We start from the raw sequence: 57671 nt of genomic DNA, 5'->3' as shown, positions 1-57671 counted from the left end.
GAGTATTCTTCGACCCCACCACTTGAATAAACTGGCTGCGGCGAAAATCAGCGGAAGGCGAAGGGGCGCCATCTTCTAAGGAAGAATCTAATCCGGAGTTATTATTGAAATTTTTCGGTAAAGGACGCAACAGCGGTTTACCATTCTCTTGGTAGATATAGATGCTGCCATCTAGTCTCTTTTCGAAGCGCTGGGCCTGATCTGTTAAAGCATCAGCCCCCTCTTCTTCATATACAGAAACGAGAGTGACACCTATATCCCCCAAGACATCTGCGGATACCTGATTTCTATCTTCAATAAAGTCTACTACTCCAAGACCAATGGCCACGACCACAATATTGGAAAATAGAACAACTAAAAAAACACGGAGAAAAGTGTTCTTCATATAATCAGGCAACCATCTCAATTTTAACCCTCAGCACCATCTACAAAAATGTAACCTACGCCACGAACCGTTTTAATACGCGGCTCACCATTATCGAAGTTTCCGACCTTCTTACGCAAGTTACTGATGTGCATATCCAAACTGCGGTCGTACATAGTCAATTTACGACCTAGCGCTTTTTCTGACAATTCCTGTTTAGTCATCACCTGCCCAGGCACCATCATCATACACTCAAGCAAAGCATACTCAGATGTGGTCAGCTCAATCGCTTCTTCGTACAAGTAAACGGTACGGTCGCGACGACGAAGCAATACGTCAGATAGCTCCAAGTCAGACATTGGATCGTCTTCTTTCTCTTGGGAAGAACGACGCAAGATTGCCTTGATACGGGCCAACAGCTCACGCGGATTAAACGGCTTAGACAAGTAGTCATCTGCCCCCATTTCAAGACCTAGAATGCGATCAATATCATCGCCTTTCGCGGTCAACATAATGACGGGGATAGAGCTCTTGTTACGTATCTGCTTCAAAGTCTCAAAGCCATCAAGTACCGGCATCATCACATCTAGAATCACGATATCAGGGCGATCCTGTTCCATGTAGTCTAATGCTTCTTGTCCGTTCCACGCATGAGTTACTTCGTAACCCTCTCCATCAAAGTACTCTTTTACTAAGTCTGAAAGACGAGCATCGTCGTCTGCTAAAAGCATCTTAACCATAATCAACCCTTTTAAATGTAAAGTCGTTTGACTCTTAGATAGTATGGTAGTAAGCGCACAATTAAATCCCTCTTTTCAATGTGCTGACACTTTTTACTAATCGACTGACGTATTGCCCCCTAAAAAAACAAAAACGCCCCCTGAGATCCACTCATAGGGGCGTCTTTACAATTGAAGGAGGCGTTATTTCACTTCGATCACTTGCTCTTCAATGCGTGCTTTCCATTCGGCTGGACCAGTCAAATGAACGGAAGTACCTGCCGCGTCCACCGCAACAGTCACCGGCATATCCACCACATCGAACTCATAAATGGCTTCCATCCCCATTTCAGGGAAGGCTACTACATCCGCTTTCTTAATGGCTTTAGACACCAAGTATGCAGCACCGCCGACCGCCATCAGATAGACAGCACCAAACTCTTTGATCGCTTCGATTGCCACAGGACCACGTTCTGCTTTACCAATCATGCCAAGTAAACCTGTCTTCTCAAGCATGGTATGGGTGAATTTATCCATACGTGTCGACGTGGTTGGACCTGCTGGACCTACCGCTTCGTCTTTTACTGGATCCACAGGCCCAACGTAGTAAATAAAGCGCCCTTTGAGATCTACTGGCAATTCTTCGCCATTAGCAATCATCTCAACCATTTTCTTGTGAGCAGCGTCGCGGCCCGTCAACATTTTACCGTTTAATAGGATGGTTTCACCTGGCTTCCACTCTTTCACCATTTCAGGGGTGATTTCATCCAAGTTCACACGGCGAACACTGTCACCCACTTCCCAAGTGATATCTGGCCAATCATCTAAAGAAGGTGGAACTAGATCCGCAGGACCTGAGCCATCCAGTACGAAGTGCGCATGACGAGTTGCCGCACAGTTTGGAATCATAGCAACAGGCAAAGACGCGGCATGGGTTGGGTAATCCATAATTTTGACATCTAGTACTGTCGTTAGGCCACCAAGACCTTGTGCGCCAATACCTAGATTGTTAACCGCTTCAAAGATCTCTAAACGCAATTCTTCTGCACGGTTTTGTGGGCCACGAGCTTTCAATTCATGGATATCGATGGGTTCCATCAAGGACTCTTTCGCCATCAACATGGCTTTTTCAGCCGTACCACCAATACCAATACCCAACATACCTGGAGGACACCAGCCCGCGCCCATCGTAGGTACTGTCTTCTTAACCCACTCAACAATTGAGTCAGATGGGTTCAACATTGCCATTTTAGATTTGTTCTCAGAGCCACCGCCTTTCGCAGCAACATGCACTTCAACTGTGTCACCAGGAACCACTTCCATATGAATAACAGCAGGAGTATTGTCTTTGGTGTTTTTACGGGCACCAGCAGGATCATCCAGAATGGACGCACGCAGTACGTTATCCGGGTGCAAGTAAGCACGGCGCACACCTTCGTTAATCATGTCAGTGACGCTCATAGCGCTTTCCCACTGAACATTCATACCGACCTTTACAAATACTGTCACGATGCCTGTGTCTTGACAGATCGGACGCTTACCTTCGGCACACATACGAGAGTTAATTAGAATCTGAGCCATCGCATCTTTTGCTGCTTGGCTTTCTTCTCGCTCGTAGGCTTCATGGACGGCTTTAACAAAATCTAGAGGGTGGTAGTAAGAGATAAACTGAAGTGCGTCGGCCACGCTGGAAATCAGATCATCTTCTTTAATAATGCTCATGCGACTCTCCTGCTGAGTATTATGCTTTTATGAGGAAGCAGAATGTTAAAAGATGCGCTGACGCATTAAAAGGTTTTACTAAAATTTTCAGCAAATATACCAGCCATTCACAAAATCAATATTAATTCCCAACCAACAAAAAAGCCTCCGTATGCAGGAGGCTTTTTTATACTCAAGGCTGAATCAGGCTTTCTGAGACGAATGAGGATGTCGCACGGAATACTGCACATACTCTTCAAGAATGGACGAAGTAAAATTCTCGCGCTCTGTCAATGATGGAATCTGCTCCGCCTCCCAATTAATCAAGCTCACGAAAACAGAATATTTATTGATGCAACCATAGTTCAAATCACGGACACTGATTTGATGCGCCTCCATTAGGCGTAACACTTGCTCGATGACTTTTTGACTTTCAAACTGACTGACACCTTCGATACTCTTCAGCATACGCTGAACCCGCTCCACTGGGTTTTCAGACACTTTCGGCTCCGCTTTTGAACGGCTTGCCATCAAGAACTTATCCAGCATTTCTTCAGTATACACTTCACGCTCATGTACATCGGAAACTTGCGCGCTTTCACGCTCTAGCAAACGGATAAATAAACTCTTGTTTTGAATGTCCGAAAACTCAAGATCCCGCAGAGTTAAACCGCTTTCTGTCATGATGGTGATCACAGCATCGTAAGACTCTTTAGCTGAATCATTTCCCTTGGCTGCTAGGGACAGATGACGACGCAACTCATGCATGATCTTCGCAGCGCGATAGTCTTCTTTCATCTGCACGTGTTGGGTGTACTGCTCTTTACAACCTTCCAGCTTAGCATTGAGCTCTTCAAAACCTTGTTGGGCATCTTGCTCAGCACGCAAAGAGCTTATCCGCAATTCTGAACGCTCAGTCTCCCATGCTTCGTAAGCACGAGCCCGAGCTTGGAAAGCTCTTTCAATAGCCTCTTCAAAGCTTTGCTCGATGCGAGCACGTTCAGAACGCTCTTTCTGCTCTTCTAACTCAATGGCAGCACGTTGGGCTCGTCGAGCAGACAAAGACTCTTGCGCAAGAATAAGCTGGCTTTCCAACCCTTGAATCTCAGACTGAATAGTGGATTCATCAAAGTCCATCAAACGATCATGAACCTTCGACCAATAGCCATCTTGCTCAAAAGGCACGTCAGGATTGCTAGATGCGTATTGATTACGAAGAGTTTCCTTGAAGGCTTCCCCAGAAGGACGAAATGCTTGGGCCGCATCAATCACATTATCATGAGTGGCAAAACGATCTTCCGCCACGGCGGGCTCTGCATGTATGTCGTCGGGATCTTTACTGGCTTCCATTTCTACTTCTTCACAAATAACATCTTCGTTTAATTCTTCTGCGGGTTCTACCGAATCCACTGGGTCATCCACAGATTCTAGCTCTGGCTCGGCCGCTACCTGCTCAGCTGCAGATTCATCTCCCGAATCTTGAGACTTGGACGACTCAGTAACCGAGTCCTCACTGGCAGCCGCTTGCTGGGCATTACATTCTGATTGATTAGAAAAATCGACTTCTGATTCAAAATCCACTGAATCATCATCAAGAATAGTCTTCGCATTAGCGTAGGCTTTCTGAGGATCTACCGGTTTCTCAGAAAAACGACGCTGAGACACATGCTCTGAAGTACTGACAGTATTGGTTGCTGTCTTAGCATGGCGTGGCGGCCCGCTCCAGCTCACTTTGAACAATGTGGTTCGATCACACAGCTGATACATGGGGATATCCCCTTGATTTAAGCCATTCTGGAGAATGATGGCTTCAGCATGCCTAAATGCCATACTGGACTCGCTTGAGTTGGTCGAAGTTGCGAGATTTAGTAGCTTTACAACTTTCCCGATCGCTTTCTTTTTCCGTCTCAGACTCATTATTTGCCGCCTTTGTGCTTTTTGACTCTGCAACCAATACTTAATCAATCAACAAACAACACGCCATACATCATCTCATTGGCTTATCAACTAAAAAGTAAGATCTTCTGCTAACAATCCCCTAACCTTTAGCAAAATGCTCGCCAACTCTTCTTCAGTATAACCCAAAGCTGGAATTTGCCCCCATACAGGCTCAGGCCAGCAGGGATCATCTACATTCCGCGCCACATGGTGAAGATGCAATTGACGCACTTTATTACCAATTGCAGCCACATTTAACTTATCAGGGGCAAATACATCCTGCATCATTTCCGCCAAGAGGCAACTTTCTGCCATCACCTGCATACGATCTTCCGGCTGCAAATGATGAAGTTCTTCTACCTCCTCTCGACGTGGTACAAGTATAAACCAAGGCACATGACTGTTGTTTATTAACCGCAACTGACTCAAGGGGAAATCTCCAACCCAGACAGAGTCTTTTTCTAAAACCGTATCTAATTCAAACATGTCCATGACTTCCTATTTACATTACCGCGCTAGATGCGCACTATAGCACTCTAATTTAAAATGTTGCCAATGACTTGGAGTCCCCATGACGGAAATGCGTTGTGTCCTTGACGCACAAGCCAAACTCGCCGAATGCCCTCGCTGGGATGAGCAAACCAATACTCTTTATTTTGTGGATATTGACTCCTTTGAGTTACACGCCTTCCATCTCGATACTGGCGATCACGCAAAGCGAACGTTTGACGAAGAAATCGGCTGTTTTTCACTCACCCAAAATGGCGGCTTCATTGCTGCATTTCGCTCTGGTGTCTATACCTTTGCAGACTTCAATGCGCCATTAATCCCTTATTGGCTAGCGGACTACGATCAAAAAACCACCCGTTTTAATGATGGCCGCTGTGACCCTAAAGGTCGCTTCTTAGCAGGCACCATGTACTCCCCTAAAGACGCTTTCCTTGGCGGCCTTTACCAATTCGAAAATGGTCAGCAACTTTTGCTCGATCAAGCGGCTTGGACATCTAATGGGTTGGCCTTCTCTCCAGACCACAAAACTATGTACTATTCGGATACCCCCAACCATATTGTCTATCAATTTGATTACGACGTAGAGACGGGAAAAGCCACAAACAAGCGGACATTTATTGAATTCCCTCGTGGCAACGGCCGCCCCGACGGCGCCGCTGTCGACGCTGAAGGCAACTATTGGTCCGCTCTTTACCAAGGCCAACGGGTGGTCAAAATTAGTCCTGAAGGGGACATTTTGGCGGAATACCCTGTCCCTGCCACTTATCCAACCATGGTCGCTTTCGGCGGCAAAGACATGAAGACTCTATTTGTCTCCACTTGCCGTGGCGCTCAAACAGAAGAAGAACTTAAAAGTTTCCCCAACGCTGGGGGAATTTTTGCGCTAGACACTGACACTCAAGGTCAGACTGAATTCCGCTTTGCGGGTTAATTGAAGACTAAATTTTAGAAAGACGAATAACACTATGCGTGCAAGCAACTACCTATTTTCTACCTTACGTGACGCACCTTCTGATGCTGTGGTCACAAGCCATCAACTGATGATACGCGCAGGCATGATCCGCCAAGTATCTAAAGGCTTGTACACTTGGCTACCCACTGGCATCAAGACATTTAAAAAGGTTGAAAACATCGTCCGCGAGGAAATGCAAAAAGCAGGCTCCCTTGAAGTGATGATGCCTGGTGTACAGCCAGCAGAGCTATGGCAAGAAACTGGCCGTTGGCAAAAATATGGCCCAGAGCTTCTGCGCCTAAAAGATCGTCATGACCGCGACTACTGTGTGGGCCCAACCCATGAAGAAGTCATAACGGACCTTGCCCGCAACGAACTCACAAGTTACAAGCAGTTGCCGCTTAACATGTTCCAAATTCAGACCAAATTCCGTGACGAAGTGCGCCCTCGCTTTGGCGTCATGCGTTCTCGCGAATTCGTGATGAAGGACGCATATTCTTTCCACATATCACAAGAATCTCTGCAAGAGACTTACGATGTGATGCATCAAGCCTACTGCAACGTATTTGACCGAATTGGCCTAGATTATCGTCCAGTACAAGCGGATTCAGGCTCTATCGGTGGTGCTTATTCTCACGAATTCCATGTGCTTGCCGACTCTGGCGAAGATGATATCGCTTTCAGCGACTCGTCTGACTTTGCAGCCAACGTTGAATTGGCTGAAGCCATCTGCGCAAAAACTGAAGCAGATGCTGCCACACAAGCCCTGGAAGAAGTCTTCACACCAAACTGCAAAACCATTGCTGCGGTGGCTGAATTCTTAAAGTTACCGGTTGAGAAAACCGTTAAAACCATGCTGATCAAAGCCACAGACGAAGAAGGCGAACCTTCTATCATTGCTTTGGTATTACGTGGTGACCATGCAATCAACGAGATTAAAGTTGAGAAAATCAAAGGTGCAGTAGTGCCATTTGAGTTCGCAACCGAAGCCGACATCATTGCTAAAGTGGGCTGCCAACCAGGCTCTATCGGACCTAAAGGCCTTAAAGAAGCAGGCGTTCGCGTCATTGTCGATCGCTCCGCTGCCGTCCTGTCCGACTTCTGTGCTGGTGCCAACAAAGATGACTACCACTTCATCGGCCTTAATTGGGCCCGTGATTGCGCCGAGTTCGAAATCGCAGACATTCGTAACGTGGTTGAAGGGGATCCATCTCCAGATGGTCAAGGCAAAATCGTCATCAAACGCGGCATTGAAGTCGGTCATATTTTCCAACTTGGACAAACTTACTCTGAGTCCATGAAAGCGACCGTTCTAGATGAAAACGGTAAAGCACAAACCATGTGGATGGGCTGTTACGGCATTGGCGTGTCTCGCATCGTAGCGGCTGCCATTGAACAAAACTTCGATGATCGAGGCATTATCTGGCCAGAATCCATTGCACCGTTTCAAGTGGCCATCGTTGCCATGAATTACGAAAAATCAGAAGCTGTTCGCGATGCTTGTGAAACCCTATACAAAGACCTTCAAGAGAAAGGAATCGATGTGATCCTAGATGATCGCAAAGAACGCCCGGGTGTAAAATTCGCAGATTGCGAACTACTCGGCATCCCTCATCGCTTAGTGGTGGGTGACAAAGGACTTGCAAATGGCACTTTAGAATACAAGAGCCGCAAAACAGGAGAAGGCGAAGATGTTAATCAAAGCAGTGCCGTTTCGTTCATCTTGGAGAAATTGGCCTAGCGCCAAACCCACACTGCTGGTAATCAGCCTGAGTGCCGTTGGCACTCAGGCTGCTCACGCAGCAGATGCAACTATCTGGCGAAGCGCTATGGGCGCAACCGTTATTGCCACAGCATTAACTAATGCACTAGGTTCAGACACCATGCTTTTGGAACTGGGCACAGGCAATGACATTTACTTTGCGCGCTACTCCGCACGCTGGTACTCAGATACCTCCACCACGTTTAGCAACGGCTTAACCATCACACCATCGCTGCAGGCAGGCTATTCTAAGTGGCAGAGCGCAAAAGACTCCAGCTCATCCGCCACCAACAATGTTATCGATCTGCTACCGGTATTTCGCTGGGAAGGCTCAGCCCTTCCACTAGTCGATTTTATTGATACCGGCGTTGGGCTCTCAATCTTTAGCAGTGATGAATTAGCGGGCCGAAAGTTTGGCGGGCCATTGCAGTTTAACAACTACCTTGGAATCGGTTGGCGCTTCGGGGAAGACGATAACTGGGAAGCCTCGGTCCACTACCAACACTACTCCAACAACAACATCTACGAAGAAAATAACGGCGTAAACTTTGCCCACATTTCCATCGGATACAACTATTAAGAAACCATTATGACAGTTATTTACCATAACCCTCGTTGCTCCAAATCCCGTGAAACACTTCAACTTTTAGAAGACAACAACATCATTCCTGAGGTGAAGCTTTATTTGCAAACACCTCCAACAAAGGAAGAATTGAAAGAGTTACTAAATAAGCTTGGAATGACTTCCGCCCAAGAACTGATGCGCAAGAAAGAAGAGGACTATAAGACCTTAAATCTAAAATCAGAAAGTGACGAAGAAACGCTAATAGACGCCATGATCAACCACCCTAAACTGATCGAGCGCCCTATCGTCGTTCACGGGGGCAAAGCGAAAGTTGGTCGCCCACCAGAATCGGTGCTTGAGCTATTTTAATGAATATCAACCTACTGATTCTGTATTACAGTCGCCACGGCTCTGTGGCGACTATGGCAAAACATATCGCCCGTGGTGCTCAACAAGTCGCCAACACTCATGTGGTCATACGCCAACTACCTGACGCTTCCTTCACCACAGAACAAACCAGCGACCCTATTCCTGAGTCCGGCTACCCATATTGTGAATTAGACGACCTAGCAGAATGCGATGGCCTAGCCATTGGCTCCCCATCCTACTTTGGCAGCATGGCAGCCCCAGTAAAGTTATTTCTGGATCAAACCAGCACCCTTTGGATGAGCGGACAGTTGATCGACAAACCCGCCTGTGCCTTTGCCAGTGCCAGCTCCATGCACGGCGGACACGAGATGACACTGCAATCTATGATGATCCCCCTACTACACCACGGCATGGTTTGGGCTGGCTTACCCTACAAAAACAAGGCTTTGATCAATACCAAAGCAGGAGGCACTCCTTACGGTGTTACTCATTTAGCGTCTCATACCTCTGATACAGGATTATCAGATGATGAAATCGAATTATGTGTTGCCCAAGGCAAACGATTAGCTGAGCTTGCTACGGCCCTAAAAAAGCGATCATAGACGCAAACAAATCCCCAAGAGCTTACTCGGCACCCGTTAACCAACAGGGTGCCGTGCAAGCCTAACGCTTCTTGGAAAGCTCACAATAACGCCTTCGCCACTTATATTAACGCTACTATCCAAACAATCGTTGCGCCCATACCGTTAAGCCGCTGGCCACACTACCAAAGTGATCGCCATCTAAAACGGGGATATCACCGATTTCTGCCCGTATCGCCGACTGTACTGCAGGAGATTTTGCAGAGCCCCCCGTTATATAAATAACATCTGGACGCTCCCCGGCTTCTGCAATGGCGCTTTTCATGAGCCTAACCATCTTCCCTAAAGGAGACTCCACTGCGCGGGTAAACGCATCACGTTCAATCGTTACATTTAATTCTGGCTCGATATAATCCAACTTTACTTGGTAGGACATTTGCTCTGACAACCCAATTTTGGCTTCTTCCGCATTACGAACCACATGAAAATTATGCTTATGTTCACGCATCAAGATAAAACGGTCCATCAGCTTAGGATGAACCATATCCATGCGAAGCTGCTCCATCTGAACCTTACTATCTAGACTGGCAAATATCCCTTGTGCAGACACATCATTGGTTGTCACAGCATTCCAATACAACTGGGTCGGCATCGGTAGACCCGTTTTTAACTCAGCCCCCATACCAAATACCGGCATCAACTCACGACCAGCAAGTTGAATATCAAGATCATTCCCACCTACCCGCTCCCCGGTATAAGCCAAGAAATCCTCAGAGCGATCAAGTTTATCCCGGTAGCTAGGCCCCATTCGCACCATTGCACAATCACTGGTACCACCACCGATATCAACCACAAGCACCGTCTGATCTTTGGACAAATTCCGCTCAAAATCCAATCCCGCAGCAATTGGCTCATACTGAAACTCAACGCTTTTAAAACCTGCACGCTTCGCCGCAACAGACAAGACATCCAGCGCCTGAGCATTACTTTCTTGCGCATCCAAGCCCTGAAAATTGACTGGCCGACCAATCACTGTATGAGTTAGTTCTTGCCCTGTTGACACTTCAGAACGGCGCTTAACATTCAGCATCATCAAAGCAACAATGTCTTCAAAAAAGGCTATATGCTCAGCCCTTAGCCCTGAACCACCAAGAAATGACTTAGGGGACTTTACAAAATAACCATCTTCAGGGAACTGGTAGTACTCTGAAAAAGCCTCTCGCCCATAAAACACAACCGTATCATCAGACTCATAACCTTCCCCAACACGAAATCTACGCGCTCGAGTCAAGATTGCTTGTCGCGCTTGAAGATAGGCCTCTCGTTGATCTGCTGATAAGCCCAATGCAACGGCCTCAGTGATCAGATCACGGTGCATCGCGTACACTGTAGAAGGCAAGTATTTGTGCTCACCCTCTAATCGTAGCAACTCAGGCACCCCAGATTTCATAACGCCTAAAGCACAATTGGAGGTACCATAATCAAATCCACAAAACATCTTATTGCCTCCAAATCTAAAAAAGCCGTGGACTGTACCACAGTCATTGTCCCCCGTCAGCGTAAAGCCAAGAAAGCACGTTATCTGCTGTCCCACTACTCATAATAGGTTTATAATGGTTGTCTAATGTCTATCAATAACTTCGACGCTCGTTACGGAGGACTAAAGCTTGAGCATTTCCAATAATATTCTTCATCACATTGAGAATTTCACTGCCCAACGTGATAAGGAACTGCTTGCTTTCAGTTTATTAAAAAGTATCCGTAACATATTGACCCCAGTTAAGGCCTCTATTCTTACGCTTAATAGCAAGGATGAGCCAACCATGGAGATCACACTAGCAAGTAGCGACAAATGCCGCTTTAATCATAAAAACATCCACCTGCCACCTGAAATTAAAAAATCTATTGAGTACATGAACTCTTGGCAGCTAGATGAATTTGTCGATGCATACGATCATCAACACGTATCCTTTCACTTACTCAAACAAAGTCGACAGAACGCTCAATACCTAGTAATTACGCTGGATAAAAAACCAAGCAAATCTGAAAACTACATCATTAAAGGTATGCTGAGCATTTACAGCAACTTCAGCTCCCTGTTAATCGAAGCCCAAACAGATGAACTCACAGGGTTAATGAATCGCAAGACTTTTGAAGAATCCATCGTAAAGCTCTATCAAAAATTCGACGTAGAAGACGATGAGCATACAGAACAATCTAATTGGATTGCGATTATAGACTTGGACCACTTTAAAAATATTAACGATAATTTTGGCCACCTATATGGTGATGAAGTTCTGATCCATGTTTCTCGTGTGATGCAACAGACATTTCGCCATGATGATTTACTGTTCCGCTTTGGCGGTGAAGAATTCGTTATTTTAATGAAAAATCGCGGACGCAAGGATTGCGAAAGAGTTTTAGAAGCACTGCGACAGAATGTCCAAAATATCAAACTTCCAAATATAGATGCCATTACAGTTAGTATTGGCGTATGTGAGTTTAATGATGACGTATTCCATATCACCTTAATGGATCGCGCAGACCAAGCCTTGTATTACAGTAAGCAGCACGGCCGCAATCAAATTACCTTCTTCGACCAAGTCGTAGCAGAAGGACTGGCCGTAGAAAGCCAGGTTAACGCTGGCGAAATAGACTTATTTTAAGATAGACCTGTTTTACTCCCAAACTATTCATCTTCTAAACCAATACCTAAACCCCATAACGAAAAAAGCCGAGACATTTACTGTCTCGGCTTTTTTGCAGTCTTACAAAAGCTTATGCTTTGAATGGGTCGCGCAATACGATCGTTTCGTTACGATCTGGACCAGTTGAAATGATATCCACTGGCACACCAATTTTCTCTTCGATAAACTTGATATAAGCCTGAGCATTAGCAGGCAAAGCTTCAAAGCTTGGAGCGCCCACAGTTGACTCGGACCAGCCAGGAAGCTCTTCGTAAACAGGAATAGCCTGATCGTAGCCTTCAGAGTCCACAAGCGAGCCAGACACAGGATTACCATTAGCATCCTGATAGCCTACACAAACCTGAATTGTCTCAAAACCATCTAGTACGTCTAACTTAGTTAAGCAAATACCAGAGATAGAGTTAATTTGAACTGCGTGGCGAAGCACCATGGCATCAAACCAACCACAGCGACGCTGACGACCAGTTGTCGCACCAAACTCATGACCACGCTCCCCTAGACGCTGACCGTTTTCACAGGACAACTCTGTTGGGAATGGGCCTGAACCAACACGGGTCGTGTAAGCTTTAGTAATACCCAAAACATAGTCTAGATACAAAGGACCGAAGCCAGTGCCTGCAGGAGCACCACCAGCCGTCGTGTTGGAAGACGTTACGTATGGGTAAGTACCGTGATCCACATCCAGCAATGAACCCTGCGCACCTTCGAACATAATGTTCGCGCCAGATTTACGTAGATCGTGTAACAAGCTGATTGTGTCGGTCACCATCGGACGCAAGAACTCAGCCATCTTCAGACCTTCTTCATAAACGTCTTCAAATGCAACTGGCTCCACTTTGTAGAAGCTTTCTAGCATGAAGTTGTAGTAGGCCAAAACTTCTTTTAGCTTCTCAGCGAAACGATCTTTATCCAGAATGTCTGCTACACGGATCGCACGGCGGGCAACCTTGTCTTCGTAAGCAGGACCGATACCACGACCTGTTGTACCGATTTTCTTATCGCCTTTTGCAATCTCGCGCGCCTGATCCATAGCAATATGGTAAGGCAGGATCAAAGGACATGCTGGGCTCACTTTCAAGCGCTCTACCGCTGGGATACCTTGCTCCTGAAGCTCTTCAACTTCTTTAAGCAATGCAGCCGGAGACAATACAACACCGTTGCCAATGACACATTGAACGCCTTCACGCAAAATGCCAGATGGAATCAAATGCAACACGGTTTTTTTACCGTCAATCACTAGCGTGTGACCCGCATTGTGACCACCTTGGAAGCGTACTACCGCAGCCACTTCTTCTGTTAGTAGGTCAACGACCTTACCTTTACCTTCGTCACCCCATTGAGTGCCTAGAATAACAACGTTCTTACCCATTTTTATGGTCTCACTTAAGATTGTTCTATACAGAAAATCGGTTATTTAATTGAAACGAGTTTCCATTGGTCGCCTTCGCCTACCAATTGGAAATCAAAATCTGCCCCATCAAGACTTGGCTCTAGCTGCTCAATAACTTTGTAACCTTCGCTGCGAAGGGATTGAACTTGCTGCCAAAGTGCTGCGGTTGTGGCTAAAGGTGCTAACACCTTCTGCGGCTCTGCAACCACTACATCAGCTAACGCCACCAAAGCTTTTACATCGGTACTAAAACCCGTGGCTGGACGAGAGCGGCCAAAGACTTCACCAATGTAATCGTATCGACCACCACGGGCGACAGCATTACCATGACCAGGAACATAGGCAGCAAACACCAAACCAGTATGGTAGCTGTATGACTCCATATCAGATAAGTCAAAGTGCAAGCCTACGGACTCAAAGCGCTGAGACACAACTTCAGACACGGCACGAATCTGTTTCAGAGCATTAGTAACAGACTCACTCACGCCACTTAAAGCCGCTTCCGCTTGCTCTAACACCTCTACACCACCGCATAAACGCGGCAACGCCAACAACCATTGTTTCGCTTGCCCATCAATGGTTAAAGTAGAGACATACGCTTCAAGCTCAGGTAAGCCTTTGGCACGGTAAAGGTCAGTCAATTTGCTTTCTTGCTCGCCATTTACACCTGATGCAGCCATCACACCACGAACCACATCAATATGGCCCACATCCAACACCAGCTTGTTAAGCCCTGTCGTTGTTAAGGTATCCAGCATTAGAGAAAGGATTTCCAAATCACTTTCTATGCCACTATGGCCATACAGCTCAGCGCCTAATTGAATCGGGCTACGGGTTCCATCAAGCCCGGCTGGGGTTGTGCGTAATACACTGCCGCAGTAGCTCAAACGCTGAACACCATCTTGCTTCAAACAATGGGCATCAATTCGAGCAACTTGAGAAGTAAAGTCCGCACGAATCCCCATCAAACGACCTGAAAGCTGATCAATTACTTTGAAGGTTTCTAAGTCTAAGTCTGAGCCTGCGCCGATAAGGAGGGAGTCGAGATATTCTAATAGAGGGGGTATGACTAATTTGTAACCCCAATTTTCGTGGAGATTAAGCAGTGTTCTTCTTAGGTGCTCGATCTTCGCCGCTTGTTTTGGCAAAGCCTCATCTACACCGTCTGGAAGCAACCAGCGATCTGCTAGCGTCATTAATGTTTATCCTCTTAGCTTCGGGCCAGTAATAGGAGTATTAATCCCAGAAACATACTCACCGCCCCAAGCACTCGCAAATTCGTATTTGAACTCGCGATCGCCTTTGCCATAATTTCCCGCCATAAATTCGGCTTAAGAAACGGCAAAACGCCTTCGGCAATCAGAAGTAAACTGACGCCAACCAGCAGCGAATGCAACAATTCCTGCATAGACTCTCTATATTTTGACCATTAAAAAACCGGGCTTAACCCGGTTTTGTAGATTCTATCACGATTATATGGCCGACTTACAGGCTAAAGCCATGTAACCCGACCAAAATAATTACGATTAATTAGTTTGTTTGAAGTACTGGAAGAACTCGCTATCAGGCTTCAATACAAATAAGTCACCATTACCAGAGAAGCTCTCACGGTATGCTTGTAAGCTACGGTAAAACTCGTAGAAATCTGGATCCTGAGTGTAAGCGTCTGCGTAGATAGCAGCTGCTTGCGCATCGCCGTCACCGCGAATCATTTCCGCGTCACGCTGGGCTTCTGCCTCAAGCACGACTTGCTGACGATCAGCGTCCGCACGAATACCTTCTGCAAGTTCTAGACCTTTAGAACGGTGCTCACGAGCCTCACGTTCACGCTCTGTCCGCATACGCTGGTAAACAGACTCACTTACGTCAGGTGGCAAGTCGATACGCTTAACACGAATATCAACGATCGTAATACCTAGCTCATTTTTCGCTACCGTATCGATTCGATCGCGCAATTCTGTCATCAACTCTTCACGTTCACCGGATACCACTTCGTGCATGGTTCGCTCACCAAATTGGTTACGCAGCCCCGTATCAACACGAGAAGACAATACTCGGTTCGCTACAAACTCATCACCAGAAGTGGCCTGATAAAAACGCGATACGTTCTCAATTTTCCACTTCACGTAAGAATCAACAATTACCGCTTTCTTCTCAAGCGTTAAGTAACGTTGCGGACGTGAATCCATAGTTAGAATTCGCGCATCGAACTTCTTAACTTCGTTCATAACTGGAATCTTGAAATGCAAACCAGGTTGAACATCGTCCTGAACGATCTCACCGAACTTAAGCACAACTGCTCTCTCGGTTTCTTTCACAACATACAGGGTCTGAGAGCCAACCAGTAAGGCAATCAACAGTAGAAATAGGATAGAAAAAGATAGATTTTTCATTAGTTTCTCCCTTGACGGTTAACGCTCGTGGAGCTTTGACGATTACGAATTTCTTCAATAACCTGGTCTGTCAAAGTACTAATAGAGGAAGAATCCAATCTATTTAAGCCACCTGTAGCGGCTCTTTGCTTCATAATCTGCTCAAGCGGCAAATACATCATGCTGTTGTTACCATCCGCATCAATGACCACTTTATTCACATCTTTATAGATCGACTCAATTGTCTCAATGTAAAGACGCTTTTTAGTAACTTCTGGTGCTTTCGCATACTCTTGGTATAAACGATCAAAACGATCCGCCTGACCTTGTGCACGAGCAACAATTTCAGAGCGGTAAGCTTCCGCTTCTTCACGAATACGCTGAGCACGACCACGAGCTTCAGGAATGATACCGTTGGCGTAAGACTCCGCTTCGTTACGAACACGCTGCTCATCTTCTTTCGCTTTAATTACGTCATCAAATGCTTCTTGCACTTGATTTGGCGCTTGAGTGTTCTCAACGTTTACCTTAGAGATCAACAGACCTGTACCGTAATTGTTAATATAAGACTGCAGACGTTCTTTTACTTCTGCCGCCAACACCTCACGACCTTCCGTTAGGATTTGGTCCATTTCCGTGGTACCCACCACATGACGCAAAGAACTCTCAACCGCTTGAGATAAAGATTCTTCAGGCGAACGAACGTTAATCACGAAATCGCGTGGATTTTCAATGGAGTATTGAACCGAAACACCCACCTCAACAATGGCTTCATCCACAGTCAACATCAGCGCTTTATGATCCAAAGAACGAACTTTGGTCACATTTACTTTTGTTACTGTATCGATCAATGGCGGATTCCAGTGTAGACCTGGCATAACAGTGTCGCTGTACTTACCTAAGCGCAATACAACACCACGCTCCTGCTGATCAACCTGATAAATACCCGTTGATGCCCACAAGGCAAATAAGCCAATAACAATGATGCCAATCAAGCCGCCACCGATTTTACCGCTAAAACCAGGACCACCATTAGAACCAGAGCCACCACCAGAAGAACGCTTCTTCTTAACACCAAGCATTCCCATTAACTTGTTGAATGCTTCGTCTAAGTCCGGTGGCCCTTGATCCTTACCACCAGATTGACGACCCCATGGGTCGTTACTGTTGTTAGGCTCTTGCTCACGCCCCCCATTGGAATTGCGGTTTTTATCCGTGTTCCATGGGTCGTTGTCGTTATTACCCGGTTCATTCCAGGCCATACTACATCTCCACTTTCTTATAATGATAATCCAGTTGTTTAGGCTGCCTGAATTTGCTCTTCAGACATGCCGACCCGCGCCAAGATCTGTAAGTAATCTTTACGGGGCAAGCGCAATTCTAATACTGAGCAACCTTGCTCATCATAATGCTCCGCTCTCACTGCTCCCTGTTCAAAAAGCATCGCTCGGAAACGCCCTTGGTGCGCAGGCACCAAAATAGTTTCATTAACAATGTCTTCTGACAGTAATTCTGCAATGGCTTGCTCTAACAGCTCGATACCAATCCCATCACGAGCAGACACCCAAACCCTAATAGGGTTCCCCTGATCATCACGATCAATTCTAGGCTCGCCGGTGGGCATAGCATCAATTTTGTTAAATACACGGAGCGTTGGCAACTCATCGGCACCAATCTCTTTCAAAACCGTTTCAACGGATTCAATATTATCATCACGATTCACGTCAGCCGCATCCACCACATGCAATAGTAGATCCGCCTCCGCAGACTCTTTTAGAGTCGCTTGGAATGCTTTCACTAATCGGTGAGGAAGCTTACGAATAAAACCTACCGTGTCCGCTAATACAACCGGGCCCACCTGCTCAAGATCCAATCTTCTCAGGGTCGGATCTAGGGTCGCAAACAGCTGATCTGCCGCAAAAACCTCTGCCCCCGTAATACGGTTAAACAAAGTGGACTTACCAGCGTTGGTGTACCCTACTAAAGATACGGTCGGAACATCTGATCGGTTTCGTGCTCGGCGACTTTGATCACGCTGAGAATTCACCTTATCCAATCGCTTCTGGATAGATTTGATGCGCTCGCGTAGGAGTCGTCGGTCAGTTTCAAGCTGAGTTTCACCTGGACCACGCATACCAATACCGCCTTTCTGGCGTTCAAGGTGGGTCCAGCCACGAATTAATCGTGTGGTCATATGCTGCAACTGGGCCAACTCTACCTGAAGTTTACCTTCGTGAGTTCGGGCTCGCTGAGCAAAAATATCCAAGATGAGTCCGGTACGGTCAAGTACACGACAATGCAAGACGCTTTCAAGATTACGCTCCTGAGAAGGAGTCAACGCATGATCAAAAAGCACAACCTGCGCTTCCTCTCTCATGACAATATCTTTTATTTCATCGAGTTTGCCGGTGCCGACAAAAAATTTGGAGTCTGGCTTATGACGAGACCCTGTTACAACAGCAACAGGGTCTGCACCAGCAGAGATAGCGAGTTCGACGAACTCTTCTGGCCCATGATTCTCGTCTTGATCATGAAAATCGATGTGAACCAGGACAGCAATTTCACCACTTTCAGGGCGTTCGAAAAACAAGTTATATAACCTCTAATTTGTCCTAGTTAGGACAAATTTATTCTGCTGCGTCTTCCGCCTGATCAGGGGACGGCAGACGAATAGTACGAGAAGGAACAACTGTCGAGATTGCGTGTTTGTACACCATTTGGCTAACGGTGTTTTTTAACAAAATCACGAACTGATCAAATGACTCGATTTGTCCCTGTAGTTTAATACCATTCACAAGAAAGATAGACACAGGCACTCTTTCTTTGCGAAGTACGTTTAGGTAAGGGTCTTGTAGTGACTGCCCTTTTGACATCGGACTCTCCTTAAGCAAGCAAACTCATAATTAAAATATTGGAAAAACAATACACTAGATAATACACCAATTCTTTTGCGAATTCCCCTTATATAAGCCTGCTTTCGACGTATTTCAAGGTTTGTGCTAAAAGATCCGGTTGCAAGCTATCAAAAACGGCTAATTCATCCCATCCGCGCAGCCAAGTAAGCTGACGTTTAGCCAACTGTCGAGTGGCGACAACCCCTTTATAAACAGCATCGTCTAAGGCATCTTCCCCTGCCAGATATTGCCACAATTGGCGATAACCAACACAACGAATTGATGGCATTTCTATGGTCAAGTCACCACGCTGATAGAGTGCCTCGACTTCCGCCAAAAACCCCTCTTCCATCATGATTTCAAAGCGCTGTTCAATGCGTTTATGCAAGGTTGAACGGTCTTCTGGCATCACAGCCATATTAATCAAGTGATAAGGGGAAACTTGCTTCTCTTGCTCCGCCCAAAACTGCGTCATGGTTTTACCCGTCAGACGATACACTTCTACCGCTCGCTGCAAGCGCTGGGGATCATTTGGGTTGATACGTGCTGCCGAATCTGGGTCAATCCTCTGCAACTCCTCATGAAGACTAACCAGACCATGCTGCGCTATGTAGGCATCCAACTCAGCACGTAACCCTGCATCCGCAGACGGCATTTCAGCCAGTCCTTTTTGCAACGCGTTAAAATACATCATGGTCCCCCCCACCAAAAGAGGCGTCTTACCTTGGGCCACAATGTCATCAATCTCAACGGCAACGTCTTTTAAAAAGTCTGCAGCAGAATAACTTTCAATAGGATCTATAATATCGATCAGTCGATGAGGTGCCTTAGCCAAAGTTTGGGCATCAGGCTTTGCTGTGCCGATATCCATTCCTCGGTAAACCAAGGCCGAATCCACACTGACAATCTCATAACCATGCTGGCTGGCCATTTCCACTGCCAGTCCCGTTTTACCTGAAGCCGTTGGCCCCATTAAGCAAACGACATTTGGCTTACTCATTATTACCGGCCTCGCAAAAATAATTTATCTAAATCAGACATGGATAGCTGGGTCCAAGTAGGGCGTCCATGGTTACATTGACCACTTCGCTCGGTCACTTCCATATCACGTAAAAGGCTATTCATTTCAGCAATAGTCAGTTTACGATTCGCTCGCACTGCACCATGGCAGGCCATAGTCGCCATTAGCTCATTTGCCCGAGCCTGTAATAAGTCCGTTGCTCCATTAACCGCCAAGTCACTTATCACATCTCGAACCAAACTCTCGATGTCACCATTAATTAGTATAATCGGCACTTCACGAACCATCACACTTTCTAGACCAGAACGTTCCAGAACAAAACCAAATTGGCCAAACACCGCCACATGATCTTCCACAAGATCCGCTTCAGCTTGGGAAATAGCCACGTTAATGGGAACCAATAAAGGTTGAGAAGCTACATCTTTTGAATAAAACGCAGTCTTCATGCGCTCGTAGACAATTCGCTCGTGAGCAGCATGCATATCCACAATAATCATGCCATTGTCAGTTTCTGACAAAATATAGATGCCATGAATCTGAGCGACGGCATAACCAAGAGGGGGCGTCATCGAATGACTTGGCAACGGCTCTGCTACTCGCACCCGATATTCTGTTGGCGCACTACTTTCTGCGCTCACCTGATCAGGGGAACTTGGCGCTTTAATCTCGCCTGTTTCTGGGTCTACATGACTCATATCGAAGTCACGGGCGTAATTGGCCATCTGCGAAACAGCCCCTAACTGACCAGACACATCCGATGGTGAAGGATTATTTGTTGCTCGACTGGTCATCCAAGACAAATCTCGCCCTTGAGAAGGCTGACCTAACCCAAGATTCTCTTGTTCGCTAATTTGAGGCTCACCCTGTTGTATAGGGTTTTCTGCGCTCCCAGATGCGCCAGATTCTGGACGCACATCAGCCAAGACTTTATGAATGCGACTAAAGAGAAAATCATGCACCAAACGGCCGTCACGAAAACGCACTTCATGTTTCGTCGGATGAACGTTCACATCTACGGTCGCAGGATCCAATTCCAGATACAACACAAAGGTTGGATGACGCCCGTTATACAGTACGTCACGATACGCCTGACGGACGGCATGGGCCACCAACTTATCGCGCACCACACGACCATTCACAAAGAAGTACTGTAAGTCCGCCTGGGAGCGTGAGAAGGTTGGCAAGCCAATCCATCCCCATAAGCGTAAACCTGCCGCTTCCACATCAATGGTCAAAGCATTTTCGATAAACTTACGGCCTAACAAGGTGCCAAGACGGTGCTCCGCGTGCAACTGATCCGCCACAGGGCGAAGATCATAGACCTGTTTTCCGTTGTGATTTAATCGAAATCCCACATCATAACGACTTAAAGCCAGTCGCTTAACCACTTCTTCCAAATGGTTAAACTCGGTTTTTTCCGTACGCAAAAACTTACGTCTCGCGGGCGTGTTGAAAAACAAATCACGGGCTTCAATGGTTGTCCCCTGAGGATGGGAAGCAGGTTTCACGGAAGTCACCATGTCTTTACCCTCTGCTTCCACACGCCAAGCGGCCATTTCACCTTCTGCTTGAGATGTTAGATGCAACCGAGACACGGAGCTAATACTAGCCAAGGCTTCCCCTCGGAACCCAAGAGTACAGACCGCTTCTAGGTCATCCAAGGTGACAATTTTACTGGTAGCGTGACGACTTAACGCCAGGGACAAGTCATCTTTCTGAATCCCCGAACCATTGTCACGGATTTTGATACAGCGGACACCGCCCTGCTCTACATCAATATCTAACTGTGTAGCGCCAGCATCAAGACTGTTTTCAAGCAACTCTTTAACAACTGAGGCAGGACGCTCAACCACCTCACCTGCTGCTATCTGGTTGGCAAGTCGAGGTGAGAGCAAGTGAATTCTAGACATGAAATTCCTTCAATAAATTGGGGAACTAACTGGCTGGGATGGAAAGCTTTTGCCCAACCCAAATAACATCGTTTTTCAAGGTATTTGCTGAACGAAGCGCCCCTAAAGAAACCCCATTCTTACGGGCAATTTCAGATAAGGTATCGCCACGGGAAACGGTATAGGTGAAACCACCTTTTTGCTTCTGACGCCAAGCAATGTAAGAGCCATCAGGTGGATTTGCGTTGAATGCATCTTCTACACCCTTGGCAATGGAGGCTGCAAGTTTTCGTCGATAGGTGGCACTGGAAAGGTTTTTAGCTTCCGTAGGATTAGAAAGAAACCCCGTCTCCACCAAAATTGATGGAATATCAGGAGATTTCAGCACCACAAAACCTGCTTGCTGAACGAAATCTTGATGCAATTTCGCCATATTACCCATTTGCCCAAGTACTTCTTTACCAATATCTAGACTCATTTGGATTGTTGAGTTCATAGACATGTCTAGCAGCACTTCTGCTAACAAGCGATCTTTGTCGTCAAGAGAAATCCCCCCCACCAGATCAGCTGATTGCTCCTGCTGTGCAAGCCAGCGACCCATTTCAGACGTTTTTCCACTTAAAGACAAAGCCCACACAGAGGCACCTCGAGCTGAAGGCTTGGTAAAAGCATCCGCATGGACTGAAATCATTAAATCAGCATTCGCTTCCCGGGCCACTTTAGAGCGATCCCGTAATTGCAGGTAAACATCCGTTGAACGAGTCAGTACTGCTTTAAAGCCTTGAACATTATTCAAACGTTTTGCGAGCTCTTTAGCGATGGACAACACGACATCTTTTTCAAAAATGCCGTTATGGCCAATTGCTCCAGGGTCTTTGCCCCCATGGCCGGGATCAATAACCACCACAATATCCCGTTTGTCGTTGGATATAGAGGCTAAGCTTTTAACTACTTTCGCGCTTTTCGGTTGACCATATTCAAGCTCCACCATAATCCGTGGACCGTAATCTCCAGCTGCGGATAATTCAGAAGTTTTGGCCTTCACCTTCTGACTCACGTCGAGCACAAAGCGCATGCCGCTATTGTGTCTTGCGTAGCGCACTCGCAACAAAGCATCCGACGACAAGGCAGATAAGTTGTCCACGACACCTTGGGAGATCTCTGCATTGGTTAAATCCAAGACAACGCGGTCCGGCTGGCTCAATGAAAACATACGGTGCTTTGTTGCACCATCCAGCTCAAACACCAAACGTGTGACCCCTTGCTGTTGTGCCACACGAATGTCTTTTACTTGAGCAGCATTTAACAGGCTACTAAAGATCAACAAAAAGACAGGCAACAACCAAGAAATTGAAAAGATTTTTTTATACATATCAGACAGCTAGCTAGTATATGGACACACTATAACCGTTGGAGCTAATGATCTCAACGAATCCATTTGTTGACACAAAAAAGGAGGCCTCAGCCTCCTCTACTTCCTTTTAATTGGCGAGTTGTTGGAGTATTTCCTGCACCGCTGACTCACCGTAAAGAGTTTTAGGCTCTATGGACACCGAACGCCCAGAACGAACAAGATCCAGATGTACAATTAAATCTGGTTCAGGCAAGACTCCCTTACCCATTTCAGCCCATTCGACTAAGCACAAGGTCCCATCGCGAAAATAATCGCGAATTCCCATGTATTCGAGCTCTTCCGCATCATTGATACGGTACAAGTCAAAGTGAAATGCTTCGACCCCATCTAACTCATATGGTTCAACAATTGTATACGTTGGACTCTTAACTGGACCTTTATTACCAAGACCACGTAACAGGCCTCGTACTAAGGTGGTTTTCCCCATTCCCAAATTGCCATCTAAGTACACCACTCCACCACTTTTGAGTGACGTCGCTAACTGCTCACCAAACAGCTCCATGGCTTCTTCGCCAAATATTTCTCGTTCTATCATCTTTTATCTACTCACTTATCTACACACACCTGTGCGCGCACCTTTTATTCCAAATAGTCCAACAATTGATAAGGCTGCATCGAGATTTGACCGATGACTAAAGACGCCTTATTTGCTGCCATATTATGCCAAGCAGCAGCTATCACAGCCGCTTCAAATGGCTCGTGATAATAGGCAAGACAAGCTCCCACCATACCACTCAAGACGTCTCCAGACCCGCCTTTGGCCAAGGCAGGGCATGGCTGTCCCAGAATTACAACATCACCATTTTGATTTACCACCACACTGGTGGCACCTTTTAAAATAACCACCGACTGAAACCTTGTCGCTATCTGCTGAGCAGATCCCACTAAGTCTTCGAGAATATCTGCTGTAGAGCATTGTAGAAGCCTCGCTGCTTCACCTGGGTGGGGCGTTAATACAGCAGGACGCCCCATTGGCTGGCCATACACCCCTAACCAATACAGCGCATCCGCATCAACTACTGCAGGACCTTCCGTTGCCAAAAAAGCCTGCCAGTTCCGCTCAGACCATTCAGTTCGCCCAAGCCCTGGACCAATGACTAATACAGACTCAGATGAACGAAGAGTGTCACCCAAGCCAATATCCTCCGGCGACACACACATTACATTGGGATTACGCATCAATGATGCCGACAAATGCCGAGACTGAGTCATCAAAGTCACTGTACCGACGCCACTTTTTGCGGCGGCTTCACTGGCCATGATAGCCGCCCCACCAAACCCCAAGTCTCCACCCAATACCGTCACATGCCCATAGGTTCCCTTATGGGAATTAGGCAATCGCAAGCAGGGAGGGTAATTTTCCAACACGGCGGGAGTCAGGAAGTATGCGGTTGGGCGATTAAGCAAGTCAACAGCCTGTAAGCTTTCCATGACGATTTGATGGCAGGCGACCGCACCATCCAGCAAATAATGCCCAAGCTTATCGGCAATAAAAGTCACCACTAAATCAGCTTCTACCAGCAACGCCCCTCGCCCCGTCTCAACATCAAGTCCACTGGGACAATCGACACTGACAACCCAGGCACCTTGAGCGCGCTTTTGATTAATTGCGGCGATAGCATTGGCTAGATCCTCACTTATAGGTGGATGAAAGCCTATCCCCAGTAGACCATCAACCACCACCTGCCCAGGATCTTGGTTAAGCGCCTCTATGTTCCGAGTTATTTGAATAGTGTCATACCCAAAAGCAACCTTTTCTGCATATTCAGCATCCCCAGTGCGGGGCTTAGAGGAACAATCATAAACGGTCACTTCGATACCATCTTGAGCAGCCAAAGCTGCCACAACCAACCCATCGCCCCCATTATTTCCACCGCCCACCACAACAGATAGGTGCTTCAAAGAGGCATTGTGATGTAATATGTGACGATACAAGGCTTCACCCGCCCGGTGCATCATGGCATAGCTCTCGCCCTCCTGCGCAAAGCTGGCCTGTTCTCGACGACGAACATCTTCTACCCGGTACAGTGGGACTAAATAACGCTCAGGGATTCTAGTCAACATTGTGCTTCTCTTACTAAAGGCGATAAATGGACATTACTCTTTTAATCCTAGTCTCGATTGCAGTGCTTATCACTGGCATCTCAAAAGGCGGTTTCTCCGGTGCCTTTGGTATTATCGCGGTCCCCATGATATCCCTGCATGTCTCCCCCATTAAAGCCGCAGCCATAATGTTACCCGTCTTATGTATCATGGACATATTTACGGTACAGAAGTTCTGGAAAAAATGGGATGCCGATGCCGTCAAACAAAGTATTCCATCAGCCATCCTAGGTATTATCATTGGCACCTTGATGGCCTCTTTCGTCTCGGAGCCCCTACTCAAAATCATCATAGGTTTAGTGGCCATTGGCTTCGTCATCAACACTTGGCTGGCAGCCAGAAGAAAAGCTCCAAAGGGCCCTCTCGGAAAATTAGCTGCAGGTTTTTGGTGCGCATTGGGTGGGTTTACCAGCTTCATTTCCCATGCTGGAGGCCCTCCAATCAGCGTTTTCCTGTTACGCCTAAACTTGGATAAAACCCGTTTTGTCGCCTCCGCCGCTTTAATATTTGCCGCCATAAACTACGTAAAGCTGATCCCTTACGCTTGGCTTGGCCAACTTAATACAGATCTGCTTTTGTATTCAGTGTGTTTTGCACCCATTGCCTTTGTGGGAGTACAAGTTGGTGCCTGGCTTCATTATCACATCAACACTAAACTTTTTTTCAAGCTTATGTATGCACTATTAATGGTAACGGGGGTGAAGCTGTTATGGGATGGAGGAAGCGGCCTAATTTAACCGCTCCCTATGTGAGAGCTACAGGTTAAATATTGTTTTGCGGTAGTGTTTCAGCTCTTCAATGGATTCAATAATGTCATCTAAGGCTAAGTGAGCCCCAGTTTTCTCAAAGCCTTCCAGCGCTTCAGGCTTCCATCGTTTTGCCAGTTCTTTTAACGTGCTGACATCCAAGTAACGGTAGTGAAAATAGGCTTCTAACTTAGGCATGTATTTGTACAAAAATCGACGATCCTGCCCGACACTGTTTCCGCAAATCGGTGACTTACCCGCCGGAATATACTGCTCCAAAAATGCAATCGTCTGCGCTTCGGCCTCTTCCATAGAAATAGGAGAGTTCAATACACGCTCTGTTAATCCGGATGCGCCATGGTGCTCAGTACACCACTCATCCATGGCATCCATCACAGCTTTTTCTTGATGAATTGCCAAATTCGGCCCTTTCCCAAGAACATTAAGATCTTTGTCTGTGACAATCGTTGCGATCTCGATAATGGTATCAGTCTCAGGCTCCAAGCCCGTCATTTCCAAATCAATCCAAATTAAATTGTCTTCGCTGTAACTCATATCACTCAATCCTGTATTTTAGATGCCAGCCATTATACTCTATGCGTTTAAATTAACGACCCACCTGAAAGCATGTCGAAAAGAAAGCTCACCAAACAGCAAGCTTGGCGCATTGAGCGCATCCACAAAGAGCGTATGGAACGTACGCAAAAGCGAGCAGACAAAGCCGAAGAAACTCTACAATCGTCTGATCTTGGCCCTGAAACCGAGGGCATAATCATTTCTCACTTTGGTACTCAAGTAGAAGTAGAAGGCACTCAAGTACCCTACGAAGGCATCAGCACACGCTGTAATATGCGCGCGAACCTAGGACAGCTTGTTACCGGTGATAAAGTGGTATGGCGCCCTAAACACACAGAAGGTGGCGTGGTGGTCGCACGTGCTGATCGAGACACCCTATTGCAACGACCTGATATGCATGGTCGCTTAAAGCCTGTTGCAGCCAATATAGACTTCATTGTTGTTGTAATCGCAGCGGAACCTGTCCCCCACGCTAACCTTATCGACCGCTATTTAGTGGCAGCAGAAACCGTCGACATCCCTCCTGTTATCTTGTTAAACAAATGTGACCTCATCGACGACACTAACAAAGAAGCCCTCGACTCACTCCTACAGACCTACACAGATCTGGGCTACCGAGTGATTCGCACCTCCACTAAAAACGATGCATCCATGTCAGAGCTTTATGAGTTCCTAAAAGACAAAATCAGCGTTTTCGTAGGGCAATCTGGGGTCGGCAAATCATCATTGATCGGAACCTTACTTCCGGACATCGAAATCAGTGTGGGAGAGTTGTCTCAAAAGCGTAAAAAAGGCACCCATACCACTACCACGGCACGGCTTTTCCATATGCCTATCGGAGGAGATCTAATTGACTCTCCTGGGATCCGTGAATTTGGCTTGTGGCACATTAGCGAAGACGAGCTATTAGAAGGCTTTATCGAGTTTCGTCCACACTTGGGATACTGCAAATTTCGAGACTGTGCTCACGAACAAGAACCGGGGTGCGCCATCCGTGAGGCCCTTGAAAACGGTGAAATCACAGCTCACCGCTTCGAGAGCTATCTACGTATTCGTCAATCCATCCGTGACAACGATGCCTTTTAAAACACTCCTTCAGGGGTCAAGCCGGGAGCCAGTTCCACTGGCTCTCCACCAAAACGACGCCTATTTTGAGATAACAAACGTCGATACGCTTCATCCGTTAACAAAGTAAGCGTAATACGGCGATTTTCAGAGCTAGCAGGATCCCACCGGTTATAAGGCACCGTATCAGCCAAGCCAATGACTTGAGCAACTCGCCCTGGGTTCAACCCTCCTTCCAGAAGCGCCACTTTAGCCGCATTAGCGCGAGCACTTGAAAGATCCCAATTGTCTTCAAAATCACTTCCCTGAAATGCCGTCGCATCCGTGTGTCCCGTCACAACAATTGGATTGTCCGTTTTCGCAAACACGGATGCCATGGAAACCAATGTGGTCTCCATGTCTGGGACCAATTGACTGCTTCCCGACTCAAACATGGGCTTGTCTGGGTCATCTAACAGAGTAATGCGAACACCTTCAGGGGTGATTTCGATGCGCATATTATTGTCCTCTGACTGGAAGAACTCGATATTTTGCAACTCTTCTTCCATCATGGCATTCATACGCTCCAACTCCTCCCCATCGTTGCCTAAGCGCATTTCAGTCTCATCAGTCAGCTCAGAAGTACTGCCCGGCTCGGGCAAGTCTAAATCCAGCTTCTGTTCAACACTTTTCGCTGGACTGCCGCCCAAATCAATGGGTTTATTGCTGTAACCTGCCGTAGACATTCCTTTTGGGTCATTAAAGTACCCCTCAATGGCGGCTAATTCTTCTGGAGAAGCAACATTAATAATCCACAGCACCAAGAAAAATGCCATCATCGCCAAAGCAAAGTCTGCCAAGGCTATCTTCCAAGCCCCGCCATGATGCCCGCCCCTTTTGATTTTCCTGACTCGCCGTATTACCAACCCAGAATTTTTCACAAAGCCCCCTAGCGGTACTGCTTAACCATCTCGTTTAATTCAACGAAACTTGGACGCATATGAACGGGTAGCATCTTCCGCCCAGCCTCAACACATACGGTTGGCGGATGACCTGAAGACATGGCCCCTAAACAAGATTTCAAACATAAATAAGATTGAAACTCTTGCTCGCCAAGATGCTCCATATGGGAAGCCATTGGACCTACAAAGCCGTAAGCAAAAAATATCCCTAAGAAAGTGCCCACCAGAGCAGCGGCAACATGGGCACCAATTTCTTCCATCGGGCCACCAATAGAGCCCATGGTAATCACAATCCCAAGTACCGCAGCCACGATACCAAAACCTGGTAACGCCTCTGCCACCCGGGTCACTGCATGGCTGGGAGCCTTCAACTCCTCTTGAATAAGCTCTAGCTCCCCCTCCATCATGGCTTCTAGCTCATGGGAAGGCAGGCCTGTCAGGGTAAAAATACGGTAATTATCAGTAAAAAATTCCACCAAAGCATGATCACGAACCACATCGGGAAAGCGCGAAAACAACTCACTTTCAAAAGGTGCCTCGATATCCTGCTCTACAGCTAAAAAACCTTCTTGGCGACTACGCTGAAAAACAGAGTACACACACCCTAGTAACTGTGCTTGAAAAGCAGAATTATGACGGCTACCCAAAAATACTTGGGGGAGCAACTTCAACGTCTGTCTTTGTAGTGAAAAAGGGTTAGCGATCATAAATGCACCTAAAGCGGCACCAAGGATAATCACCACTTCGAATGGCTGCCAGAGTGCTAGCAGTTCCCCATGGGAAGCCAAATACCCCGTCACAACACTTACTAATACTAAGAGTATCCCTGCTAACACAAACATAATTCATTCCTATATTTCGACGGTGTATGCTCACCCAATAATATAAAGTATGATTAAACTAATCATGCACTTTACAAATCATTGGTGCATTAACTACTTACCTTTGTCTTGAGCCTTAAATGTAACGAGCTATGAAGAACAAGTCACCCTCTGGCCTCACCGAATGGCTACTTTATCTGCAAGACCGAAAACTTCCAGTTGGCTCTGACAACATTGCTAAACTCAGGAAGCAAATCAAGACACCTGATGAAACACTGGATCGGATGCAGAGCAACATTGCATCAGAACCCATGTTAGCTTTTGCGATTTTGAATCGTGCCAACATGATAGTGGAATACAAACGCAATGACATAAAAAGCCCTATTCACGCCGCATCCATGATCGGCATGAAAGGCATTGCAACCATATTCGATAGCCTAGAACCCTACCAATACTCCAGAAAGAATCCAGCCCATGCGGCATTTTGGCGAGAAGTTCAAACCAGCTACGAAGCGGCTGCCATAGCGAAACAATGGGCCCTGGAAAAGAAAATAAGCCGAATAGATGATGTCTACTGGATTACATTTTTCCGAGATGCCGTTCGCTGGCTACTTTGGTTCCATGCCCACGACATCATGCAAGAGCTTACTACCCGTGTTAGAAAAGGGGATGCCTCTGAAAGCAGTGAGCAAGCCCTACTGGGCTGTCGAATTGACGAATTAACTGTCGCACTTTTCAAAGAATGGAAAGTGCCCCAGATCATCATCGACTCTTTCCTAACAGATCAAATACCGACGGCGGAAGAGCTCCAATCTATCGCACGCCTAACCCATACCCCCGATCAACTACCGGGCTTCGCAGAAGACAAACGTGTCACACTGTTAATGAACGGTCCATTGATCTTAGCCTACTGTGCAAGCCGCATCTCCCAAGAGGCTAATGTCATGGGCTGGGGCAGTAAAAACTTACCTTTTTACTATCGGGTCATTTCCGCCATTATTCACATCAAACTCGGGGATGCGATTCAGCTAACTCACTATGCCACACGAGAGGCAGCCCAAGAGTTCACCATTGATGCCAAACAGAGCCTAGCGGCACAACTACTGTCTCCTTTACTCTACACACGAACCTCTGCAAGCAAAGCACCTGTCACTAAACGAGTTAAAGTCTCACCCATGGCAGCCTTAGAGCAAAAGTTAAAAACCCTGAGCGAGCCTAAGCAGCGCACTGCTACGGCCATGAAAGCTTTGCTTAGCCTATTTAAAGGCAGCTGTGATCAGATTTTGATTTTGCGCCACGATACAGCCACAGGCAAGTTATCTCCCATGCTTCAATTTGGTTATGACGTCAGCCAAATTAAACAAGTGAAATGGGACGCTTCCACGCCTGTTATCAGCAAATTAACCAGCAAGCGTGTGGCCGTTCACTTTAACGACAGCAAACTTGCAAGCATGCTAAGGCAAATGCCTGAGAATGCCGACAAGCTGTTTCATGAAAAGCAGCACCTATTCTTAGCCTCTTCTCCTGTATCAGAGCAAGAAACCTACATTTACTGGCTTGCCGGCCAAACAGCCCTAAGCCAAGAGCAATTCGACACCTTTAAACGAGTGATAAAACTCGCTGACTAATGGACTTAAGACCGTGAACAAAGACCAATTATTTGCATTCGCACAACACATCACACCACAAAAGTGTTTATCTCGTTTTGTGGGACGCATCGCGCAGTGCCAGAATTCCTGGGTAAAAGACACCTTCATTGGACAGTTCGTAAAAAAATACAATGTCGACATGAGCGAAGCGGTCAACGAAGACCCATTCAGCTACCGAAACTTTAACGATTTTTTCACCCGTGCTATTAAGCCCGAGCTGCGTCCTATCGTAGAGGGAGACAATACCATTGCCTGCCCTGCCGATGGCGCCATCAGCCAATTGGGTGACATTGAGTATGGCACCATCTACCAAGCAAAAGGCCATACCTACAGCTTAACCGAACTCATCGGTGGGGATGCCGAGCTCTCAAACCAGTTCCTTGGCGGCAAATTCGCCACCGTTTATCTATCACCTCGGGACTACCACCGCGTCCATATGCCCCTCACCGGCAAACTGGTCAAAACCATCCATGTGCCAGGCAAATTATTCTCCGTGAACAAAGTCACGGCCGAGCAAATCCCTAATGTCTTCGCCCGCAACGAGCGGACCGTTTGCCTCTTTGAGACAGAAGCTGGCCCCATGGCCGTTATCCTAGTTGGCGCCATGATTGTTGCCAGCATTGAAACAGTGTGGACTGGCCAAGTAACACCTTTTAGCAAGCAGGTGCAAACCTGGGATTACCAAAAACTCTCTGACATCACCCTTGAAAAAGGTGCAGAAATGGGCCGCTTTAAACTTGGCTCCACCGCTATCGTATTGTTTGGCAAAGACGCGGTTAATTGGGACGAAACACTGGCGGCAGAAACCCCAACTAAAATGGGCATGCCATTTGGTACGCTTGTGAACTAAGTTGCCATTTATTGAATGCACAAAAAAAGCGACCGAATGGTCGCTTTTTTATTTCCTCTCGAAATACCTTTAAGGCATTTCGTCTTCTAACTCTTCTTTTGGAGTCGGCACCAAATCCTCACGGGTCACTTTCTGGGCAAGCAGTAAGTTCGCCGCCACGAAGATAGATGAATAAGTACCAATCAAAATACCAATCAGCAATGCCAATGAGAAGTTGTGAATACTCTCACCACCAAAGAAGAACAGCACGACCAACACAAACAAGGTGGTCATAGACGTAATGATGGTTCGATCTAGCGTTTGGTTGATGGACTCATTAATCAAATCGTAAGGGGTGGTGTCACGCATGATTCGAAAGTTCTCACGAATCCGGTCGCAAACAACGATGGTATCGTTCAAAGAGTAACCGATGACCGCCAATAACGCGGCCAACACCGTTAGGTCAAATTCAAACTCAAACAGGGAGAAAATACCTAACGTGATGATCACGTCGTGAGCCAAGGCCACCACAGAAGCAACCGAGAATTTGAACTGGAAACGCACTGCCACATAGATCATGACGATGGCCAGTGCCAGCAGCATACCTAGTCCGCCCTGCTCACGCAGCTCTTCGCCTACTTGACCACCCACGTACTCAGAACGCATTAGCTCAACACTAACGCTTCCATCAGCACGCAGTACAGACAACACTTCATCACCTAGGGTCGGTGTAAAGGCATTCCCCATACGAACGACCACGTCAGTGGGAGAGCCGAAGTTTTGCACGGTGACATCACTGTAATCCCCATCAGCCAAAAGCTGACGCACATCATCAAGGGCAGGCGCCTGACTGTACTGCACCTCAATCAGGGTACCACCCGTAAAGTCCAAACCAAACTGCAAACCCTTAACCGCTAACGAGCCAAGAGAAATCAACACCATAGCAATGGAGAACATCGCAACGATTTTGCGCATTGCCATAAATGGAATATTCATAATTCAATGCCCTCCTTAAATAAACAGACGTTTGTTTTTACGGCCGCCGTACACCAAATTAATTTGGGCACGCGTCACAAGGATCGCCGTAAACATGGACGTGATGATCCCGAGAGATAAGGTCACCGCAAAACCTTTAACCGGACCAGTACCGACCGCAAATAGGATAACCGCCACCAGCAAGGTCGTAATGTTGGCATCTAAAATGGTCGTGAAAGCACGATTGAAACCAGAATGGATCGCCTGCTGAGTCGGCAACCCAGCTCTGAGTTCCTCCCTTATCCGGGAGAAGATCAAGACATTGGCGTCCACTGCCATCCCCATTGTCAGTACGATACCCGCAATACCCGGCAAGGTAAGTGTGGCAGATAGTAGCGACATACAGGCCATCAACAAGACAATGTTCAATGCCAATGAGATGTTGGCAAACACACCAAACACCTTGTAGTAAACCAACATGAAGGCCATGACCACCAGCAAACCAATTTGCGCAGACAAAACACCTAAACGAATGTTTTCTGCACCTAGGCTAGGACCAATGGTACGTTCTTCCACAAAATAAATTGGCGCAGCCAACGCCCCTGCACGCAATAACAAAGCAAGTTCAGAGGATTCACGTGGGCTATCAAGCCCGGTAATACGGAAGGAGTTACCCAAAGTCGTCTGAATCGTTGCAAGAGAGATAATGCCTTTCTCGCTGTAACTTCGACGCACCTCGTTCACTTCACCGTTTTCGTCAGTCACAAAACGAGTACGGCTCTTGTGCTCAATAAACACAACCGCCATATTGCGGCCCACTGCGGTACGAGTGACTCGCGCCATGGCCGAACCACCGCGACCATCTAGGCTGATGTTTACCTGTGGACGACCATTCTCATCAAAGGACGAGTTAGCATCCGATACGCTGTCACCTGTAATGATCACATCACGATCCAAACGCGCGGTTCGACCACTGCCATCACGGAACGTTAAGGTATCAGTGTCTGCAGCATTGGCGTCAAGACCCGCTTCAAGACGAAATTCCAAGTTTGCCGTTGCACCAATAATACGTTTTGCAGCGGCCGTATCTTGAACACCCGGCAACTCCACCACGATGCGATTGCTGCCTTGGCGCTGAACCAATGGCTCTGCCACACCTAGCTCGTTCACACGATTACGAAGGGTGGTTAAGTTCTGCTGCAATGCATAAGCTTCGATCTCACGGGTAGCCGCTTCTGTAAAGCTCACATCAACGTAGTAATCGTCGCCCTCGTCACGAGTGCTGTAGATGTATTCAGGGAAAGCATCTTCTAATAAGTTCTCAGCTTGAGACTGGTCACCTTCCTGTAAGAAGCGAATCGACATAACCCCATCAGTAATGTCTACACTACGGTAACGAATACGCTCTTGACGAAGGGAGGTCTTCATCTCACTTGCGGCCACATCCAAACGCTGTTTCAAAGCCGCCGGCGTATCCACTTCCAATAAGAAATGAACGCCTCCACGAAGGTCCAAGCCTAACTTAGCCGGGCCTGCACCAATTGCCGCCAACCAATCTGGTGTGGTTGGTACTAGGTTTAATGCAACAACGAAGTTGTCCCCAAGTGCCGAAGCGACAACCGGCTGGGCCGCTAGTTGGTCCTCACCGTTATTAAAACGTAAGGTACCGCCAGCAGACGTTAACTCTGCTTGCTTTAATTCAATTCCGGCTTCTTCCAAAGCCTGAGCAGCTTGATTCAATGAACGCTGATCAACCACAGTTGTGGCTTTTTGAGTGGATAGTTGTAGTGCTGGGTCATCTGGATAAAGATTAGGCAATGCGTAAATAACACCGAATACGATGACCAGCAAAATAAGCAAATACTTCCACAAGGGGTACTTGTTAAGCATGGATAGTCCTTGGAACTAGAGAAAAAAATAACCAAGAAAATAGAAAAGCGCCGTAAGGCGCTTTTCCATAGACATTAGATTGATTTCAGAGTGCCTTTTGGCAATACCGCAGCAATAGCGGACTTCTGGAATTTCATCTCAATGTTTTCAGCAACGTCTAGTACAACATAGTTATCATCAACTTTTGTTACTTTACCTAGAACACCACCGCTTGTTACCACTTCAGTACCTTTTGCTAAGGAAGCCAACAAGTTTTTATGCTCTTTGGCACGTTTTGATTGTGGGCGCCACATCAAGAAGTAGAAAATGATGACGAAACCTACCAACAGAACTAGGTTAAAAATACCTGCGTCTGCCGGAGCGCCACCTTCAGCGTAAGCTGGTGAGATCAAAGCGATCATGGTGATTACTCTCCAATGGTTAATAAAACGGTTGCACTTTTGTTCAAAAGACAAACAAAAACACTTTTTTGATCATTATTCGCTCAGCGGTGGGGTTTCCATACCACGTTTTGCGTAAAATTCATCAACAAAGGCGTCAAATCTACCTTCATCAAGCGCCTTACGCAATCCCGCCATTAAGTTCTGGTAGTAGCGTAAGTTATGAATGGTATTAAGCTGAGCTCCTACCATTTCTTGACACTTATCAAGATGATGTAAATATGACCGAGAAAAGTTTTTACAAGTGTAACAGTCACATTCTTTATCTAACGGATTGGCATCATGGCGGTGAAACGCATTACGAATACGCACAATCCCTTCCGAAGTGAACAAATGACCGTTACGGGCGTTGCGGGTTGGCATCACACAGTCAAACATGTCGACACCTCGGCGGACACCTTCCACCAAGTCCTCTGGCTTGCCGACCCCCATTAAATAACGGGGCTTATCTTCGGGCATTTTATGGGCCAGATGATCAAGAATGCGCACCATGTCTTCTTTTGGCTCGCCTACTGACAAGCCTCCAATGGCATAGCCATCGAAGCCGATATTCGTCAGCCCTTCAAGGGATTCATCCCGAAGCTGCTCATACATACTGCCCTGAATGATACCAAATAAAGCAGAAGGACTGTCACCATGAGCCTCTTTGGAACGCTGGGCCCAACGCAGACTCATACGCATAGATTTAGCGGCTTGGTCTTCCGTGGCTGGATAAGGCGTACACTCATCGAAGATCATCACAATGTCCGAACCAAGATCCCGCTGTACTTGCATCGAGATCTCTGGGCTTAAGAACACCTTGTCACCATTTACAGGGGAGCGAAAACTTACGCCCTCTTCGGTGATTTTACGCATGGCCCCCAAAGAAAATACTTGGAAACCACCAGAATCCGTCAGGATTGGCTTTTTCCATTGGGTGAAGTCGTGCAAGTCACCATGAGCTTTGATTACATCCGTTCCGGGGCGCAACCAAAGATGGAAAGTATTACCCAAGATAATGTCTGCACCGATCTCTTCAATATCACGAGTCAGCATACTTTTAACTGTGCCATAGGTGCCCACGGGCATAAAAGCTGGGGTTTCTACATCGCCCCGTGGAAAGCTCAAGCGCGCACGGCGAGCCTTACCTGAGGTTTTAAACACCTCAAAGTCCATAAAACATTCTGGACGTTTATCTGACATTCGTCTTATTCCTCAACTTTCGTCCCGACAACCTCTGGGTTGCGGGTAATAAACATGGCATCGCCATAACTGAAAAATCGGTACTTTTCTTCTACGGCTACCCGATAAGCATTCATCACATGATCATAGCCAGCAAAGGCACTGATCAACATGATCAAGGTGGACTCTGGCAAATGGAAATTCGTTACCAAGGCATCAACCGTTTTAAACTCATAGCCCGGATAGATAAAAATGCTCGTGTCGTTGGCCATAGGCTCAATCACACCTGATTGACTGGCAGACTCTAAAGAACGCACACTGGTGGTACCCACGGCAATGACACGCTTGCCATTGGCTTTCGTGGCCCGCACCTGCTCTACCACTTCTTCAGATACCTCAGCATACTCAGAGTGCATGATATGGTCTTTCACATCATCCACACGGACTGGCTGGAAGGTTCCCGCGCCAACATGCAGTGTAACAAAGGCAACCTTTACGCCTTTCGCCTTCAACTTTTCCAACAGCGCATCATCAAAATGAAGTCCCGCTGTGGGTGCGGCTACCGCACCAGGGGTTTTGTTGTACACCGTCTGATAGCGCTCTTGGTCACTCTCATCATCAGGGCGCTCAATATATGGCGGCAATGGCATGTGACCCACCGCTTCCAACACTGACAAAACCGGCTCATCAAACTTCAAGTGAAATAAAGTATCATCACGCCCCACCATGGTAGCTCCATGGGATGCACCTCTGTCGGTACCTAGCTCTAAGCGATTACCTACTTTAGGAGACTTACTGCAACGGACGTGAGCCAAAATTTCATGTTCTGACAGAAGGCGCTCAACGAGAAGCTCTAGCTTGCCGCCTGACTCTTTTTGACCAAACAATCGGGCAGGAATTACACGGGTGTTGTTAAACACCATCAAATCACCCGCTTCAACAAAATCCAGTACATCAGTGAATGTATTGTGAGACAAAGCACCACTCGGGCCATCTAGCTTGAGCAAACGGCTAGCGGTACGCTCCGGCATAGGGTAGCGTGCGATGAGCTCCTCAGGCAGCTCAAAGCGATAATCAGACACGCGCATAATGAGTTATTTCTAGTACCTATAAAATTGATGCGGCATTTTATCGAATTTCTGACCAGTTGGGTACGTTAACTCAGGATTTCCCTTTTTATCTGATGCTTTATTATGCGTTATGAGACAGCAACTGTTCAGGGTTTAACCAAGCCACAAGTGTTTTAAACTTTTTCAATTTAAGTATTGACTCTATCGGAGAAACCTAGATAATACGCACCACCTTTTTCAAGGCCAGTGTGGTGGAATTGGTAGACACGATGGATTCAAAATCCATTGCCTATAAAGCGTGCCGGTTCGAGTCCGGCCACTGGTACCATCTTTTAGATGCGAAAAGCCCCAAGCAAATGCTTGGGGCTTTTTTCGTTCTTAGGGGAAATAGAACCGAAAGCCCTATTTCTTATTCCCACCTTTACCGCCACCATTATTGGAGCCAGCACTGCGAGACGCTCTTCCCTGATCAGATGCATTACTGTGTGCCGTGCGCTCAATAACGCCACGATTGTCAGATATATAGCTGCCAGACTCATCCTGATGCAACAATAAGTGCTTATCACTGCTATTTAAACTGAAGCCAACTTGATTCTCTAGATCGTCTGCATAGGCGGCGGGAACACCACTCAAAGCCAACACAGCAGACAGAGCCGTAACTTCAATGACGCGCTTTGATTTAATTGCCATGATACCTCTCCTCATTTACGTAGAGCATGGATCACAAAAGCAGATCCGCTCGATAGAGAGAAGTGTATGCAAGACCTTAGAAACCAACTACCAAGTTATTGCAAATCTCTTGTATGCAGTCTCTAAAGTCTTTCCAAAGCGCTCAAAAACCACTCATTCAGCAGCGCCTTTAACCGCCAACAAAAAAACGGCGCACTAGGCGCCGTTTTTCCTACTAAGGCTGTATTAACCGATAATGGCGCCGTCTTCACGGGAAATGGCAATCACACTTGATCGTGGCATGCCTCCATTTGGCCAAACCGAATCGCCCTTCTCACCTGGATGCTGAACACTAACAAACATAGTTGTACGGTCAGCACTCCATGCGGCACCAGTGATTTCACACTCTTTTGGCCCCACTAAGAAACGCTTAATTTCACCTGTTTCAGGATCACCCACTAGCATTTGGTTATTGCCTTGACCTGCAAAGCCCCCTTCATTTGAGTAGTTACCGTCTGTTTGAATCCACAGTAGGCCTTTTTTGTCAAAACGAAGACCATCTGGAGAGTTAAACATATTGTCTTTGTTAACGTTCTTAGAGCCAGCATTAGCATCATCGTACACAGCAGGGTTACCCGCTAGAACAAACAGATCCCAAGTGAATTTCTCTGCAGTGTGGTCCTGATTAGCAGGCACCCAGCGTACGATCTGGCCGAAGTTATTTTTCACACGTGGGTTCGGACCTACTGCAGGGGTGGCATCGCCACCCGCGTTTGGCTTAACACCACGGTTTTTGTTGTTGGTTAAAGCACAGAAAACTTCTGCTTTGTTTGGATTAGACGCCACCCACTCAGGGCGATCCATTGTGGTTGCCCCTAATTTAGAAGCAGCAAGACGGGTGTAAATAGCAATTTCTGCTTCCGTCATACCCGTCGATTCTGGCGTTAGAGCCATCCAATGACCAGTATTGTTTTCATTGAACTTAGCGACGTACAAAGTACCTTCTTCAAGAAGGTTTGAATTATCACCACCGGAAACGTACTTATTCTTAGACACAAAGCGGTATAAGAACTCACCACGCTCATCGTCTCCTAAGTACACGACCACATGACCATTGGCAGCCACTTCTACTTCCGCGTTTTCATGCTTGAAGCGACCTAGAGCGGTACGCTTTTTAGGTCGCGCAGTAGGATTCATTGGATCAATTTCAACGATGTAACCAAAGCGGTTTGGCTCTTGTGGCTCTTTAGATAGGTCAAAACGCTCGTCTGCCATGGCCCAGCTGTAACCCCAATCATCATGACTGATGCCGTAACGCTTCATTTGAGATGTCAGTGGGAATTCTTTATTTGAAGAAGAGAAGTAACCATTGAAGTTTTCTTCACAGGTTAAGTAAGTGCCCCATGGGGTTTGTCCATTACCACAGTTATTCCAAGTTCCTTTCGCCACGACACCGCGAGGGTCCGCTTTGGTTTTAAGCAAGTCATGACCGCGGGCTGGACCGGTAATGTCCATTTCGGTATCCGCAGTAATACGGCGGTTAAATTCGGAGTCCTTAACAATCCCCCAATTACCACCAGTACGAGCAATTTCAACCACTGACACACCGTGAGCGGCTTTACTTTTACGAATGTCATCCGCAGTCGTTGGCTTGCCGTCGGCACGGTTAGCATGAAGTGTATTAAGGTTAGTGTATTCGTTGTTTACACATAGGATTTGACGACCGTTATGAACAAACAGTGCCATACCGTCGTTGTGGTCCCCAAAGGCCATTTCTTGCGATGCACCGGTACCACCCGTTTTAGGATCAAAAGCAGGTGCGTTTGAGAACAAAGGCTCACCCCAAGACGCCAACACTTCCCACTTGTAACCTTTCGGCACTGTCACTGTGTCATGGGCATTTGCTTTCACCATTTCAAACGCTAGGCGAGACATTTTCATCTCTTCACCAGCGAGCGCTTTACCTGCCGCAAGTGTTGTAGATCCCATTACGAACGCTGTTGCGCCGACTGCGGCACCGCCAGAGAGGAAACCACGGCGAGAGACCATGGCTTTTGCCGTTTCTTCAAACTCAACCACTTCCATCGCCGGACGGACCATTTCATCGTGCTCATCAAACCCTAGCACTTGATCTTGCTTAACTGACATCGCAATTCCCTCAATCGAATATTTTAGTTTTGTTGCGGTACCTACCCTTCCACAAAGCAGGCCCGAAAAATAAAGACCAAAACATTTAGCCTACGAGAGATGTCAGTTACATGATGTTTGCATGACAGTTTGGTGAACCAAATGAAACGATAATGCAAATGATTCGCAATATTTCAACGAGTTTTGTATTATGGCGCGCTCAATCATTTCTTTGAAAGAACCGAATCGGAGTTTCCATCTCACATGTATCAGTTATCCGACGTTCTTATGACTCGCGACGATCGTTGTATTCTAGACATTCCAACACTCACGATCCCGACCGACAAACTCACTGTTGTGCTTGGCCACAATGGCTCAGGCAAGTCTACTCTTGTTAGCTTGCTAGCAGGACAACAAGCCCCAGACCAAGGCCTAGTCACGCTAAACGGCAAACCCATGGCGCAATTTAACGCTAAAGCGTTAGCAAAAGAGGTGGCCTTTTTACCTCAGAAGCTGCCCGCCTCCGCAGGCTTAACCGTGCGCGAAGTCGTCAGACTGGGAAGATTTCCGTGGCGTGGACTGCTGGGCCGCTGGTCCAAAGAAGATGAGCAATTGGTAGACGCGGCCATGGCACAAACCAAGGTCACAGAGTTTTCGCACCATCTTGCTGACAACCTGTCCGGCGGGGAGAGACAGCGAGCATGGGTGGCCATGCTATTAGCACAGCAGTCGCCCGTCTTGATTTTGGACGAACCTACGTCAGCACTGGATATCCAACACCAATATCATCTAATGGCGCTACTGGCTCACATTACCCAAGATGCTGCTAGAGGCATGATCGTAATCCTTCATGACCTTAACTTGGCACTACTTTACGCCGATCACATTGTCGCTCTTGCAAAAGGAAAGATCGCATTTGAAGGTAATAAAGAGCTTTTATTGGACGAGGAACGACTTTCAGCGCTTTACAACACCTCAATAAAATTAATCGACCACCCTGTCAGTGCCAACAAGCTGGCTGTTGTCTGTCCTGAGGAACTTGCCCATGCCTAATATCAGCGCTTCATTAAAGGCCATTGTGTCATCGATTATGGCGCTGTTCATAAGCAGTTCAGCCTTAGCCTTCACCCTTGAAGACAATCGTACTACTCATACGTTTAACCATACTCCGAAGCGCGTGGTATCGCTCAACTGGGATTTAACGGAACAAGTCATTGAGCTAGGAATTATTCCAGTGGGTGCCACAGAAATTCAGTCTTACAATGAGTGGGTGATGCAACCTCCAATCCCAGATCAAGTCCCTGATGTGGGCACTCGTGCTGAGCCTAATTTAGAGCGCATTGCTGCCCTGACTCCCGATGTCATTCTTGCCACAGCCACTCAAGCAGACATCATTCCCGCTCTTGAGAAAATAGCGCCAGTTGTCTATCTAGAAAACTATACCGCCGATGTGAACGCTGGCGAGGTGGCTATCCAACAGTTTGTGTTGCTTGGCAAATTGTTTGGTCAATCAGAGTTGGCTAATCAAAAAATCGCCGAACTCGATAATGAGTTCACGAGATTAAAGGCTCAATTGACAGAGGCCTTCGGATCAGACTTACCTAACGTATTGCCTGTGAGACTCAGTGATGAAAGCTCGGTATTCTTATTTACCGAAAACTCCACCTCGGACTATGTTCTCAAACGACTCGGATTAACCAACCCCATTCCCTTACCAGCGGCCCAATGGGGCGTCACTCAAAAGCGCATTGACGTACTTAAAGATGTCACGAATGGCTATGTTCTAAACATTTTACCCTTCCCCTACTGGGATAAATTAAATCGTTCATATCTTTGGAAAGCGATGCCATTTGTTCGGGAGCAGAGAATCAATTCCGCAGACCCCGTGTGGAGCTATGGTGGAGCCATGTCGTTGAAATATTTGGCAGAGGGTTATACCCAAAGCTTGCTTGAACTCGCGGAATAATTTCCATGGAACGCCAGATTACTAAAGTCTCCATCCCATTAATGGTTTGCGCTCTGATTGCTTGTATCTTGTTGGGAACAAATTTGCCCTTTAATCAACAATGGCATCTGATCACTCAGTCCACGTCACCAGAGAGCTTTGCCGATTTCAGTTATCTTTTTGGGCATTTGCCACGATTAACAATGGCACTAATCGTTGGCGCAACTTTTGGCTTAGTTGGCAGCTTAATGCAGCAACTCACCCAAAACCCCCTCACCTCACCTCTTACGTTAGGTACGTCTTCTGGCGCCTGGCTAGCACTGATCATACTGAATGTATGGTTTACCCAATGGGTGGGCGATTACGCGGTATACGCTGCCATGGCGGGCTCTTTCGCAGCGTTTTTTCTCATTCTCGCCATCGTCGGCATCGAGAATATGACAGGGCTGCCTGTTGTCGTAGCGGGTATGGTTGTGAATATTCTGCTGGGGGCCATTGCCACTGGCATCATGCTGCTTAATGAGCAATTTGCGCAAAATATTTTCATGTGGGGAGCTGGGGATCTTGCACAAAATGGCTGGGAAGACATTCTCTGGTTACTACCAAAGCTGCTTCTAATCATCCCCCTGCTTATTTTTGCGCCACGGATTCTAATGTTAATGCGTCTTGGTCAAGACAATGCCACCGCTCGCGGCCTCGCCGTCTTGCCGACATTCTTAGCACTGATTGGGGCTTCCATATGGCTCACTTCCAGCACCATTACCATAGTAGGCGTCATTGGCTTCATCGGCTTAATTGCCCCTAACTGCGCTCGCGCTATGGGGGCTAGAACACCGCGGCAAGAGTTGCTGGCCAGTATGGTACTGGGTGCCATCTTTCTACTGCTGACGGATCGAGCTGCATTTTTTCTAAGCCAGATGACCTCAACTGTCATTGCAAGCGGCGTCACCACTGCTCTGGTCGGCGCGCCCGCCCTGATTTGGTTTTGTCGGCGCAAGCTTAGGGCGCAGGACAGCCTTGCTCTGATATTACCCAAAGGTAAATCTAACCTTAGCCCCTTTACCTTACCTATCTTAGGGGCGGCCTTTTTGCTTGGCCTAATACTGACGACCACTATCCAGCTTGATAGTGGCATTTGGACTTGGCAGCTTCCTTCAGAGTATCAATGGATGGTTCGTTGGCCCAGAATGCTCAGTGCCATAGCGGCTGGTATGGGTCTTGCCATCGCAGGCGTGCTGCTACAACGACTGATCTACAATCCTCTTGCCAGCCCGGACATTTTAGGGGTGTCAGCCGGTGCCACATTTGCCATTGTGGTGACCACGTTAGCCTTCGGTAGTAGCGCCCTATCGACCCATTGGACAACTGCTATTGTCGGTAGCCTATCGGTTTTAGGGTTATTGCTATTGTTAGGTAAACGACACCAGTTCGCCCCTTCTAGCTTGATACTTACGGGGATTGCGGTGACTGCCTTACTGGATGCCGCCATTCAATTCTTTTTATCTCGAGGTACTTCTGACAGTTACCGCATATTACTTTGGTTGGCCGGCTCCACTTATCGCGTAAGCCCAAGTCAGAGTGTCTTGTTAGCGGTCAGTATGGGCGTTATGTCCTTTGGGGCTTTGCTCTGCTCTCGCTGGTTGACGCAGCTATCAATTGGACGTGGATTCGCAGCGGCACGAGGAGTCCCCGTTCAATGGGCAAGTCTTACCCTACTTTCATTAGTGGCGCTTTTGTGTGCCACTATTACCGCCACCTTAGGACCTATTTCGTTTATCGGTTTAATCGCACCTCATATGGCAATCATGCTAGGTGCCACGAAAGCTCGCGCACAAATTGGTTGTGCTGGCTTGCTGGGGGCGACGTTATTGCTGTGGGCTGATTGGTTCGGACAGGTCATTCTGTACCCTGCTCAAATCGCTGCAGGGACAATTGTGTCGATTGTCGGCGGCCTATATTTTATCTTGCTGCTGCTACATAACCGGACAACCCGAAGACATTAATACTAAAAAGGCGTTTCCAAGAATGCTTGTTAGCGCCTTGTCACTCGACCCGTAATCATTTGAGCAATGAGATTCCTTGGTCCTTTGAGCGTAAATACAACTACCGCTAACACATGCATAAACACCATCACCAGTGTGGAATTAGCAAAGAATCCGTGAACCTCCTCCGCCAAGTGAGCACCACTAAACACTCCTTCAATCGCCCAACCACTTAATCCTGTTAAGGCCAGCCCTATGAGCAGTGCAAAGATCATTATGGCTCCGAGAGGGTTGTGACCATTATCTTCAGGTATATTCCCTGAGATTAACTCTTGAATATGAGTGCGTATGGCTAATTTACTAGGAAAGAAGTTTGCGAAGCGGGCATTATGGGTGCCTATTAGCCCCCATACTACACGTATGACAAGCATGCTTAAGACATAATAGCCTGCCCATTCATGCAACTCACTGCCCTCTTCAAGTATGAGAGCGTTTAGCAGAAAAGCGGCTGCCACCGTCCAGTGAAAAACCCTGACAACAGGATCCCAAATGATTATTGAGTGGCGCATTACGCAAGCCTCATCCAAATTAAGGTGAGACAAACATAAGCTGGTAAGATTAATTCAGCCTTAATTTAGGCAGAAGACCCTCAGGTCTAAGAAAAAACAGTTTCCAGCTTCTCTGCTACCGCTAACAGATCCGCATCTCGACCATGACAAGCGGTCAACATGATACCAATAGGCATACCTTGCGATTGATAGGGTAACGAAATGCTGCAGCCATCCAGTACGTTTGCAAGGGTGGTGTTGCGCAGACAAAGCAGGTTCATCTGATCAAATACCCCGTCATCTTCAAGAGACTCAAAGGTTGGTGGAAGGCAAGCCACCGTAGGCATAAGCAAAAAAGTATTCCGCTCTGCAGCTTGATAATCGCCTTTGATTCGATCTCTTAAGACGCAGGTTTGCATAAAGTCTTCATCTGACACTTCCGTCCCCCGAGCCATTCGTTTTCGCACCCGCGGATCAAGCTGATCACTGCTTAGATCAAAAAGTGATTGGTAGGCTCGGCGACTTTCCACTGCAGAAAACTGCCAAACAGGAAGTTCTTTGTAGTCATCCAACTGAGGAATATGTCGCCGCTCGACAATAATCCCTAAGGATTCTATGTTGGCAAGCGCTTGCTCAAATCCTTCTTTAACAATAGGATCAAGATCGTCAAACCCAAAGTTGGTGGGCACTACAAGATAAATGGGATCTTGAGTTTCATCGGCCTGCTTGCCAGATAACACTTCCCAAGCCTGTCGACAGGTTGCCACATCTCTTGCGATAGGCCCCACACTGTCCAGTTCATTGGACAGAGGCAAGCAACCTTGTCGCGACACTGAATCCTGAGTAGGTTTAAACCCAGTTAAACCACAAAATGCCGCTGGAATGCGCAGGGAGCCCCCGGTATCCGTGCCCAAAGCAATGTCAGCTAAGTTGAGTGCCACCGATACGGCGCCACCACTGGTGGAGCCGCCAGGAATACGACCGGGTAACAAGGGGTTGTCAGGGGTGCCATAATGAGGATTTAAACCCAATCCAGAGTACGCTAATTCGGTCATATTGGTATGGCCCACCAACTTGGCACCAGCACTGATTAAACGGGTAACCACCTCTGCATTCGCTTGAGCAATGCCTTGATTGAGTATCTTTGTTCCGCCGGTAGTAGGATATCCCAATACATCAAATGTGGACTTAATAGACACCAGAGCGCCAGATAGCTCTCCCTCGTGGGAAGGAAGTGATTCCAGATCAAATACATCAATAAATATCGAGTTATCCGCTTGCTCAATGCGCTCTTGGAGCGATTCCAAATGACTTGCTAGGCCTCTGTTTCGCCAAGGAAATGTTGCGCTCATATCCATACCACCCTGTCTCTCGAAAACTTAAACCGCTAACACTTGGACTAGAATCGTGCTCGAAAGTGCCATTCGCCGATTGCAATGTCATTTTTAATAGACAAACGAATGTCATCATCTAAAGCTTCGTCATCGTAATCATACAATCCCAACATGGGCATAACCTTGTTGCGCTTAATTTCTTTACCAATGAACTCCAGCATAACTCGGGTACAGCAAGGCATGCGCTCGCCACTGCCAGAAACACCGAGACGCAAGCCAGTTAAGCGGTCCACACGATTTTTAAACGTGGGATAAAGCACGGTTTGAGTCATTTCCAAGTTGGTAAGCGTCTCATAATCGTGCAAAAAGATTCGGTCTCCCAAGAACTGCACGACCCCTTTGTACAGTCCATGAAAAGGTTTACCGGATTTACGTGGGTTGAGACGCTCAGTCCGCTGGTAATAGGTTTTATTGCCTTGGCGCTCAATACACACCAAAGTTCTCAGCACCTTACCTGGGTATGCCATGGATAAATAATATTCAAAATAGTACCCCACGTACTTTTCAATGCCGCTTTGGCCAACACTGTTAAGCTTGTCAAAGTATTGCTGTTCAGGGGTTGCCGCCACCGGCTCTTGTTCCGTCACGGGGCGCACTTGCAACAAACGTCTAAATTGGCTGTGTGGAAGCAAGATCTCATGCTCCTCCACCCCAAAGAAGTCACAAATTCGACGCAAGGTGCTGTTGGAAGGAAAGGTGGTTCCACTTAGATAACGGTTAAACTGCGGACGGTTTACGGCTAATCGACGGCAGACATCTGCGATGGACTTGTAGTAACTGCAAAGTAGCCGCAGATTTTCGGGGAAATTTTCATTCATTGGGGGCCTCCTGAACTACTAGCATACTAACGCTTCCAAGAAGGTAGTTAAACCTAAAAGTTGATGCTATTTGACGTCAAAAAAGTACCAATCAGCAACAATACAGATCAGTATACGAACTCCACATTTGACGATAAATTCGTTTCAATAATGACACATCGGCACTAAATTTAAAAAGATGTGCCCATGAAGAGCTTTGGCGCTGAGTGTCGCTTTGCTTCATCATTAAGCAGACTCTCAATTTCCTTGTTCCCTTACATGCTAAGTCAGGTAATAAAATGGATACACGTTCTGAATACGACCTTCTGGGAACTTTGGATGTTCCTGCGCAAGCTTATTATGGCATTCAAACCCTGCGAGCCTCGCAAAACTTTAAGATAACAGGGGTGCCTATTGGACACTTCCCTGAGCTGATCAAGGCCCTTGCCATGGTCAAAGCCGCTGCGGCACGCACTAACCAAGAGTTTGGACTGCTGGATGACACAAAAACTGATGCCATTGTCTATGCCTGTCAGGATCTTATAAACGGCCAATATCACGATCAATTTATCGTAGATGTGATTCAAGGCGGGGCCGGAACGTCAACTAACATGAACGCGAACGAAGTCATTGCCAACATAGGTTTAAGCAAACTTGGCTTTGGTCTTGGTGATTACCAACACCTGCATCCAAATGACCATGTCAACAAATCCCAGTCCACCAATGACGCCTATCCGACGGCGGCGCGCCTGGGCATCCAGTTTGCTGCGGACAACTTTCTACCAGCTTTAGCTCAACTGAAGGAAGCATTGGAAGCCAAAGGCCAAATGTTCGCCTCCGTACTGAAAATGGGGCGCACTCAGTTACAAGACGCGGTGCCCATGACACTGGGTCAAGAGTTCAACGCATTTGCAACCACACTTGGGGAAGACATTGACCGCATTCAGGACGCCTGCGCCCTACTCTGTGAAGTAAACTTAGGCGGTACCGCTATCGGTACGGGAATCAACACCCCTGAAGGGTACTCACAAAAGGCCATAGAAAAGCTCGCTATTATTTCTAAAAAGCCTCTAACCCCAGCCAGTAACTTGGTAGAAGCCACATCCGATATGGGGGCTTTTGTCTTCTTCTCTGGTATTCTAAAGCGCTTGGCAATCAAGTTAAGCAAGATGAGTAATGATTTAAGGCTTCTATCGAGTGGGCCGCGCACAGGCCTTGGTGAAATAAAGCTACCTGAGATGCAACCTGGCTCTTCGATTATGCCGGGCAAGGTAAACCCTGTTATCCCAGAAGCCATGAACCAAACAGCTTATCAGGTGATTGCGTCAGATTTAGCGGTCACCCTTGCTGCAGAAGCAGGTCAATTACAGCTGAATGCCATGGAACCCATGATCATTTACAACGTATTAAACTCGTTAAAAATGCTGCGTGAAGCCTGTGACATGCTCAATCAAAAATGTATTCAGGGCATTCAAGCAAATGAAGCCACGTGCTTGGCCCATGTGGAAAACAGTATTGGCATCATCACTGCATTAGTTCCACACATCGGCTACAGCAATGCTTCTCGAATTGCACGAGAAGCGTTACTCACCGGCGCCACGGTGAAATCATTAATACTGCTCGAAGGATTGCTAACGGAAGACCAGCTTAACGAGCTACTGAAGCCAGAAAAAATGATTGCTCCAACGAAATTGTCGAGCTGATCACCAAGGAGACAACGTGACCTCTAAACTACTTATTCTATACACAGGCGGCACCATTGGTATGGTGCAAACAGACGACGGGCTGGCTCCCTCTTCTGGCCTGCAGGCTCGAATCCATGACACACTTGGGGAAAGTCTGGATGACTTACCTGAGTTCGATTTGATCGAGTTAAACCCGCTCATCGATAGCTCCAATATTACACCCTCTAACTGGAGCCAGATTTATGATGCCCTTCAGCAACATTGGCATGAGTATGCTGGTTTTATTGTCCTACATGGTACCGACACACTGGCTTACACTGCTGGCGCCCTGTCCTTCATGCTGGGCACCTGCAATAAAAACGTCATCATCACAGGCTCTCAAATCCCACTAGGCATGGGTCGTAGTGATGCAAACAGCAACTTAGAATCCGCGATGGCCTTGGCCGTCGAGCCAAGCTTTGGCATGGTGTCCGTGTTATTCCACCACACTCTTATGCAAGGTAGTCGAGTTACTAAGTTCAGTAGCCATGACTTTTCAGCGTTTCAATCTTTTAACGCTGAGCCTTTAGCGAAACTTTCTATCCATAAACAGTTTGCTGGTACAGCATTGAACCCAAGCGCTCTCCAAGCACCGGCAAAGCGTCACTATGAGTTTGATAATAATGGCGTGGGCATCCTTGTGCTCCATCCAGGCATGTCTGATTATGCTTACGAAGGCTTTTTGAAGGACCCGGAGTGCCGTGCAGTGATTATCCAGACCTATGGCGCAGGGAATATAGCGGATCAAAACACAGGTTTTGTGGACTTCTTAAGTAAGATGCAGCAAGCACAAAAACCCGTCATCAATGTCACCCAGTGTGCCCATAGCGGTACCGCACAAGGTGCCTATGCATCGGGTTCTTTACTCTGTAAGCTGGGGATCCTAGATGGTAAAGATATTACTTTGGAAGCGGCTTTCGCCAAGCTACATTGGCTATTGGCTCAATCCTACAGTTATGAGCAGATCCAACAGCAATGGCCCCAAGCCCTGATCGATGAGATGACCTCTAGTGAAGCTTAATAATTAGTTTCAAAAGCGGTCACACAGGCCGAAATTCCATTCGGCCTGTTGATTCAGAATCACGGTTAGGGGATGATTTTGATGGATTCGGTTTTACATTTAACGAGCGACCTATGATCATATCCCTAACGACACCTGCCATGCTCTTCCCTGCAGTTTCATTGCTTTTGCTGGCCTACACCAACCGCTTCGTTACCCTTGCTTCTATCATCCGTAACTTTGATCCTGAACACAGCACGGAAAGTACGCAACAACAAATCACCAACCTGCGTAAGCGCATCTATTTAATCCGCCGCATGCAAGAGGCCGGCGTGATCAGCTTTTTCCTATGCGTCCTCTCCATGATGGCTTTGTATTGGCAATACGAAGAAGTAGGCGGCTATATTTTTGCCGCCAGTTTAGTGTGTTTGCTCTATTCCCTGTATTTATCCGTTCGAGAAATTAACATTTCCTGCGATGCCCTAGACGTCCATTTGAAAAACTTTAAAGTGGATTTTAAGCGCAAGCTAAAGCGTTAATCCTCTAATGGCTTCGACCAAACCGCCCATTCATTGCCACATGGATCAAGGAAGTGAAAACGGCGTCCACCGGGAAACTCGAAAATAGTCTGCTCTATGGTGCCGCCGTTGCTCTCAACACGAGCCAAAGTTGACTCCAAATCCTCAGCATACAGCACCACTAACGCTGCCCCAGTCTGAGGTCGGGAGCAAAACTCCGCACGAAAGAAGCCTCCGTCCAACCCTGAGTCGAAAAAGGCACTGTAATCAGGACCATAGTCAACGAATGTCCAACCAAAGGTTTGACTGAAAAAAGCCTTATTGGCCTCAAGATCTCGAGCAGGCAGTTCTACATAATTTATTTTATTGGATTCCATAAGACCGACCCTTTCTAATTTATAACGTTTACGACCAATTCAAGTCACCCTTATAAAGCTGCCGCGGTCACCAACACAACACTCACCACGATCATAGCGCCACCTGCCCACTGTTGTGGTGTGACTCGCTCGTTAAAGCGACGTTTGGAAAAGTATAGCGTACCAATAATCTCAGCTTGCCCTAAGGTTTTCACCAGAGCTGGATTCACTAAAGCAAAGCCCGTAAACCAACCGATAGAGCCCAGTGAGCTGAGCACACCTACTTTTATGCTCAATCCGACCGATCGATTCACTGGGGCCAAAAAATCACGGGCTTTATAGATCTGAATGGCACATAACAAAATCGATTGCAGTGCCAAAACGTACCAAAGCGTTACCCCTGCACTGGTAATAATAGAACCGTCTAATGAATGACTCGCCATGGAGGCGGTTACCGAGGTCACGGCAAAACACAAGCCGCTACCAAGACCCGCAATCAGGGACATATCCTTATGGGCATGCCTAAGGTTTTGCAGCTTAATGCTCATAACCAAAGCCCCTAATACGCCAAGAATGATGCCACTCCAGGCCATACCATTTAACGAATAATGTAACAACGGAATGCCGATCAAGGCCGCCAACACCGCCTCAGTCTTAGCCAACAAGGTACCTAATGCAAAGCTGCCAGATTGGAACACCCGCAACATCAAATAGGTCGCCAGTATCTGAGCGATGGCACAGACTGTCCCATAAAACAAAAAAGGCCCATAACCTGATGCAGAAACGCCCCCTAAGGCCCACCAAACGATACAGAGGTAAAGGGTAACCAGAGGCAATCCGTAGAGAGATCGAGCCATAGTTGCGTGAAGAAAACCCTGCTCTTGTGACAAGGTCTTTTGATAAGCGGTACGCATGGATTGGCATGCGGCGGCGAATAAGGTGACAAAAACCCACATAAAAACGAACATCCATTACTTTAAAACAAGCTAAGCATGTGACCTTGCTATATATTTGTAAAAAGAATATTTAGAATTGATTTCATTCCTTTAAGGAATCCTTAACGATTGAATCATTACAATCAAACAACCTTTAACACTGACTTTATCCATATAAGTAAATCCTAAGACACATCATGACTCGACAATTTCTACAATTTGGCAGTGTTGGCGCTTTAGGCTTTATCGTAGATGCCAGCGTGCTTTGGATATTGTCCCACTGGCTCCCTTACGAAGTAGCCCGAGCCTTGTCTTTTTGGGCGGCCGTCACATCAAATTGGTGGTTCAATCGGATCTTTACGTTTAAAGAAGCCAGACGAGATGAAAGGGCTCACCATCAGTGGGGGCGATTCTTCTGCGCCTCTTTGATTGGATTTATTCCGAATTGGGGACTGTTTGTCTTACTAATGGAATGGGGTAGTCAGTTAAGTATCAGCAACTGGCCTATTTATCCGTATGCTGCCTTAATACCTGGCATTTTAGCAGGCATGATAATTAACTTTTCTTTGTCAAAAATTTGGGTATTCAAAGCCTAGGCTCTCTGACCTAAGCTTTGATTCCTGAATTCGACCACCTAATTACGGGGTTTCGATTTCGCCCTTAGCGGAGTGACGAGCAAAACGACGTTTCTCTAAACCATGGGTTTGATCGCTTTGCTCCCACGGCCATCCTCCAAATTGGGTACGCTGGTAATCATAAAATGCTTGTTGCAATTCTTGACGAGTATTCATCACGAATGGACCATGTTGCTGTACTGGCTCACCAATTGGACGACCTTGTAACAATAGAAAGCGACTCTTACTGCCAGTGTTCTTCATAGTGATGTCCGCATCGCTGTCGAGCACCAAAGCCTCTCTGATCGATACCTCCGTCCCATCCACTTGAGCCGAGTCCCCTTCAAAAAAGTACAAAGCACGAGTTAAACCTTTGCTTGCCGCAGGCAAGGTCCAACTTGCCTCTTCATCAAGATCAATGATCCAGATTGCCACATCATTCTCGTTATCAGCCGCCCAAGAATCTGGCGGTGGCGCAACAGGTTCAGCAATCGTACCTGTTGGTGACGTGTATGCCCCCGCAACGACCTTGATATGGACCTCATGTCCTGCCGCATCTGGCACTTTAACTATGGGAGTTTGTTCATTCCATAGCATGGCGAAATGAGGCTCAACCATCTTGTTTTTCGCTGGCAGATTTAACCAGATCTGAAACAATTCTAGAGGGTTTGGCTGATCATCATGAACTAAAGGGAACATCTCAGAGTGCTGGACACCTTTGCCTGCCGTCATCCATTGAGTATCCCCTTCCCCATAACGACCAGCTGCGCCCATGGAGTCCGCATGATCCACAAAGCCTTCATTGACTATGGTTACTGTCTCAAAACCTCGGTGTGGATGAGCTGGAAAACCTGGCACCTTGCTACCGTGATACATACGCCAGCCGTCTTTACCTTGAAAATCTTGGCCAATATGACGCCCCGAAAGCGACGCATCAGGGCCTAATTTTCCATTTCCTTTTGGAAAGCGGTCATCGTGAAAAGCACAAAATAAAAATGGATCAAACGTTGGCCAAAACATTTCCAAGGCCAAGCGCTGTTTAATATGCGAGGACATAATCTCTCCCAAGAGTATTAAAGATTTTGTAAGGGTATCCTATGAAAACGGTGCTGGCGAGACACCAAATCATGCTTACTTACTTTTTGTTAGCTTCAAATCGAAGGGTTTGATGGGTTTGATTTAAAAAGTTGAAGTAATACTTAAGTAGAATCTATATTCACTTTCCATTGTCCTATCCTTAGTTTATAAACATTGTGTAAATAATTGCGTTTTAGGGATATGTTATATGGGCCAGAATTGGGGATTTTCACTAGTTATTGCGTTAACCGGTGTAATCGGTATTGTTTTGCCAGATGTTTCAACATTATATGGATTCACTTTAGTTGTAATGGCCTCAGGGAATATCGTAACGGCATACATTCTAGCTAAGAAAAAACCGCTTAAATCACATCATCAGCCATTGAAAGCAGAAACATCTCCAGAGCAAATAGCGCAAAAAGTTTCTATCACTGCTTCAAAAATGGCCATCGGTTCCGCTGAAGTGTCCCATGCAGTGGACGGTTTAACCAAGCATATCCAACAAGTCGAAACTCATAGTCAGCAGATCAGTGAAGCAACCTTAGTTTTGAGCAGCAGCGGCGAGCAACTGTCGCAACACATAACATCCATTAACCAAACTATGGAAAAGACAGCTGCATCGGCCACCACCTCCGAGCAACAACTCAAGCTCGGGGCAGAAAGGGTGGTAGAGCTATCTCGCTCCGTTGAAGAGGCTGCCCACCAAATTGAGCGACTCAACCAGAGTGCTGATGAAATTGAATCCATCACCGATGTAATCAAGGGGGTTTCTGAGCAAACCAACCTACTCGCCCTTAATGCTGCGATAGAGGCGGCTCGAGCTGGTGAGCAAGGCCGAGGCTTTGCCGTGGTGGCAGACGAAGTACGAACCCTCGCCGGAAAAAGCGCCGAAGCATCACAAAAAATCGCTGACATGCTGAATGAGGTGCGACAGAACAGTCAAAAAACTCGGGATAACATGAGTAAAGTCACTAGCCAAAGCGACACCCTTAAAGATGAACTAATCAGCATTACAGACACCTTCATACACATCACTCAAGATGTTCAAAATGTCTCCCTTTCCATGGAAGAAATTAAGCAATCCAGCAGTGACTTCCAGACCACGAGCTTACAGATTAACGGATCCATTGGTGATATTAGCCAATCACTTACGAGCCTCTCAAATCGCGGCATGACACTGTCCAAGCAAGCCAGTACTTTAAGCGAGGGCGCGGAATCCATCTTCTTGAACTTGGACGGAATAGAATACGAAAGCTTCTTCAAAGAGACCTTGGCCGAAGGTAGGGCGGCGGCCAGCGCTATTGGCAAAATATTGGACTCTCTTATTGAAAAAGGTGACGTTTCGGAGGCGGCATTATTTGGTGACCAATACCAGCCGATTCCTAATACTAATCCCACTAAGTTTTCGACAGCTTATGACCGTCTCACAGATCAGTATTTGCCTGATATTCAGGAGCCAATCCTTGAGCGCCAAAAGCACATACTCTATGCAGGTGCCGTCAATAGAAAAGGCTACTTCCCCACTCACAACAAACGCTACAGCAAACCCTTAACCGGTGATTATGATGTGGATCTACTAAACAACCGCACCAAACGTATCTTTGATGATCCCACAGGAAGACGTTGTGGTAGCCATACAGATGCCTTTCTACTCCAAACTTACAAACGTGATACAGGAGATGTGCTTCATGATCTATCGATCCCCATTTATGTGAAAGGCAAGCACTGGGGTGGATTTAGGATAGGTTTCACTGCAAAGGCCTAAGTCAGAGTGATAGGTAACTGGAGCATTAAGACTCGCTTAATGTTTCTAGTGGATACTCAAAATTCCAATTAATGTGTGAGAAATGATGTCTAACTCTTCTGATAAAAACGAATCAACGACCCCCTACCTGTCTATCATCGTGCCGTTTTTAAATGAGTCTGAAAACCTAGCGAAGTGCCACCATGCCTTGTTACAGGTATTAGATAAACTGCCACATCATTCTGAAATTGTTTACATAGATGATGGCAGTACTGACGACAGTTGGTTGGTAGCTTGCTCATTGCACTCCGGCCGCCATTCGTTACGCGTTATTCGTTTAAGCCGAAATTTTGGTAAAGAATGCGCATTGAGCGCGGGATTACTAAAAGCTTCAGGTAGCGCGGTGATTCCATTTGATGCAGATCTCCAAGACCCGCCGGAATGCATATTCCAGATGGTTGAAGAATGGGAGTCTGGTTACGATATTATTGAAATGCAAAGGACCGAACGCTTAGGGGAAACTTTTTGCAAAAAACTGTCCGCTAAACTCTTTTATAAAACCCTTTCCGCCCTTTCAGACTCTGACATTAACGAAAATGTTGGGGATTTTCGTCTACTAGATCGCAAAGTCGTTCAAGTGATCAATAGCATGCCTGAGCGTAATCGTTTTATGAAGGGGCTACTATCTTGGCCTGGTTTTAAACGCAAGGTTCTAACTTTTCAACGAGCTCCCAGACATGCAGGCACTTCCAAGTGGAATTACTTCAAGTTATTCAAACTTGCCTTTGAAGGCATTACTTCTTTTAGTACGAAGCCTCTCAGACTCGCAACGTTTGCTGGTGTAACGACATCGTTAATCGCATTTATCTATTCCATAATTGTGCTCACAAAGACCGTCATTTGGGGAGATCCCGTGGCAGGTTATCCCTCGTTGCTAATTGTTGTTCTACTTATAGGGGGAGTTCAACTGCTCTCCATCGGATTACTGGGGGAATATGTGGGGCGTCTTTTTATCGAATCTAAGCAGCGCCCTCTTTACGTAGTCATGGAAGAAATTTTTAAAGAATCCAAGGATTCCCCCCAAGCCAATGAATCAAACATTTCTCACATTAACGCCCACCAGGATATTAGAAATGGAAAAGCACTTTCCGGCGAATAAATCGATTATTATCGCCATTAGTGGACTGTTACTACTTCGCTTTTTTTCTCTCGCGCTTTACCCATTAATGGACACCACAGAAGCGCGATATGGCGAAATGGCTCGCATCATGCTGGAAACCCAAAACTGGGTGACCCCAATGTTCGATTATGGGGTACCATTTTGGGGTAAGCCTCCGATGTTCACTTGGCTTAGTGCTCTTGGATACAGTGTTTTTGGTGTGAATGAGTTCGGTGCCAGAGCACCACATTTGCTTGTGGGTGCTGGCATATTATTACTGATCTATCCTTTTGCCACCTTCACCTTTAAGTCTGCACGAAGTGGCTTATTTGCCTGTGTCATTCTGACATCCACGGCGGCCTTCCTAATCTTCTCTGGCTCAGTGATGACAGATACAGCCCTGACTTTTTCTATTACCATGGCCATGGTTGGCTTTTGGATGGCATGGGTCACAGGCGAAAAAAAGTGGGGATATCTGTTCTTTATTGGCTTGGCGTTTGGCCTATTGTCCAAAGGGCCATTAGCGATCGTGCTGGTAGGCATCAGTCTCTTCCTATGGCTATCCATTAACCGCCAGTGGTCTCTTCTTTGGGGACGACTTCCTTGGATCACAGGCACCCTGCTAATGCTCATCATTGCAATCCCTTGGTATGTTTTAGCTGAGCTCAGAACCCCAGGGTTTTTAGACTATTTTATCGTCGGCGAACATATTAAGCGGTTTCTTGTGAGTGGCTGGGAAGGTGATTTATATGGTTCAGCTCATACACAGCCTAGGGGAATGATCTGGCTTCTTGGGTTGATTGCCTTGATGCCTTGGACGCCGATTTTAATGGCTCAATTAGGACGCATTTGGCGTCACTCCTCCATACAGAATGACGAATATTCGGGGGTGCTTTCCTATTTAATCTGTTGGATGCTCGCACCTTTGTTGTTGTTTACCATGGCTGGAAATATCCTGATGAGTTATGTGATGCCGGCTTTACCTGCCGCCGCACTCTTGATTACATACTTGCAGCTTAAACGCCCTATTCGCAAAGTTTGGTATGGTATTGGGGCTATAACTCCAGCACTTTTAATATTGGTAGTCATCGTTTTGAATACCTCAACCGTAGACAAGCTGTCCGATAAACAACTGGCGGCTAGTTGGCTAAACACACCTGAACATAAGCAAGCCCAATTGTATTATGTTGGCGAGAAGTCTTTTTCATCACAGTACTACAGTCGCGGTATCGTGGAATCCATTACTGGCAATGTTCAAGCGTGGGCGGGAAAACAACTTCAGCCGTTCTTTTTCATACAGCCGAAAACGTCACAAGCTTTGTCTGTTATTTCAAAAACTTGGCAGTGCGTCTTGAAAAGTGAAAACACAAAACGCCAGCTGTTTTATTGTTCTAAGTAAAATCTCGATTACAAAAGTTTCAAATCCACCTTTTACTTTCAATAGTAAAGGTGGACTTCTGTCTGTGAAATAGATTGGTAGACTTCGCCCCCATAATAATCACAAACAGAGAGTGTCCTTCATGAATACTAGCGAAGCTATTCCTTCAAATGACCAGCGCGCCGTTAAGGCAACCCTTTTTGTTGCGGCGTTTATCATTCTTTTAGCCACATACTTTAACGAGTTGCCAGGCGGCATGATTGGCGCATTAGGCGCAATGGCTATTGTC

The 57671-nt window shown here is 46.8% G+C and carries 55 protein-coding genes and 1 tRNA gene (2 of these 56 running past the window's edge); 22 read left to right on the top strand and 34 right to left on the bottom strand.

Translation table 11 applies throughout. From position 1 onward, the window contains the following. The 5 genes from ACFQ45_RS16370 to ACFQ45_RS16350 form a co-directional block, all read right to left on the bottom strand. A protein-coding gene (locus ACFQ45_RS16370; RefSeq protein WP_377369643.1) for a HAMP domain-containing sensor histidine kinase crosses the window boundary here: on the bottom strand, positions 1 to 385 show its 5' portion. The gene continues 935 nt to the left of window position 1, outside the view; 385 of the gene's 1320 nt are visible here — the first part of the coding sequence; it begins with the start codon at positions 383 to 385; the stop codon falls past the left edge of the window. 23 nt (positions 386 to 408) lie between these two features. Beyond that, positions 409 to 1104, bottom strand: a complete 696-nt coding sequence (locus tag ACFQ45_RS16365; RefSeq protein ID WP_377369641.1) for a response regulator transcription factor — start codon at positions 1102 to 1104, stop codon at positions 409 to 411. Positions 1105 to 1287: 183 nt separating this feature from the next. Beyond that, the gene (locus ACFQ45_RS16360; protein WP_377369639.1) at positions 1288 to 2805 is read right to left on the bottom strand and encodes a fumarate hydratase; all 1518 of its coding nucleotides are present in this window, start codon (positions 2803 to 2805) and stop codon (positions 1288 to 1290) included. 183 nt (positions 2806 to 2988) lie between these two features. Then, complete coding sequence (locus tag ACFQ45_RS16355; protein ID WP_377369637.1) at positions 2989 to 4614, bottom strand: hypothetical protein; 1626 nt, start codon at positions 4612 to 4614, stop codon at positions 2989 to 2991. A gap of 177 nt (positions 4615 to 4791) precedes the next feature. Beyond that, on the bottom strand, positions 4792 to 5208 hold the full coding sequence (locus tag ACFQ45_RS16350) for an HIT domain-containing protein (RefSeq protein ID WP_377369635.1): 417 nt from the start codon (positions 5206 to 5208) through the stop codon (positions 4792 to 4794). Between the two features lie 85 nt (positions 5209 to 5293). Here ACFQ45_RS16350 and ACFQ45_RS16345 point away from each other — a divergent pair, with 85 nt between their 5' ends. The 5 genes from ACFQ45_RS16345 to wrbA are packed head-to-tail and all read left to right on the top strand — an operon-like array spanning position 5294 to position 9482. Further along, positions 5294 to 6163, top strand: a complete 870-nt coding sequence (locus ACFQ45_RS16345; RefSeq protein ID WP_377369633.1) for an SMP-30/gluconolactonase/LRE family protein — start codon at positions 5294 to 5296, stop codon at positions 6161 to 6163. Positions 6164 to 6197: 34 nt separating this feature from the next. Then, positions 6198 to 7925 carry a proline--tRNA ligase gene (locus ACFQ45_RS16340; RefSeq protein WP_377369631.1) on the top strand — a complete coding sequence of 576 codons (1728 nt, stop codon included), beginning with the start codon at positions 6198 to 6200 and terminating at the stop codon, positions 7923 to 7925. After that, positions 7876 to 8526: an acyloxyacyl hydrolase gene (locus ACFQ45_RS16335; RefSeq protein ID WP_377369629.1), complete on the top strand. Its 651-nt coding sequence runs from the start codon at positions 7876 to 7878 to the stop codon at positions 8524 to 8526. The genes ACFQ45_RS16340 and ACFQ45_RS16335 overlap by 50 nt, the downstream gene beginning before the upstream one ends. 9 nt (positions 8527 to 8535) lie before the next feature. Beyond that, positions 8536 to 8880 carry an arsenate reductase (glutaredoxin) gene (arsC, locus tag ACFQ45_RS16330; protein WP_377369627.1) on the top strand — a complete coding sequence of 115 codons (345 nt, stop codon included), beginning with the start codon at positions 8536 to 8538 and terminating at the stop codon, positions 8878 to 8880. Next, the gene (gene wrbA, locus ACFQ45_RS16325) at positions 8880 to 9482 is read left to right on the top strand and encodes an NAD(P)H:quinone oxidoreductase (RefSeq protein ID WP_377369625.1); all 603 of its coding nucleotides are present in this window, start codon (positions 8880 to 8882) and stop codon (positions 9480 to 9482) included. Before arsC ends, wrbA begins: the two co-directional genes overlap by 1 nt. Positions 9483 to 9597: 115 nt before the next feature. On the opposite strand, the gene yegD is transcribed toward wrbA, so the two are convergent. After that, positions 9598 to 10959, bottom strand: a complete 1362-nt coding sequence (yegD, locus tag ACFQ45_RS16320; protein ID WP_377369623.1) for a molecular chaperone — start codon at positions 10957 to 10959, stop codon at positions 9598 to 9600. 169 nt (positions 10960 to 11128) lie between these two features. Between yegD and ACFQ45_RS16315 the strand changes: the two genes are divergently transcribed. Next, a complete protein-coding gene (locus tag ACFQ45_RS16315) occupies positions 11129 to 12127 on the top strand; it encodes a GGDEF domain-containing protein (RefSeq protein ID WP_377369621.1) in 999 nt (332 codons plus the stop codon). Between the two features lie 112 nt (positions 12128 to 12239). Here ACFQ45_RS16315 and ACFQ45_RS16310 read toward each other — a convergent pair whose 3' ends face one another. The 12 genes from ACFQ45_RS16310 to ACFQ45_RS16255 form a co-directional block, all read right to left on the bottom strand. Next, entirely contained in the window at positions 12240 to 13538 is a 1299-nt protein-coding gene (locus tag ACFQ45_RS16310; protein ID WP_377369619.1) for an adenylosuccinate synthase, read from the bottom strand. A gap of 41 nt (positions 13539 to 13579) precedes the next feature. After that, the gene (locus ACFQ45_RS16305; RefSeq protein WP_377369617.1) at positions 13580 to 14755 is read right to left on the bottom strand and encodes an ATP phosphoribosyltransferase regulatory subunit; all 1176 of its coding nucleotides are present in this window, start codon (positions 14753 to 14755) and stop codon (positions 13580 to 13582) included. Positions 14756 to 14769: 14 nt separating this feature from the next. Next, positions 14770 to 14967, bottom strand: coding sequence for a DUF2065 family protein (locus ACFQ45_RS16300; RefSeq protein ID WP_377369615.1), 198 nt, complete (start codon positions 14965 to 14967; stop codon positions 14770 to 14772). Positions 14968 to 15085: 118 nt separating this feature from the next. Continuing rightward, positions 15086 to 15952: a protease modulator HflC gene (gene hflC / locus ACFQ45_RS16295; RefSeq protein ID WP_377369614.1), complete on the bottom strand. Its 867-nt coding sequence runs from the start codon at positions 15950 to 15952 to the stop codon at positions 15086 to 15088. After that, on the bottom strand, positions 15952 to 17193 hold the full coding sequence (hflK, locus tag ACFQ45_RS16290) for an FtsH protease activity modulator HflK (RefSeq protein WP_377369612.1): 1242 nt from the start codon (positions 17191 to 17193) through the stop codon (positions 15952 to 15954). The genes hflC and hflK overlap by 1 nt, the downstream gene beginning before the upstream one ends. 38 nt (positions 17194 to 17231) lie before the next feature. After that, positions 17232 to 18521, bottom strand: a complete 1290-nt coding sequence (gene hflX / locus ACFQ45_RS16285; RefSeq protein ID WP_377369610.1) for a ribosome rescue GTPase HflX — start codon at positions 18519 to 18521, stop codon at positions 17232 to 17234. Positions 18522 to 18558: 37 nt separating this feature from the next. Next, complete coding sequence (hfq, locus tag ACFQ45_RS16280; RefSeq protein WP_067097470.1) at positions 18559 to 18804, bottom strand: RNA chaperone Hfq; 246 nt, start codon at positions 18802 to 18804, stop codon at positions 18559 to 18561. 88 nt (positions 18805 to 18892) lie between these two features. Further along, positions 18893 to 19825, bottom strand: a complete 933-nt coding sequence (gene miaA, locus ACFQ45_RS16275) for a tRNA (adenosine(37)-N6)-dimethylallyltransferase MiaA (protein WP_377369608.1) — start codon at positions 19823 to 19825, stop codon at positions 18893 to 18895. 2 nt (positions 19826 to 19827) lie between these two features. Then, on the bottom strand, positions 19828 to 21756 hold the full coding sequence (gene mutL / locus ACFQ45_RS16270; protein WP_377369606.1) for a DNA mismatch repair endonuclease MutL: 1929 nt from the start codon (positions 21754 to 21756) through the stop codon (positions 19828 to 19830). 25 nt (positions 21757 to 21781) lie between these two features. After that, entirely contained in the window at positions 21782 to 23107 is a 1326-nt protein-coding gene (locus ACFQ45_RS16265; protein WP_377369604.1) for an N-acetylmuramoyl-L-alanine amidase, read from the bottom strand. Positions 23108 to 23216: 109 nt separating this feature from the next. Then, positions 23217 to 23684, bottom strand: a complete 468-nt coding sequence (tsaE, locus tag ACFQ45_RS16260) for a tRNA (adenosine(37)-N6)-threonylcarbamoyltransferase complex ATPase subunit type 1 TsaE (protein WP_377369602.1) — start codon at positions 23682 to 23684, stop codon at positions 23217 to 23219. A gap of 44 nt (positions 23685 to 23728) precedes the next feature. Beyond that, the gene (locus tag ACFQ45_RS16255; RefSeq protein ID WP_377369601.1) at positions 23729 to 25213 is read right to left on the bottom strand and encodes an NAD(P)H-hydrate dehydratase; all 1485 of its coding nucleotides are present in this window, start codon (positions 25211 to 25213) and stop codon (positions 23729 to 23731) included. Between the two features lie 26 nt (positions 25214 to 25239). Between ACFQ45_RS16255 and ACFQ45_RS16250 the strand changes: the two genes are divergently transcribed. Then, a complete protein-coding gene (locus tag ACFQ45_RS16250) occupies positions 25240 to 25989 on the top strand; it encodes a sulfite exporter TauE/SafE family protein (RefSeq protein WP_377369599.1) in 750 nt (249 codons plus the stop codon). An 18-nt stretch (positions 25990 to 26007) separates the two neighbouring features. Here ACFQ45_RS16250 and orn read toward each other — a convergent pair whose 3' ends face one another. Then, on the bottom strand, positions 26008 to 26562 hold the full coding sequence (gene orn / locus ACFQ45_RS16245; protein ID WP_452600473.1) for an oligoribonuclease: 555 nt from the start codon (positions 26560 to 26562) through the stop codon (positions 26008 to 26010). 63 nt (positions 26563 to 26625) lie between these two features. On the opposite strand from orn, the gene rsgA reads away from it, so the two are divergent. Then, entirely contained in the window at positions 26626 to 27660 is a 1035-nt protein-coding gene (rsgA, locus tag ACFQ45_RS16240; protein WP_377369595.1) for a small ribosomal subunit biogenesis GTPase RsgA, read from the top strand. On the opposite strand, the gene ACFQ45_RS16235 is transcribed toward rsgA, so the two are convergent. Next, the gene (locus tag ACFQ45_RS16235) at positions 27657 to 28559 is read right to left on the bottom strand and encodes an OmpA family protein (RefSeq protein ID WP_377369593.1); all 903 of its coding nucleotides are present in this window, start codon (positions 28557 to 28559) and stop codon (positions 27657 to 27659) included. The genes rsgA and ACFQ45_RS16235 overlap by 4 nt on opposite strands. An 8-nt stretch (positions 28560 to 28567) precedes the next feature. Further along, complete coding sequence (motA, locus tag ACFQ45_RS16230) at positions 28568 to 29422, bottom strand: flagellar motor stator protein MotA (protein ID WP_377369591.1); 855 nt, start codon at positions 29420 to 29422, stop codon at positions 28568 to 28570. 131 nt (positions 29423 to 29553) lie between these two features. On the opposite strand from motA, the gene ACFQ45_RS16225 reads away from it, so the two are divergent. After that, the gene (locus tag ACFQ45_RS16225; RefSeq protein ID WP_377369589.1) at positions 29554 to 31029 is read left to right on the top strand and encodes an HDOD domain-containing protein; all 1476 of its coding nucleotides are present in this window, start codon (positions 29554 to 29556) and stop codon (positions 31027 to 31029) included. Between the two features lie 13 nt (positions 31030 to 31042). Continuing rightward, the gene (asd, locus tag ACFQ45_RS16220; RefSeq protein WP_377369587.1) at positions 31043 to 31900 is read left to right on the top strand and encodes an archaetidylserine decarboxylase; all 858 of its coding nucleotides are present in this window, start codon (positions 31043 to 31045) and stop codon (positions 31898 to 31900) included. Between the two features lie 69 nt (positions 31901 to 31969). Here the strand turns inward: asd and secF are convergent, their stop codons facing one another. The 5 genes from secF to queA form a co-directional block, all read right to left on the bottom strand. After that, positions 31970 to 32875 (bottom strand): protein translocase subunit SecF, encoded by a 906-nt coding sequence (gene secF, locus ACFQ45_RS16215; protein WP_377369585.1) that lies wholly within the window; start codon positions 32873 to 32875, stop codon positions 31970 to 31972. A gap of 15 nt (positions 32876 to 32890) precedes the next feature. Then, positions 32891 to 34744: a protein translocase subunit SecD gene (gene secD / locus ACFQ45_RS16210; protein ID WP_377369583.1), complete on the bottom strand. Its 1854-nt coding sequence runs from the start codon at positions 34742 to 34744 to the stop codon at positions 32891 to 32893. 74 nt (positions 34745 to 34818) lie between these two features. Beyond that, positions 34819 to 35145: a preprotein translocase subunit YajC gene (gene yajC, locus ACFQ45_RS16205; protein ID WP_377369581.1), complete on the bottom strand. Its 327-nt coding sequence runs from the start codon at positions 35143 to 35145 to the stop codon at positions 34819 to 34821. Between the two features lie 75 nt (positions 35146 to 35220). Continuing rightward, positions 35221 to 36366, bottom strand: a complete 1146-nt coding sequence (tgt, locus tag ACFQ45_RS16200; protein ID WP_377369579.1) for a tRNA guanosine(34) transglycosylase Tgt — start codon at positions 36364 to 36366, stop codon at positions 35221 to 35223. A 5-nt stretch (positions 36367 to 36371) separates the two neighbouring features. Further along, positions 36372 to 37433 carry a tRNA preQ1(34) S-adenosylmethionine ribosyltransferase-isomerase QueA gene (gene queA, locus ACFQ45_RS16195; RefSeq protein ID WP_377369577.1) on the bottom strand — a complete coding sequence of 354 codons (1062 nt, stop codon included), beginning with the start codon at positions 37431 to 37433 and terminating at the stop codon, positions 36372 to 36374. A gap of 224 nt (positions 37434 to 37657) precedes the next feature. On the opposite strand from queA, the gene ACFQ45_RS16190 reads away from it, so the two are divergent. Further along, a tRNA-Leu gene (locus tag ACFQ45_RS16190) sits at positions 37658 to 37743 on the top strand. A 74-nt stretch (positions 37744 to 37817) separates the two neighbouring features. Here ACFQ45_RS16190 and ACFQ45_RS16185 read toward each other — a convergent pair. Together ACFQ45_RS16185 and ACFQ45_RS16180 are read right to left on the bottom strand one after the other, a co-directional pair. Further along, on the bottom strand, positions 37818 to 38105 hold the full coding sequence (locus tag ACFQ45_RS16185; RefSeq protein ID WP_377369575.1) for a hypothetical protein: 288 nt from the start codon (positions 38103 to 38105) through the stop codon (positions 37818 to 37820). 225 nt (positions 38106 to 38330) lie between these two features. After that, entirely contained in the window at positions 38331 to 40232 is a 1902-nt protein-coding gene (locus ACFQ45_RS16180) for a PhoX family protein (RefSeq protein ID WP_377369573.1), read from the bottom strand. Between the two features lie 243 nt (positions 40233 to 40475). Here ACFQ45_RS16180 and ACFQ45_RS16175 point away from each other — a divergent pair, with 243 nt between their 5' ends. The 3 genes from ACFQ45_RS16175 to fhuB are packed head-to-tail and all read left to right on the top strand — an operon-like array spanning position 40476 to position 44159. Beyond that, positions 40476 to 41264 carry an ABC transporter ATP-binding protein gene (locus tag ACFQ45_RS16175; protein WP_377369571.1) on the top strand — a complete coding sequence of 263 codons (789 nt, stop codon included), beginning with the start codon at positions 40476 to 40478 and terminating at the stop codon, positions 41262 to 41264. After that, complete coding sequence (locus tag ACFQ45_RS16170; RefSeq protein WP_377369569.1) at positions 41257 to 42177, top strand: ABC transporter substrate-binding protein; 921 nt, start codon at positions 41257 to 41259, stop codon at positions 42175 to 42177. Before ACFQ45_RS16175 ends, ACFQ45_RS16170 begins: the two co-directional genes overlap by 8 nt. 5 nt (positions 42178 to 42182) lie before the next feature. Then, positions 42183 to 44159, top strand: a complete 1977-nt coding sequence (gene fhuB / locus ACFQ45_RS16165; RefSeq protein ID WP_377369567.1) for a Fe(3+)-hydroxamate ABC transporter permease FhuB — start codon at positions 42183 to 42185, stop codon at positions 44157 to 44159. 29 nt (positions 44160 to 44188) lie between these two features. On the opposite strand, the gene ACFQ45_RS16160 is transcribed toward fhuB, so the two are convergent. The 3 genes from ACFQ45_RS16160 to ACFQ45_RS16150 form a co-directional block, all read right to left on the bottom strand. Next, positions 44189 to 44707: a cytochrome b/b6 domain-containing protein gene (locus tag ACFQ45_RS16160; RefSeq protein WP_377369565.1), complete on the bottom strand. Its 519-nt coding sequence runs from the start codon at positions 44705 to 44707 to the stop codon at positions 44189 to 44191. Positions 44708 to 44793: 86 nt separating this feature from the next. Then, positions 44794 to 46038, bottom strand: coding sequence for an amidase family protein (locus ACFQ45_RS16155; RefSeq protein ID WP_377369563.1), 1245 nt, complete (start codon positions 46036 to 46038; stop codon positions 44794 to 44796). Between the two features lie 47 nt (positions 46039 to 46085). Continuing rightward, a complete protein-coding gene (locus ACFQ45_RS16150; protein ID WP_377369561.1) occupies positions 46086 to 46898 on the bottom strand; it encodes a helix-turn-helix transcriptional regulator in 813 nt (270 codons plus the stop codon). A gap of 278 nt (positions 46899 to 47176) precedes the next feature. On the opposite strand from ACFQ45_RS16150, the gene ACFQ45_RS16145 reads away from it, so the two are divergent. The 3 genes from ACFQ45_RS16145 (at position 47177) to ACFQ45_RS16135 (ending at position 50140) form a co-directional block, all read left to right on the top strand. Next, the gene (locus tag ACFQ45_RS16145; protein ID WP_377369559.1) at positions 47177 to 48580 is read left to right on the top strand and encodes an aspartate ammonia-lyase; all 1404 of its coding nucleotides are present in this window, start codon (positions 47177 to 47179) and stop codon (positions 48578 to 48580) included. A gap of 16 nt (positions 48581 to 48596) precedes the next feature. After that, positions 48597 to 49622, top strand: coding sequence for an asparaginase (locus ACFQ45_RS16140; RefSeq protein WP_377369557.1), 1026 nt, complete (start codon positions 48597 to 48599; stop codon positions 49620 to 49622). A gap of 113 nt (positions 49623 to 49735) precedes the next feature. Continuing rightward, positions 49736 to 50140, top strand: a complete 405-nt coding sequence (locus ACFQ45_RS16135; protein WP_377369555.1) for a DUF2721 domain-containing protein — start codon at positions 49736 to 49738, stop codon at positions 50138 to 50140. On the opposite strand, the gene ACFQ45_RS16130 is transcribed toward ACFQ45_RS16135, so the two are convergent. Together ACFQ45_RS16130 and ACFQ45_RS16125 are read right to left on the bottom strand one after the other, a co-directional pair. Further along, complete coding sequence (locus ACFQ45_RS16130) at positions 50137 to 50496, bottom strand: VOC family protein (RefSeq protein WP_377369554.1); 360 nt, start codon at positions 50494 to 50496, stop codon at positions 50137 to 50139. The two genes, ACFQ45_RS16135 and ACFQ45_RS16130, sit on opposite strands and share 4 nt — an antisense overlap. Positions 50497 to 50546: 50 nt before the next feature. Beyond that, positions 50547 to 51431, bottom strand: a complete 885-nt coding sequence (locus ACFQ45_RS16125) for an EamA family transporter (RefSeq protein WP_377369552.1) — start codon at positions 51429 to 51431, stop codon at positions 50547 to 50549. Positions 51432 to 51607: 176 nt separating this feature from the next. Between ACFQ45_RS16125 and ACFQ45_RS16120 the strand changes: the two genes are divergently transcribed. Next, complete coding sequence (locus tag ACFQ45_RS16120; RefSeq protein WP_377369550.1) at positions 51608 to 52006, top strand: GtrA family protein; 399 nt, start codon at positions 51608 to 51610, stop codon at positions 52004 to 52006. A 42-nt stretch (positions 52007 to 52048) separates the two neighbouring features. On the opposite strand, the gene ACFQ45_RS16115 is transcribed toward ACFQ45_RS16120, so the two are convergent. Next, positions 52049 to 53080 carry a pirin family protein gene (locus ACFQ45_RS16115; protein ID WP_377369548.1) on the bottom strand — a complete coding sequence of 344 codons (1032 nt, stop codon included), beginning with the start codon at positions 53078 to 53080 and terminating at the stop codon, positions 52049 to 52051. A gap of 229 nt (positions 53081 to 53309) precedes the next feature. Between ACFQ45_RS16115 and ACFQ45_RS16110 the strand changes: the two genes are divergently transcribed. The 4 genes from ACFQ45_RS16110 to ACFQ45_RS16095 all read left to right on the top strand — a co-directional run. Continuing rightward, a complete protein-coding gene (locus ACFQ45_RS16110) occupies positions 53310 to 54866 on the top strand; it encodes a methyl-accepting chemotaxis protein (RefSeq protein ID WP_377369546.1) in 1557 nt (518 codons plus the stop codon). Between the two features lie 82 nt (positions 54867 to 54948). Further along, on the top strand, positions 54949 to 56004 hold the full coding sequence (locus ACFQ45_RS16105; RefSeq protein WP_377369544.1) for a glycosyltransferase family 2 protein: 1056 nt from the start codon (positions 54949 to 54951) through the stop codon (positions 56002 to 56004). Next, the gene (locus ACFQ45_RS16100; protein WP_377369542.1) at positions 55979 to 57403 is read left to right on the top strand and encodes an ArnT family glycosyltransferase; all 1425 of its coding nucleotides are present in this window, start codon (positions 55979 to 55981) and stop codon (positions 57401 to 57403) included. Before ACFQ45_RS16105 ends, ACFQ45_RS16100 begins: the two co-directional genes overlap by 26 nt. Before the next feature lie 121 nt (positions 57404 to 57524). Then, a protein-coding gene (locus ACFQ45_RS16095) for a 2-hydroxycarboxylate transporter family protein (RefSeq protein WP_377369540.1) crosses the window boundary here: on the top strand, positions 57525 to 57671 show its beginning. It continues 1137 nt past the right edge of the window; 147 of the gene's 1284 nt are visible here — the first part of the coding sequence; it begins with the start codon at positions 57525 to 57527; its stop codon lies off the right edge, out of view.

It is taken from the genome of Rhodanobacter aciditrophus (genome assembly GCF_042679525.1).
Lineage (GTDB): Bacteria > Pseudomonadota > Gammaproteobacteria > Pseudomonadales > Marinomonadaceae > Marinomonas > Marinomonas aciditrophus.
The sequence above is the reverse complement of the archived record's forward strand: the minus strand, read 5'-3'. Positions and strand labels throughout refer to the sequence as shown.

Excerpts from the sequence above, each read along its gene's own strand:
- motA (WP_377369591.1), bottom strand. The coding sequence starts at position 29,422 with ATGTTTGTGTTAGCAGGGATACTCTTAGTATTAGTAAGTGTTGTGACG.
- miaA (WP_377369608.1), bottom strand. The coding sequence starts at position 19,825 with ATGAGTAAGCCAAATGTCGTTTGCTTAATGGGGCCAACGGCTTCAGGT.
- hfq (WP_067097470.1), bottom strand. The coding sequence starts at position 18,804 with ATGTCAAAAGGGCAGTCACTACAAGACCCTTACCTAAACGTACTTCGC.
- ACFQ45_RS16225 (WP_377369589.1), top strand. The coding sequence starts at position 29,554 with ATGAAGAACAAGTCACCCTCTGGCCTCACCGAATGGCTACTTTATCTG.
- queA (WP_377369577.1), bottom strand. The coding sequence starts at position 37,433 with ATGCGCGTGTCTGATTATCGCTTTGAGCTGCCTGAGGAGCTCATCGCA.
- ACFQ45_RS16120 (WP_377369550.1), top strand. The coding sequence starts at position 51,608 with ATGACTCGACAATTTCTACAATTTGGCAGTGTTGGCGCTTTAGGCTTT.
- yegD (WP_377369623.1), bottom strand. The coding sequence starts at position 10,959 with ATGTTTTGTGGATTTGATTATGGTACCTCCAATTGTGCTTTAGGCGTT.
- ACFQ45_RS16110 (WP_377369546.1), top strand. The coding sequence starts at position 53,310 with ATGGGCCAGAATTGGGGATTTTCACTAGTTATTGCGTTAACCGGTGTA.
- ACFQ45_RS16310 (WP_377369619.1), bottom strand. The coding sequence starts at position 13,538 with ATGGGTAAGAACGTTGTTATTCTAGGCACTCAATGGGGTGACGAAGGT.
- ACFQ45_RS16175 (WP_377369571.1), top strand. The coding sequence starts at position 40,476 with ATGTATCAGTTATCCGACGTTCTTATGACTCGCGACGATCGTTGTATT.
- hflC (WP_377369614.1), bottom strand. The coding sequence starts at position 15,952 with ATGAAAAATCTATCTTTTTCTATCCTATTTCTACTGTTGATTGCCTTA.
- ACFQ45_RS16355 (WP_377369637.1), bottom strand. The coding sequence starts at position 4,614 with ATGGCATTTAGGCATGCTGAAGCCATCATTCTCCAGAATGGCTTAAAT.
- tgt (WP_377369579.1), bottom strand. The coding sequence starts at position 36,366 with ATGTCAGATAAACGTCCAGAATGTTTTATGGACTTTGAGGTGTTTAAA.
- arsC (WP_377369627.1), top strand. The coding sequence starts at position 8,536 with ATGACAGTTATTTACCATAACCCTCGTTGCTCCAAATCCCGTGAAACA.
- ACFQ45_RS16305 (WP_377369617.1), bottom strand. The coding sequence starts at position 14,755 with ATGACGCTAGCAGATCGCTGGTTGCTTCCAGACGGTGTAGATGAGGCT.
- ACFQ45_RS16185 (WP_377369575.1), bottom strand. The coding sequence starts at position 38,105 with ATGGCAATTAAATCAAAGCGCGTCATTGAAGTTACGGCTCTGTCTGCT.
- ACFQ45_RS16345 (WP_377369633.1), top strand. The coding sequence starts at position 5,294 with ATGACGGAAATGCGTTGTGTCCTTGACGCACAAGCCAAACTCGCCGAA.
- secF (WP_377369585.1), bottom strand. The coding sequence starts at position 32,875 with ATGAATATTCCATTTATGGCAATGCGCAAAATCGTTGCGATGTTCTCC.
- ACFQ45_RS16130 (WP_377369554.1), bottom strand. The coding sequence starts at position 50,496 with ATGGAATCCAATAAAATAAATTATGTAGAACTGCCTGCTCGAGATCTT.
- ACFQ45_RS16350 (WP_377369635.1), bottom strand. The coding sequence starts at position 5,208 with ATGTTTGAATTAGATACGGTTTTAGAAAAAGACTCTGTCTGGGTTGGA.
- ACFQ45_RS16360 (WP_377369639.1), bottom strand. The coding sequence starts at position 2,805 with ATGAGCATTATTAAAGAAGATGATCTGATTTCCAGCGTGGCCGACGCA.
- ACFQ45_RS16265 (WP_377369604.1), bottom strand. The coding sequence starts at position 23,107 with ATGTATAAAAAAATCTTTTCAATTTCTTGGTTGTTGCCTGTCTTTTTG.
- fhuB (WP_377369567.1), top strand. The coding sequence starts at position 42,183 with ATGGAACGCCAGATTACTAAAGTCTCCATCCCATTAATGGTTTGCGCT.
- ACFQ45_RS16365 (WP_377369641.1), bottom strand. The coding sequence starts at position 1,104 with ATGGTTAAGATGCTTTTAGCAGACGACGATGCTCGTCTTTCAGACTTA.
- ACFQ45_RS16135 (WP_377369555.1), top strand. The coding sequence starts at position 49,736 with ATGATCATATCCCTAACGACACCTGCCATGCTCTTCCCTGCAGTTTCA.
- ACFQ45_RS16125 (WP_377369552.1), bottom strand. The coding sequence starts at position 51,431 with ATGTGGGTTTTTGTCACCTTATTCGCCGCCGCATGCCAATCCATGCGT.
- ACFQ45_RS16100 (WP_377369542.1), top strand. The coding sequence starts at position 55,979 with ATGGAAAAGCACTTTCCGGCGAATAAATCGATTATTATCGCCATTAGT.
- hflK (WP_377369612.1), bottom strand. The coding sequence starts at position 17,193 with ATGGCCTGGAATGAACCGGGTAATAACGACAACGACCCATGGAACACG.
- tsaE (WP_377369602.1), bottom strand. The coding sequence starts at position 23,684 with ATGATAGAACGAGAAATATTTGGCGAAGAAGCCATGGAGCTGTTTGGT.
- mutL (WP_377369606.1), bottom strand. The coding sequence starts at position 21,756 with ATGTCTAGAATTCACTTGCTCTCACCTCGACTTGCCAACCAGATAGCA.
- wrbA (WP_377369625.1), top strand. The coding sequence starts at position 8,880 with ATGAATATCAACCTACTGATTCTGTATTACAGTCGCCACGGCTCTGTG.
- secD (WP_377369583.1), bottom strand. The coding sequence starts at position 34,744 with ATGCTTAACAAGTACCCCTTGTGGAAGTATTTGCTTATTTTGCTGGTC.
- ACFQ45_RS16160 (WP_377369565.1), bottom strand. The coding sequence starts at position 44,707 with ATGCGCCACTCAATAATCATTTGGGATCCTGTTGTCAGGGTTTTTCAC.
- ACFQ45_RS16115 (WP_377369548.1), bottom strand. The coding sequence starts at position 53,080 with ATGTCCTCGCATATTAAACAGCGCTTGGCCTTGGAAATGTTTTGGCCA.
- ACFQ45_RS16300 (WP_377369615.1), bottom strand. The coding sequence starts at position 14,967 with ATGCAGGAATTGTTGCATTCGCTGCTGGTTGGCGTCAGTTTACTTCTG.
- ACFQ45_RS16340 (WP_377369631.1), top strand. The coding sequence starts at position 6,198 with ATGCGTGCAAGCAACTACCTATTTTCTACCTTACGTGACGCACCTTCT.
- ACFQ45_RS16145 (WP_377369559.1), top strand. The coding sequence starts at position 47,177 with ATGGATACACGTTCTGAATACGACCTTCTGGGAACTTTGGATGTTCCT.
- ACFQ45_RS16155 (WP_377369563.1), bottom strand. The coding sequence starts at position 46,038 with ATGAGCGCAACATTTCCTTGGCGAAACAGAGGCCTAGCAAGTCATTTG.
- ACFQ45_RS16180 (WP_377369573.1), bottom strand. The coding sequence starts at position 40,232 with ATGTCAGTTAAGCAAGATCAAGTGCTAGGGTTTGATGAGCACGATGAA.
- yajC (WP_377369581.1), bottom strand. The coding sequence starts at position 35,145 with ATGATCGCTTTGATCTCACCAGCTTACGCTGAAGGTGGCGCTCCGGCA.
- ACFQ45_RS16255 (WP_377369601.1), bottom strand. The coding sequence starts at position 25,213 with ATGTTGACTAGAATCCCTGAGCGTTATTTAGTCCCACTGTACCGGGTA.
- ACFQ45_RS16170 (WP_377369569.1), top strand. The coding sequence starts at position 41,257 with ATGCCTAATATCAGCGCTTCATTAAAGGCCATTGTGTCATCGATTATG.
- ACFQ45_RS16105 (WP_377369544.1), top strand. The coding sequence starts at position 54,949 with ATGATGTCTAACTCTTCTGATAAAAACGAATCAACGACCCCCTACCTG.
- ACFQ45_RS16150 (WP_377369561.1), bottom strand. The coding sequence starts at position 46,898 with ATGAATGAAAATTTCCCCGAAAATCTGCGGCTACTTTGCAGTTACTAC.
- ACFQ45_RS16335 (WP_377369629.1), top strand. The coding sequence starts at position 7,876 with ATGTTAATCAAAGCAGTGCCGTTTCGTTCATCTTGGAGAAATTGGCCT.
- ACFQ45_RS16250 (WP_377369599.1), top strand. The coding sequence starts at position 25,240 with ATGGACATTACTCTTTTAATCCTAGTCTCGATTGCAGTGCTTATCACT.
- rsgA (WP_377369595.1), top strand. The coding sequence starts at position 26,626 with ATGTCGAAAAGAAAGCTCACCAAACAGCAAGCTTGGCGCATTGAGCGC.